This is a genomic window from Balneola vulgaris DSM 17893 (assembly GCF_000375465.1).
GTDB classification, from domain to species: domain Bacteria; phylum Bacteroidota; class Rhodothermia; order Balneolales; family Balneolaceae; genus Balneola; species Balneola vulgaris.
In genome coordinates this window covers 922,743-980,413 of record NZ_AQXH01000001.1, presented here as the reverse complement: position 1 = coordinate 980,413, position 57,671 = coordinate 922,743, and the positions used below count along the sequence as shown (strand labels likewise).

The following is a 57,671-nucleotide window of genomic DNA, read 5'->3' as shown; positions in this document are numbered from 1 at the left end:
TGTTCGGCGGCATAATCAACCGACTCTAAACCAGGGAATAATCCTTGTTCAAATTCTTGGGATCTTTGAAATCCATCTTTAATCCCTTCAACAGCTTTTTGCACCTTAGCAGGTTCGTGCTTCCACATGCCGGTAATACCAGGAATTAACTGGCGTAAACCAATGCGATTAAATCGCGCTTCTTTTGGTATGTAAGTACCGGCAAAAAATGGTTCTTTATCAGGTGTCATGATGATACTCAAAGGCCAACCGCCATGGCCATTTAGCATCTGGCACACCGTCATATAAGTAGAGTCGATATCAGGGCGCTCTTCCCGATCTACTTTAATATTGATGAACGCTTGGTTCATGAGCTCAGCTATGCCTTCATCTTCGAAACTTTCGTGCTCCATCACGTGGCACCAGTGGCAGGTAGCATAACCGATAGATAAGAAGATCGGTTTGTTTTCTTCTTTCGCTTTAGCGAATGCTTCATCACCCCAAGGGTACCAATCAACGGGGTTATTTTTGTGCTGAAGTAAGTAAGGGCTCTTTTCGTGCTGTAATCGATTCAAGGTCGGTAGGGGTTTCACATAATTGTTGCTGAAGACCTAAAATACACACAATTACGAAGAAAATAAGGTGGGAGAGGAGAGGAAATGAACTTAGATCACTAAACGTAAACTTGTACGTTCCATGCGAATCTGTTTTACCTTGAACTTCTCAGAGTCAAAGCCTTTGAGTTCTTTTTCACTGTTCTTAATGAACAAGCTGTTTCTGTTATTTTTTAAGTAAAGCTTTACATCACCCGATTCGTAAAATGCCTCAGAAACAATAATTTCCTTTTCACTAGCTACATCCACCAAACGTGATGCGATGTTAACCGTGGTGCCGAAGTAGTCTACTCTATCGTTTAAGTTTACAGCTGTACACTTCCCTAAATGAATCCCTGCTTTGAGTTTGAACGAGTCACCCATTGCGGTTGAAGATGAGAATATTTGCTGAATACGTTCTACGGCTTTAAGAGCAGAAACAGGTTCTTTGAACACGGCCATAACAGCATCGCCAATTGTTTTTACGATTCCCCCACGTTCCTCAGCAACAATCTGTTGAATGATTTTAAAGTGACTCATTAACTGACCGATGGCAAACTCATCACCTTCTTGTAAGTATAAATCGGTAGAATTCATCAAGTCAGTAAATAGAATCGTGACATTTGAAGAATCGACTTTAGCACCATCTTTTAAAGTCTCTTGAGCAAATAGAGTGCGGAAGTCATGAGAAGAAGTTACTTCAGTAGCATAAATGGCTTCTTGTCGCCAGTTTTCTTTCTCAATATAGCACACCATCTTTTTCTTAGAATCATTAACAATCGTCAAATTCGGGGATGTGGATATCGTGGCTTCATCTCCATTTAAATCTTCGTCGGTGATATAAACGGTTGCGGTGTCATCGCCATCTTTACGTAAATGTAATCGTAGATAGCCATCATTTTCTGAAGTTTTAAAAAGGTAAGTGCCTTCATTCAGATTGATATGAAGGTATTGTTCTTCACCTGGTTCCAGAAAATGTTGGGTTACTCGCTGTGGAGTATTTTGAGGACCTCCATAGCAGAATTTATTATCCGATAGCTTTCGAATTAACGGGTTAGGATTGAAGACTAAATGCAAGTTTTCATTGAAATCAATATTGTAATGATTATCACATTCAGCACAGTATAGATCACTGTGTATATCTCGCATCCTTCTGAAACTCTGACGAGTACTTTTGCAAACAGGGCAAAATACATCCCATCTGAAGTCAACTAACTCTAGCTTGGCCGCATGTAGAAATACATTTAAAACAGAGTATTTCTTTTCACCCCAATACTCGGCAAGCTGGTAAGGGTGGATAGTTTTTAAATCTTCGTCTTCAGCGTGTATGAGGAACTTCTTTAAGTGCCTGATGATTCGCTGTCTTCTGGTTTTCTCTAAAAGCTGTTGCTCAATTTCTTCAATGCGCTTTTTTGCACCACGTACTAGAGATGCTGGTTTGCGATGCTCGTAAGGTAGAGTGTTATTTTGTGCACATTTGTCGACTTCTTCCAAATACTTGGCGATTTTTCGACGAACAATCTTACCGATGTAGTAATTAACAAAGTGGGTTAAGATTTTATTTGGTGCCCGAAGCCATGCTTTAATTTCAAATCTCGTACCCGAAACTGTAGGGGTTAAAGTGGCTAAGAATTTAATCTCACGAAAGAACCCAACTTTGTAATGGCGAGTAGTACCAAACTTATATGGTTTCTCCCAAATAAAAGGTTCTTCCAGCCATATCTGATTGGCATTCAGTTTCTTAGAGGAAAGTTCAAGAAAACCCTTGGTAGCAGATCTAGTAAAAGAATCTCTTTTTACAGGATCTTGCCCAGCCCATTTCAAAAATTTATTGGTATCTGAGAGTAACGGCCATAGCTCTTCCGGTGATCCTTTTAGATCAAATTGCCATTGAAATGTGAGCCTTGGGGTGTTCTTCATGTTTTAAGCTAAGCAAAATAAGCTTTCGCGTTCGGTAATTAATCTGTTAAATCTTATCTTAAGATGCCATTTTGAAGAGTTTATTTTAAAATGGTTGTTACAAAAAACTTAATCATACAGATACTAATGGCAGTAGAAAGAACATTGACTATTCTTAAGCCCGACTGTGTTCGTAAAGGACTTATCGGCGAAGTTACCAAGAGAATTCAGGACGCAGGATTTAAAATTCTTGCAATGAAATTAACCCGTTTAACTGCAGATACAGCTGGTGGGTTTTACGCTGTACATAAAGAGCGTCCATTTTATGGTGAACTTTGTGAGTTTATGAGTAGCGGAGCTTGTGTTCCAATGATCCTTGAAAAGGAAAATGCAGTAGCTGATTTTAGAGCATTAATTGGTGCTACTAACCCAGCTGAAGCTGAAGCAGGTACTATCCGTGCTGATTTTGCTGATAGTGTTGGTGAGAACATTATCCACGGATCTGATTCTGTAGAAAATGGTCAAATTGAAGCAGCATATTTCTTTGCTGAATCAGACGTTGTAGCAAACAACGCTTAATTTTTTTTGATCGATTCAAATTAAAAGCAGGCTCTTTAGTCTGCTTTTTTTATGTTTGGGATATGAACAAACATATCATTACCCCCATTCTTTATACATTAGTAACTGCACTCCTAATCTTAGGATGTAAGCCAACTGAGGTAGCCTTAAGCAAAGTGCATGTTGGAGGAGAAGTACTTATAAGTGAATACCTCGATTCCCTTCAAAATAAGCGTGTGGGCTTAGTTATGAACCCAACTGCACGTGTGAATGGCGTTCATATGTTGGATACGTTGCTTCAATCAGGAGTAAATGTAACAGCATTATTTGCACCCGAACATGGGTTTAGGGGGGATGCTGGCGCAGGTGAAATAATTAAAGATGGAGTAGATGAAGCAACTGGCTTAACAGTCTATTCACTTTATGGAAAGAATAAGAAACCATCTTCTGAGATGTTAGCTAACATTGATGTGCTCATTTTTGATATGCAAGATGTGGGGGCTCGATTTTACACTTATAATAGTACGATGAAGTATGTGATAGAAGCAGCTTCGGAGAATGATAAAGAAGTTTGGATCCTAGACCGTCCTAATCCAGCCGGCGGAAATTATGTTTCGGGTTGGGTGCTTGAAGATGAACATCAGTCGTTTGTAGGTACCTATCCTATTCCTATAGCTCATGGTTTAACTCTTGGTGAGCTAGCTTTAATGGCACAGGGTGAGGGATGGTTTGACATTGAAAAGGAACCTAAGATCAAAGTTATTCCGATGAAGGGATGGAAGAGATCTATGAAGTGGGATGATACAGGGCTACCATGGATAGCGCCTTCACCAAATTTACCCACTTTTGAGCATGCCTATGTGTACTTGGGTACATGTTTAATAGAGGGAACAACACTTTCTGAAGGGAGAGGTACTAACGACCCTTTTTTAACACTTGGATTTCCTGAAGTAGACACAAGTGGTGGTTGGATAGAAGGCATAGAAAGTGAGTATATGGTTCAACTCGATACAGTATCATTTACCCCGATTTCAATTCCAGGGAAAAGTTTATACCCCAAATTTCAAGATCAAGCACTAGAAGGGATAAAAATCCAAAACGGATTAGCCCTATCAGACCCCGTTGCATTCGGTGTTGATTTGCTCCACGCATTACTTGAACATAGTGAAGGAGCTGAGTTTAATAATTTTATTTTGAAATTGGCCGGTACGGATGCCATAAAAAAAGGCCACACCGATTGGGGTGTAGCCTTAGATAGATTCAAAGAATCACGTCAGAAATATCTGCTATATAACTAAGAGATTTTACGAGCCCATTCGTAGCACACTAATGCTGCAGAAACGGAGGCATTTAAAGACTCCACTTGGTTTTGCATAGGGATACGAACCGTTGAGCTACATTTCTTTAAAAGTTTCTTGTCGATACCGGCGCCTTCGTTTCCAATCAAGAAGGCAGTTGGGGCATCGAAATCCGTTTCCCAGATACCTTCCTTACCATTTCCATCTACGGCAATCACATTAAAGCCCGCTACTTGTAAATCTTTTAATCCTTGATTGGTATCGTGTACACGAATAATTGGGATCCGTCCAGCTGTACCTGCTGAAGTTTTAAAAACTGTAGCATTCACAGGAGATTGCTTTTGAGTAGGTACTATCACTGCAGAAACGCCTGCGGCCGTAGCCGTTCGAATAATTGCGCCAAAATTATGAGGGTCTTCAATACCATCGAGCAACAACACAGAAGTATGTTTATCTAAGGCTAGACTCTGTGCCCATTCAAAGAAATCGGTGTATTTAATTTTGCTTAAGAGTGCAACAATACCTTGATCGTTTACTCTTCCTACTAAATTCTGAAGTTTCGCCTGAGGAACTCGCGAAACCGGAATCAAGTTCTTTGAGATATGCTGTTGAATATCCTGTATAGATGCAGGTTGAATTGAATTTTTTATAAAAATTTTCTCAATTTCATCAGGGCGATGTATTAGCGCTTCTAGTATTGGGTTCCGACCGTAAATGTAAATGTTTTCTGTCTTGCTCATTATTAATTTTTAAGTTAGCGCTCTTTTACTATACTAATTTATAGTACTGGTTAGGACAAAATAAGGACATAAAGTTAAGGACATGAGTGATCAACAAAAAGAGATGAACACTACTCCTGCTAATTATAATACAATTACTTCAGGTAGAGTTCATAGAGAGAATAATTTAAACGCTGAAAGTCATACAGGAACAACTGTAATTGCCATTTTAAGTGGTTTTTTGCAAATAATTTCAGGGGCGTTAGCTATTAGCATTTCCATCTTGGGATGGGTAAATTCAGGGCTTTTGGCCGCTGTGATATTATTAATAGGTTGTATAACTTTCTTTTTAGGGGTTTATACTTCCTATAGTGTATTAGGGAATGTACACACTTCTAACGCTTTGATAAATGAAGCGATTCACAGAGTAGTAACTTTTAAGAATTAAGAATTTAATTCACAATAAAAGTTCTTACTTTAAAGTTTAGTGGTTGTTAAAAGTAGAATTGACTGTTATAAAAATCGGGCAGTCAACAAAAATATTTCGGAAAGTAAAATAATTGTATGGATATCATAAAAGGATCTTGGGTTGCAATCTTGTTGGTTACATCTCTCAGCACTCAAGTATATTCTCAAGAATCAGTAACCCAGTTCAATCCTAAAGTGACAGAGATAAGCATGTCGGATGTTAGAGAGCAGCGATTTATTGTAATAGCACATAGAGGTGCGAGTGCATACTATCCAGAAAATACAATGCCAGCATTCAAGGCAGCTGTCGAAATGAACGCAGACATGATCGAGTTAGATGTTCTCCTTTCAAAAGATAACGTACCTGTAGTTTTTCATGATAAGTACTTAGACAAGAAGTCAAATGGTCAAGGTTTGTTATCTGACTATACACTATCAGAATTGAAGAAGCTTGATGCGGGAAGTTGGTTTCACGAAAAATTTAAGGGTGTACAGATTCCAACTCTACAAGAAGTGCTTGAATTTACCAGTGGTAAAATTGCGCTTAATATCGAGATTAAAACGGAAGCAGTTTCAGCTGAGAATAACACCATTGAAAAAAGTGTGATTGATTTAGTTGAGCGCTATAATCTCGAAAATGAAGTGATTATTTCTAGCTTTGACTACCGAGCTATCGAACGTGTGAAAAGCTTGAACCCTAAAATTCAAACAGCACTGCTTTATGAGCGTCAGCAGTCTTATGGCCGCGAGCCCGTCGACTTGGTAAAAGACTATAAAGTTGATGCGTTTAATTTTAGTGCAAATGAATGTGCTGCGAACTGGTTAAGCCAGCTAAATACGCACCAAATTCCATTCTTTATCTACACAGTAAACGACCCCGGTATGATGAAGTCGTTAATCGAAAAAGGTGCAAAAGGGATTTTTACAGATAAGCCAGATGTACTTTACAAGGTTGCAGACGAAGTATTGAATAAAAACTGGAGATAAACAGATTTAACTTCCCATTTCGATTGAATAGAGTGAGTGAGAATACTATCTTTTCCATCCATCAACTTCACTCACTCAATTCATGTCAACCAAGTATATTTTCGTTACCGGTGGGGTAACTTCTTCACTCGGAAAAGGAATCATTTGTGCATCTTTAGGAAGACTATTAGTTGCACAGGGTCTAAAAGTAACCATCCAAAAACTCGATCCATATATCAATGTGGATCCTGGAACAATGAACCCCTATGAACATGGTGAGGTTTATGTTACGGACGATGGTGCAGAGACCGATCTCGACTTGGGGCACTACGAACGATTTTTAGATATCAACACATCCCAAGCCAATAATGTGACTACCGGTCGCATTTACTATGATGTGATTAGCAAGGAGCGTCAAGGAGCTTACCTTGGGAAAACTGTACAGGTAATTCCGCATATCACAGATGAAATCCAATCTCATGTTCTTGAATTAGGAAATTCAGGTGAGTACGATGTTGTAATCGTTGAAATAGGTGGTACAGTTGGTGATATCGAGAGCTTACCTTATATCGAGGCAGTTCGTCAACTGAAGTATAATGTAGGACGTCAGAACACATTATCTATTCATCTAACCTTAGTGCCATACTTAGCGGCGGCTGGCGAGTTGAAAACAAAGCCAACTCAGCATTCTGTGAAAACATTGTCAGAAAGTGGTCTGTCTCCAGATATCATTGTTTGTAGATCTGAACATACCCTAGATGAAAGCATTCGTAGCAAAGTTGCTCGTTTTTGTAATGTTGATTTAGAAGATGTGATTGCATCATTGGATGCAAAGAGTATTTATGAAGTGCCTCTACTCATGAAAGAGGAAGGGTTAGATAAAAGAGTAATTGAGCGTTTAAAGCTTCCAACGAAAGAATATAATCTTGATAACTGGATTGGATTTGTTGAGGCAGTATGTGAGCCATCCGGTGAAATTGAGATCGCACTCGTGGGTAAATATGTAGAACATCACGATTCATACAAATCGATTGTAGAAGCATTTATACATGCAGGTGCAGTTAACGACTGTAAAGTGAAAATCCGTTGGGTACAATCTGATGATTTAACAAAAGCGAATGTTGCTACGAAACTGAAAGACGTAGCCGGTGTGCTTGTAGCTCCTGGCTTTGGTGGAAGAGGTATTGACGGGAAGTTATCTGCAGTTGAATATGCTCGTACCAACGAAATTCCATTCTTCGGAATTTGCTTAGGTATGCAATGTGCTGTTATTGAATATGCGCGCAACGTTTGTGGTTGGGAAGATGCCAATAGCTTAGAATTTGATGAAGACTGCGAATACCCAATTATCAATATCATGCAAGATCAAAAAGATATTGAAAACATGGGTGGAACCATGCGACTTGGAAAGTATGCTTGTAAGCTAGATAAAGATTCAAACGCCTATACTGCTTATGGTGAAGAAGTGGTATTCGAGCGCCACAGGCATCGTTATGAAGTGAACAACAACTTACGCTATAAGTTGGTTGAAAGTGGTCTGAAATTAGTTGGGATGAATCCTGAACGTGATCTAGTTGAAATCGTTGAGATTCCAGAACACCCTTGGTTCGTTGGCGTTCAATTTCATCCAGAATTAAAAAGTACGGTAAATAACCCTCAGCCTTTATTTGTGGATTTCGTGAAAGCCAGTTTAAAGTATGCGAAAGGGAATAAGCTTTACCACTCGTTGAAATCAGACCAAAAAAAGGTTGCTAAAAGCTGATCAGCAATATTCAGGAAGAACAAGAATTAGAGTATGTGGTGTACTTATAGAGCATAACCATGTACTCTTAATTCAACTCCATTCTCCTGTAAGTGATGCTCTGGTATGGACTCCACCCGGAGGCTCCGTGCACTTTCAAGAACCATTAGTTCAAACTTTAGAACGTGAATTCTTAGAGGAAACAGGTTTAGCCATTGAAGTGCAGGAGCAAGTATTTATCAATGAGTTAATTGAAGGCGACTTCCATGCCATTGAATTCTTTTACACTGTAAAAAGAATTGGCGGTGAGCTTAAACTTGGTACAGATCCAGAACGAGCAGAAAATGATCAATTACTAAAGGATCTCAGATTTATACCAATTTCTGAACTGAATGAATACATGACTGTACCCAAAAACCTTTTTGAGACTAAGATATTCAAGTGAAGTTTACAGAACTCACAAATTCCTTGTAAGATTTATACACTATAATTTCTTTTCTTTAGGCACATCTAAAAAACACATAAACACATGAAAAATATATTTATCGTATTAGTATTTGCAAGCTTGTTCGGCATGGCTTGTAATTCATCCTCTGATATAACAGTGATGAGCAATGTAAATGGGTATACATTGGCCAATGGTGAGGTTATTCAGTTTGAAACCCTCGTAATTGAAGATGGAAAGGTTCTAAAATATGGGGATGCATCTGTTGCAGATGAATTCGAATCAGCGACCGTAATTAATGGACAAGGAAAAACATTAATGCCAGGCTTGATTGATGCACATGGTCATGTAATGGGCTTAGGCTTTCAGCAGCTTCAAGTTCAGTTAATGGGCATAAATACATTAGAAGCTACTCTTGATACTATTAAGGCCTATGCAGAAGCAAATCCAGATTTAGAATGGATTCAAGGTAGAGGATGGAATCAAACACTCTGGCCAGAAAATGAATTTCCAACAGCGGAAGATATTGATAAAGTAGTATCAGATCGACCAGTTTGGTTAAGCCGTGTGGATGGCCATGCAGGTTGGGGAAACACCATGGCTATGCGTTTAGCTGGTATCAGTAAGGATACACCAGATCCTCAAGGTGGTAAGATCATTAGAAATGAGAAAGGGGAAGCAACAGGTGTATTTATTGATGCAGCTGAAGGCTATATCCAATCAATTGTACCAGATCCAACACCAAAGGAGCAAGAATTAGCTTTAGAAAAAGCGTATGAGCAAATGGCTAAAATGGGTATTACTTCTGTTCATGATGCTGGTGTAGGTGTTCAAGCATGGGAATTGTACAAGCAATTTGCTGATCAAGGGAAAGCCAAAACCAGAATTTATGGTATGATAGCAGGAGCGGGTGGCACTTTTGATAAACTATCTGAAAATGGCCCAATACCATCATATGCAGATGATATGTTAGCACTTCGAAGTGTGAAGTTATATTCTGATGGAGCATTAGGAAGTAGAGGAGCAGCGATGATTGAGTCTTATTCGGATGATCCAGGGAACAGAGGTCTACTATTTTCAGAACAAGACGAAATGAATGAAATGGTGCTTAAAGTTACCTCAAAAGGCTATCAAGCAAATATTCATGCCATTGGTGACCGTGGCAACCGAGTTGTGTTAAACGCATTTGAGTATTCGAAAAATGAACTAGGCGACCAAAATCTTAGAAATCGAATGGAACATGCACAGATTGTATCATTGGAAGATATCCCTAGATTCAAAGAGTTAGATATCATTGCTTCGATGCAGCCAACACACGCAACAAGTGATAAGAACATGGCTGAAGATCGCGTAGGCCCACAGCGTATTAAAGGGGCTTATGCATGGAGAACATTTTTAGATCAAAGTACTATTATTGCTGCAGGTTCTGATTTCCCAGTAGAGCATTCGAATCCATTCTTTGGTCTGTATTCAGCGGTAACTCGCATGGATCATGAAGGCAATCCAGAGGGAGGTTGGTATTCAGAAGAAGCACTTACTAGAGAAGAAGCCTTACGTGCCTTTACTGTTGATGCCGCTTACGCAGCTCACCAAGAACAGGTGCTAGGTAACCTCGAGCCAGGCAAATGGGCAGACTTCATCTTAATTGATAAAGATTACTTCGAAGTGCCAGCCAGTGAGATTTATAAAATCGAAGTTTTAGAGACCTGGGTGGCAGGTAAAAAAGTATTCGATAAATAGTAAAAGTTGGAACATTTGAGATTCGGGTTGATTTAACTAATAAACATAAATCAACCCGAGACTCATGAAATCCACGATATTTAAATGTATTACCGCCATCAGTGGTGTGCTACTTATTTTCGCAGCTTGTAGTAACTCTACGAGTGTAAACGAAACCCCTCCTACTATACCCTCGCAACAGTCGATGAGCATTGACATGAGCGAGATGAATAATGCGCAAAAAGTTGCTGCAAAATCGAAAGCGGGCTCAAACTTTAATGCAGCGATATATAGAGCTGGTGTAGCAAAACTGATTCTAGACGCTAATCTATTGGTACCAAAGGTACTTGTTGGTGCAGCTCAAGAACGTGACCCAGAAGAAGTGGCCGATGGTGAATATCAATGGAGTTACTCGACTTCAAATCAACAAAATGACTACTCAGTGCTACTAACAGCTAATGTTGATAGTAATGATGAAGTGAATTGGAATTTCTTTGTAACTACCTCATCTACAGATCCAGTATTAAATAACTTCCTCTTCTTTTCTGGTGAAGCCGAATACAATGGTACGGAAGGTGTTTGGTACTATTACGACCCAAATGAAGAAGGTCCGGTATCTACTGTGAATTGGGATATTGATGAAGACGGAAGCGTGGTAGTAGGTTTAGAAGTTTTAAGTGACAGAAACGGAAATTTAGGAAATACCATCGACTATAATTTTGATGGTGATACCAAAGTACTCGAATATTATGAAGCTTCTTCAGAAGCGCGTACCACTATTAGCTATGATATAAATACTATGACAGGATTTATTATTTCACCAAGTTATAATAACGGTACTAAATCGTGTTGGGATGCTAACTTAGAAGACATTGCATGTTCATCATCATAGTTAGTTGAATAACTAATCATTTTTGTAAAGCCTTCTATTTATAGAAGGCTTTTTTATTGGGCTAAATTTTCAATACCTTATATGTATAAAATATGTGTGATGAAAAAAGTTCAGAATCCTAAACGTGGTCGAGGTGCTTCAGATAATCCAATCAATAGATTTGAGGGGAATTATCTGGATTATGATTTAGATGAGGAATCAGGAGAGAAGCCCTCAGTAAAAACGCAATTAATAGCAGATCATTCGAAAGAAATTATATCATACAACAGTAGTCCTGATGTGCCTTTTAATGCAGGAATAAATGTGTACAGAGGATGTGAACATGGTTGTATCTATTGCTATGCAAGGCCGTTTCACGAATATTTAGGTTTCTCCGTCGGGCTCGATTTTGAAACAAAAATCATGGTGAAGTATGAAGCGCCTAAACTGTTAGAGAAAACCTTCAGGTCAAAAAAATGGGAACCTCAAATTGTGGCAATGAGTGGAGTTACAGATTGCTATCAACCCATTGAGCGAAAACTCCAATTAACGAGAGAGTGTTTAAAGATTTTTTCAGAATACAGAAACCCGGTGGGAATAATTACCAAAAATCACCTTATCACAAGGGATATTGATATTCTGAAAGAGTTAAGTGCATACAATGCAGTTTCAACTACAATTTCCATTACTTCTTTAGACAATAAGATCACCAATGTAATGGAGCCAAGAACTTCAAGGCCTTATAAACGGCTTAAAGCTATTGAAGAACTTGCGAATGCTGGAATCCCAGTAAGCGTAAATGTTGCGCCTATTATTCCGGGTTTAACAGATCATGAATGTGCAGAAATATTAAAATCAGCGGCAGACGCTGGAGCTCAGAGAGCTAGCTATATCATTGTAAGATTACCTTTCAAGGTAAAAGAGCTATTTGAAGATTGGCTAGAGCAATACTTTCCGGATAGAAAAGAGAAAATATTAAATAAGTTGATTGAAATGAGAGGGGGGACCTTGTACAAGTCTGATTTTAAGACACGGATGAAAGCCGAGGGCTTAGTTGCTAAACAGATAGGTGATTTGTTTAAAGTACAGTGTAATCGTTATGGATTAAATAAAAGCGTGTTCTCGTTATCAACGGAACAATTTAAGAAAACGCATTCAGAGCAATTAACATTATTTGACTTATAAATATTAAAAAAAAGCTCTCTGTAGAAACTTTTCAATATTTGGTGCGTCATAATGTTGTAGTAGCTTCCCGGCGCCCAGCTTGAATTCACTTTTTACCATAGTAGCATATGAAAAAGGCTTTCCAGGGTGTCGGGTTTTTTTATGTTTGATATCACCCAATATCACTCAATTCAACTTTATTAGCACTAGGCCAATAGCTAAGTATCATATCTTTTTCCTGTTCCTCATCAAATAGTTTAATGGAACTGCCCTCGGGAAGTTCAATTTCATCTATTTCTTGTGGTTTGATATGTAGGGCTTCAAATAACTCTGAGTCTAAACCAAGTAGCGTACGCAGTTCTTGATTTAGAAAGTCCATGTATTCGATTTTGAGCGAGCCTGTAGTTACAAATGTATATATAAGTGAATAAGCCACCGTTCCTGTGTAGTGAACTCGTTCTTGAAGTTTATCGGCTAGCTTTTTGACTTCAACTTGGCGCCCAAAGAAATATAGTTTTAATCCCTTTTCGAATAGAACTTTGTCTCTTTCATTCAATATCTTTGTGTTTGGGCTCATGAAATAAAGTTTTTCATTAAAGGTAACAGGTTTTAGATAACTATGGCAGCAACAAAATCAATAATGTTAGAATTAGGTTCTAAGGCACCAGCGTTTGAACTAATAGATACCAACCAAGAATTGAGATCATTGGCTGACTTAGCTGGTGATGAAGGTACATTGGTTATGTTTATTTGTAACCATTGCCCTTATGTGAAGCATTTGAATTCAAAATTCGTTGAGCTAGCTAATGAATATCAAAAGAAGGGAATTAACTGGATTGCCATCAGTTCAAATGATGTTGAAAATTATCCTCAGGATAGTCCTGAACTAATGAAAAAATTAGCCGAGGAAGAAGGATTTCCATTTCCTTATTTATATGATGAGAATCAAGAAGTGGCAAAAGCCTATAAAGCAGCTTGTACTCCCGACCTGTTTTTATTCGATAAGTCTCTCAAGTTGTATTACCGAGGTCAATTTGATAGCAGTAGGCCAGGTAATGATATTCCAGTAACGGGTAATGATTTGGAAAAGGCCATGCAGAATTTATTAGAATCAAAGCCAGCACCTGAACCTCAAATCCCAAGTATAGGTTGTAATATAAAATGGAAACCGGGAAACGAACCAGCATACTTTCAAAAATGAAAAACAAAGAGATTCAGGCCTTACGAGAAGATTACACTCAGTATTCTTTAGATATAACAGATGTTGAGAAGAACCCGATATCTCAATTTGAGAAATGGTTACAACAAGCTATTGATACAGAATTACCTGAGCCAAATGCATTTACCATAGCTACAGTAGATGCAGATGCTAAACCTCATGCGAGAGTAGTTTTATTAAAGGGCATAGAAGAAGATGGATTCATTTTTTATACCAACTACGAAAGTGATAAAGCCCGTGACATGGCTCAGAATCCAAATGTAGCGGCATGTTTTTTATGGCTTGGCTTAGAACGACAAGTACGCATTGAGGGAACTGTTGAAAAAATTAGTAGAAGTAAAAGTGAGGCTTATTTCAAAAGTCGGCCAGTTAAAAGCCAAATTGGTGCACTAGCTTCTAATCAAAGTAGAGAAGTAAGTAGTAGAGCCGAACTGGAACAAGAGTTTGAAAAATTAGAAGCACAATATTCGAATGGTAATGTGCCGATGCCTGAACAGTGGGGCGGTTATAAAATTAAGCCTGTAGCCATTGAATTTTGGCAAGGTCGAAGAAGTAGATTACACGACCGTATTAAATATGAATGGAATGGTTCAGCTTGGACCACAAAACGATTAGCGCCTTAATGCCTAAGATAAAGAAAAAGCGTTTCGACGACATGAGAACCCTCGAAAATGTGTTCGAGTGGCAAGACTATAATAGCACTAAACCATTTCCAAGGGGAACTTGGCATCAAAATATATTCGAGAACGATAATCCTATAGTGTTAGAATTAGCATGTGGGAAAGCCGAATACTCTGTGGCTTTAGGAGAAATGTATCCTGAGAAAAACTTTGTAGGGGTCGACATCAAAGGCAATAGAATGTGGGTGGGGGCTACACAAGCTTTAGAGAAAGGTCTTGAGAATGTTCGGTTTTTAAGAGCTTATATCGATCATTTAGATCAGTTTTTTGCAGAAAATGAAGTATCTGAAATCTGGATTTTATTTTCTGATCCCTACATTAAAAAAGAGAGAAAACGACTTACGTCACCCAAATTTCTTACCCTATATAGAAAAATCGCCAAGAAAGGAGCTGTCATAAATCTGAAGACAGACAGTGACTTGCTCTATGAGTATACCCATGAAGTGATTGAGAAAGAAGGGCTAACCATTCATCGTGATATTAAAGATGTATATACGGAATGCCCGAACGACCCAGAGCTTTCAATTCAAACATATTATGAGGGTATGCATCTAGAGAAAGGTAAAAAAATCAAATTCATCTCTTTCTCCTTGAACTAAAAAAGTAGCTTGACTTTGGCGCTATAATGGTTAAATTCGTTTAGTTAACGGTGTTAACCTATTTAATTATGCCTGAACAAGAAAATCCCTTACGAGATCAAATCTTAGATACAAGTCGCCAACTTCTGCTTGAAAAAGGGCATGCATCGCTATCTATGCGAAGTATTGCTAAGAAAGTTGGAGTTACAGCCACGAGTATCTATCTCTACTTCGAGAATAAAGACCACCTACTACATACACTAATTGAAGAATCGGTAGAAGAGCTTAGTGTATCTATTGAAAATGCTGTAGAGGGTAAAAACACAGTACCCGATCAACTCGAAGCTATAATTAAAGGCTATACAGACTTTGCCTTTTCCTATCCAGAAAAGTATCAAATCATATACATGGTTCGATCAGAAGCAATGTCGAGATACCCTAAAGAGAAATTTAGAAAAGCACGCCGATGCTATGAACTGCTTGTTCGTGTAATTCAAAAAGGTGTAGAAACAGGTGTGATGAATGAAGAACATCCTGTTATTGCTGCCTACTCAATTTGGGGGCAATTGCACGGTATCATTTCTGTAATTCAAAATCAGAGATTGGATAGCCGTATCAACAAAGATGAATACCTCAGTAGATCTATACGTCATATCATTGATGGATATCTAGTGAGAACAAAAATTTCATAAAGAGAGGTAAAATCATGGAAGCTTTAAATGAATGGTTTGGATTTTTTAGTGAAGTGCCCCTTTGGGCAAGTTTAGGTGTTACAGTTATTCTAGCAATGACCTTTGCCTATAAAGGTGCTCCATTGTATTTATGGGCAATAGCTGGTTATGCTGGTCTGGTAGGCCTTGATGCATCCATGTGGTTATTCATCACCTATACGGTACTCGTATTGGTATTTAACGTTAAACCCATTAGGCGTTCAGTAATTAGTGCTCCAATAATGAAGTTATTAGATGCACTGAATTTTCTTCCTAAGATATCTGAAACGGAACAAACAGCTATTGAAGCTGGAACTGTTTGGGTGGAAGGGGAGCTGTTTTCAGGTAAACCTGATTTCAAAAGAATCCTATCTGAACCTTACCCTGAGCTAACCAAAGATGAGCAAGAGTTTTTAGATGGGCCGGTAGAAAAACTGTGTTCTCTAGTAAACGACTGGGACGTTTTTGTTGAGAAAGACTTTACCGAAGAAGCATGGACCTTTATGCGTGAGAATGGTTTTTTCGGTTTAATTATCCCCAAAAAATATGGTGGGTATGAGTTTTCAGCCACAGCGCATAGTGCAATAGTTGCAAAACTTACTTCTAGATGTGGGCCATTGGCTATTACCGTAATGGTTCCTAATTCACTTGGTCCAGCTGAGTTGTTGATGCACTATGGTACACAAGAACAAAAAGATTATTACTTACCAAGGCTAGCAGCCGGGGTTGAGATGCCGTGTTTTGCACTCACTGAGCCAAATGCAGGCTCGGATGCAGGTGGGATGACATCGCATGGTGAAGTATTTAAAGGAGAGGATGATCAACTATACCTTCGCTTAAATTGGAATAAACGATACATCACATTAGCGGCCATTTCAACAGTACTTGGCTTAGCTTTTAAACTGCGTGATCCGGATAACTTATTAGGTAAAGGCGAAGACCTTGGCATTACGTGTGCCTTAATTCCATCTGATACTGATGGTGTAACTCTTGGCCAACGACACGACCCTCTTGGTGTTCCATTCTATAACTGTCCAACTTATGGAGAAGACGTGGTAGTACCTATCGATGCCATCATAGGTGGTAAAGAAGGAGCTGGAAATGGTTGGAGAATGTTGATGGAATCATTAGCAGTAGGTAGAGGTATTTCGCTTCCATCACAAAGTGCAGGTGGAGCCAAATTAGCTACAAGAGCAGTAGGGGCATATGCATCTATCAGAAAGCAGTTCGGCCTTACCATCGGAAAGTTTGAAGGGATAGAAGAGCCAATGGCTAGAATTGGTGGTTATACTTACCTCATGGAAGCTGCCCGAAAGTATACAACAGGTGGCCTAGATAAAGGTGCTAAGCCAGCAGTGGTTACAGCTATAGCCAAATACAATTTTACAGAGCTTGCTAGAGAAATCGTCAACGATGCAATGGATGTTGTGGGTGGTGCAGGTATCTCAAGAGGGCCTCGAAATATCTTTGCACATAGTTACTTCGCATTACCTATTGCCATAACGGTAGAAGGAGCGAATATTTTAACTAGAACTCTCATGATATTTGGGCAAGGTGCCATTCGGTGCCACCCATATGCTTACAATGAGATAAACGCATTGATGAATAAAGATGCGAAAGCTTTTGATGAAAACTTCTGGAGTCATATCGGTCATGTTGGTCGAAACAAGGCTAGAGCATTTCTGCTAAGTATCACCCGTGGTAGGTTAGCAGGCTCTCCGGTAAGTGGACCTTCTGCAAAATATTTTAGAAAGTTAGCATGGACGTCCGCTTCATTCGCATTCTTTGCAGATATCGCTATGGGTTCCTATGGTGGTGGCTTGAAGATGAAAGAAAAGATAGCTGGTAGATATGCAGACATACTAAGTTTCATGTACTTATCTGCTGCAACCCTTCGAAGATTTGAGGCTGAAGGGCGTAGAAAAGAGGACTTAGAGTTCTTCGAGTGGTCAATGGAATATATGTTCTATAGAATTCAAACAGCTTTTGAAGGTATACTCAGAGAGATTAAAGTGCCTGGACTAAGTTGGGCATTCAGACTCATCGGTGTATGGTCTCGATTAAATCCAATTGGAACTTATCCATCGGATGAATTAGGTCATAGAGTTGCTAAAGCAATGCAAACCCCTGGTGCTGCACGTGATCATATTACAGATGGAATATACTTGCCAGACGATCCTATGGACGCCGTAGGTAGATACGAGCATACCCTAAACTTAATTACAATAGCAGGGCCTGTGTATAAGAAATTATACGGGGCGATTAAGCAAAGAGAATTACCCAAAGAACATGTTCTTAGCTTATTAGACCTTGCAGTGGAAAAAAACATTATTGCTCCTGAAGAAGCAGAGATGGTAAGAGAAGCAGAAGAAGCTAGAAACGATGCCATCCAAGTAGATTCATTTACTCTAGATGAGTACATGGGTAATAATGCTAAATCAACAGTAGGTGATGGCACTCCTAATGTAGATGTGAACCATTAAAAGATCTTATTTTCGTGTGACAACTCGCCCCTATCGGTTGAAACCGGAGGGGCTTTTTTTATGGCGAAATCATTTCAATACTAAGTTGTTTCTCTTATAATAGCCTCAACTTAAATGTATATATATGAGAATAAAATCAATCATACTGCTAACAGCAGTTTATCTATTAGGAACTACGGAAGGCGTCTTATCGCAAAATAACGCGGTAGACAAGAAATATGTGAAAGGCATTACGGAGTTATCAAAAAAGGATAATGTAAAGTCTGCACTCGATTACATCTATAAAATAGATGATAAAACAACTCAGGATTTAATCTTACTCACTGAAATACCAGCTCCACCTTTTAAAGAAGAAAAGCGAGCAGCGAAGTATGCAGAAATGCTGAAAGAAGCAGGCGCTGATTCAGTTTGGATAGATGAAGTTGGGAATGTATTAGCTCTTCGAAAGGGCACAAAAGGCAATAAAACCGTGGCACTTGATGCTCATATTGATACCGTGTTTCCTGAAGAAACAGACGTAACGGTAAAGATGAGAGGTGATACATTGTATGCTCCGGGAATTGGAGATGATACAAGAGGTCTGGTAGTAGTACTTACGGTTCTACGTGCACTTGAAGCATCTAATATCGAAACCGAAGACGATGTACTCTTTATAGGAACAGTAGGCGAAGAAGGATTAGGTGATCTGCGCGGTGTTAAGCATATCTTTCGCGAAGGTGGACCAAAAATCGATCAATGGATTGCCGTTGACGGTGGAGGCTTAAATCGAGTTATTAATAAAGGGCTAGGATCGTATAGGTACCGAGTTACCTTTAAAGGTCCGGGCGGACATTCATGGGGAAGCTTTGGGTATGTGAATCCAGCTCATGCCTTATCAAGAGCTGTAAACCACTTTAGTATTGAAGCGGATAAGTTTACTAGCGATGGTCCTAGAACTAGCTTTAATATTGGAAGAATTGGGGGAGGTACTTCAGTAAACTCGGTTCCATTCGAGGCTTGGATGGAAGTAGATATGAGGTCGGTTAGCCCTGAAAGCTTAAATAAAATTGATGCCATCCTTAAACGAGCTATACAGAAAGGCGTAGATGAAGAGAATGCTTTCCGAAGAAGCGGCGCTCCACTAACCGTTGATATCGACATGATCGGGAATCGACCTTCTGGTGAAATAGCCGATAATGATCCTTTAGTTCAGAATGCTATGGCAACCACGGTCTTTTTAGGTGGAGAACCTAGTCTAGGTCGTAGTTCAACCGATTCAAATATACCTATATCATTAGGCATCCCTTCAGTTACAATTGGTAGAGGTGGAGTAGGAGCACATGGACACTCCCTTCACGAATGGTGGTTAAATAAAGATGGACACTTAGCTATACAACGTGCTTTACTATTGTTGTTATCGCAGACTGGAGTTGCGAACTAAAGGCATAGTCATCTCTTAATTATAAAAATCGAAGCTCGGCAATATGTCGAGCTTTTTTTATGAAAACTGCTCAACTCATAAAAGAATAATAAACTACATAACTATTTTTATATAGTATTATATTCTTTGAATAGCGATGAGTATAAAATTATATTAAATAAATATACTATAGGTATGGAAAAAGCGAATATTGATCATATAGACCGTTTGATACTTAAAACCTTACAAGAAGAAGGGCGCATTACTAATAGTGAGTTGGCTTCAAGGATAGGATTAACCACAACGCCAACATTAGAGCGAGTTAGAAGGTTAGAGCGTGAAGGGATTATCGAAGGGTATACCGCAAAGCTAAATAAGGAAGCGGTTGAAAAGGGATTGTCGGTATTTGTTACGGTGACTTTAAATATGCATCAATTAAGTTTGTTAGAAGAATTCACGAATGCAGTGAAGGCGATACCAGAGATTCTAGCGTGTTACAATACTACTGGAGAAGGCGATTTTCTACTCCATGTGGTGGTTAAAGACACTAAAGACTATGAACAATTTATGCGAACAAAGTTGACCACATTGCCCGATTTGCAACGCCTCCATACAAGTATAGTTCTCAATACCATTAAGGAAGAAACTAATATCCCCGTACTATGATAGATTTAAAAAATAAAGAACTCACTTTCGAATCCTGTGCAGTTCATGCCGGTGAAAAGAATAAAGATCAATATGGATCTCATATCACGCCCATATACCAAACATCTACCTATGTATTTAACAACGTAGAGGAAGGAGCAAAGGCATTTGCACATGAAGAAGGAGGGGCTTCTCATATCTATTCAAGACTTGGAAACCCAACGGTTGAGCATCTAGAACGAGCAGCTTGTGAGCTTGAGACCTATGGACTGAAAGATGCGGATGAATACGTTGGAATGGCCTTTGGTAGCGGTATGGCAGCCATCACAACTGGGATTATAAGTATTGCAAATGGTAAGCACATTATAGCTCAAGACGCTTTATATGGATGTACAAGTCAGTTCTTGAAAGAAGAGTCTGATATGCTAGGGATGAGTTGTTCATTCATTGATACCAGTGATTTATTTTTGGTTGAGATGGAGCTGAAGAAAAACCCTAACACGGCTCTCATTTATTTGGAGAGTATCGCGAATCCAACCATGAAAGTGAGTGATATTCAAGGTATCTCAGACCTAGCAAAGCAGTATGGCGCTAAAGTAATGGTAGATAACACTTTTGCTACTCCATATCACTTAAAGCCGCTTAAGTTTGGTGCCGATGTAGTAGTTCATTCAACTACAAAATACATGGGTGGCCACGGTACTATTATTGGCGGAGTGATGGTGGCTAAACAATCATTTCTTGAAGAACACCAAACCTTTGTATTTAGAAAAAACCTAGGTGGAATTTCAGGTCCTATGGATGCTTGGATTACTATGAATGGCCTAAAGACATTAGCATTAAGAATGGAGAAGCATTCGAGTAATGCGATGCGGGTAGCTGAGTTTTTAGAAGCTCATACAGTTGTGGAAAAAGTATGGTATCCTGGGCTGGCTTCTCATCCTCAGCACTCTTTAGCAGCCAGTATTATGGAAAACGGCTATAGTGGCATTATATCTTTTGAATTAAAAGGAGGGTACAGTGCAGGTGAAAAGATGATGAATTCAGTGAAGTTATGTACGCTTGCTGTTAGTTTGGGAACCGTAGATACTCTGATTCAGCATCCAGCCTCTATGACTCATTCGGTAGTAGACGAGCAACTTAGATGTGAAGCAGGCATCACCGATGGCCTTGTTCGATTAGCTGTTGGTATTGAAAGTGCTGAAGACATTATTGCAGATCTAGACCAAGCTTTATAATAAAAAAGGGATGAGTATTTTAAATAACACTCATCCCTTTAAATGATTTAATGTGGTAAGACTTACCAGCCTCCGCTAGCGCCTCCACCACCAGAGCCAAAGCCTCCGCCGCCGCTAAAGCCACCGAAGCCGCCTCCACCACCAAATCCGCTACCTCCTCCGAACGAAGAGCCACTGCCACGACGTGGACCACCACCTAGCATGCTGCCCCAGAAAAGGACTTCACCTGCACTAAGGGTACGTTTACCTCCGCCATGATTGCCACCTCTACCTCGAGAGATTAAAACAAAAATCACGATGATGATGAAAATGATCACATCAATGGGAAAGCCACCATCTGAAGATGAGTTTTCTGGAAAGCCTTCGAATTCTCCAGCTGCCAATTGAATGATTGCTCCGGCTGCACGTTTTAAACCACCGTGTACATCCCCACTCCTAAAACTAGGGGTGATGATGTCATCAACAATTCGCCCAGCCATTACATCGGGGATAGCACCTTCTAGGCCATAACCGACTTCTATTCTGAGCTTTTTCTCATCTCTAGCAACTAAAATTAAAACACCGTTATAGCGATCGCCTTCCCACATACGCCACTTGTTGAACATTTCGGTAGCTACTTCTTCAATTAAGTAGCCTTCCAAAGATTCTATAGTAGAAATCACAACAGCATTTGTGGTAGTGTCGCGATAACTGCGCAGCATACGCTCAAGGTCGTTCTCTTCACTACTTGTCAACATATCGGCATAATCATTCACCATGCCTCTAGGACTGTTAGGAATAAAATCTTGCGCGATTAATGCAGGGGGAAGAAATAAAATGAAGAGGGTTAAAAATGATCTCATTTTTTTAAATAACGGCATTAATGTCCCTCCCCGTAACTAATATCATCAGGTAGCTCATTCACATCATCGGTTTGATATGGGAAATGCTCTTTTAATTTCTCGCCGATTTTTAAAACAGCTTCTTTTAAGCCGGTTTCATAATCATCAGCCATGAAATATCGAGTTATTAGTTCCAATTCTTGATCCCAAAAATCTTGTCCAACTTTGCTGTGAATTCCTTCATCACCCCAAATTGCAATTTTGTGATCCTTGGTTGCAACATAAATGATGGTGCCATTTCGCAATTCTGTTTCATGCATTTTTAGTTCTGCAAAAACTTCTTTGGCTCTGGTCAGGGCATCATCCGCTTTACATTTGGCTTCTATGTGAACTCGAATCTCTCCCGATGTTGCCATTTCTGCATCTTTAATGGCTTGTATAACAGTTTGCTCTTGTTCTTTAGTTAGAAATTTTGCCATGTTAAATAGTCTTTATCTATGCTAAAAAAAGGGTCTTAGTTAAATAAGACCCAATGTTTTAATTATTAAAGTCGACAGTAGGAACAGTGTCTGCGCCTTGTTCAGCTTCGAAATATGCTTTTCGTTCAAAGCCGCCAATGCTTGCGAAAATACTTGCTGGGAATTTTCTGATCGCAGTGTTATAGCCTTGAGCTGTGTCATTGAAGCGTTTTCTTTCAGTAGCAATGCGGTTTTCAGTTCCCTCAAGTTGAGTTTGAAGATCTCTGAAGTTTGAATTTGCTTTCAATTCAGGATAACGCTCCACAGATACTAGTAGTCGAGAGAGTGCACCACTTAACTGAGTTTGTGCCTGCTGAAACTGAGCCAACTTGGCTGGGTCGTTTAAATCATCCGCACTGATGTTCACAGAAGTTGCTTTACTTCGTGCTTCAATAACTGAAGTCAATGTTTCCTGCTCAAAGTCTGCTGCACCTTTAACAGTGTTAACAAGATTAGGAATTAAATCAGCTCTTCGTTGATACTGATTTTCAACCTGTGCCCATGCACTTTCTACTTGTTCCTCTTTATCCACTAGTCCGTTATTTACACTGATACCATAGATGATTAACAATACTACGACACCGATCCCTACAAGAAATTTTGCTTTCATGATTTTGTATTTAGTTGATTACTTTGTGGCCCCTTACGAGCCAAGATTAAAATGGGTTCAATTTCTTTCAACATTAATCAAAAACTGTTCCATTGTCACACTTACGACCAAAATTCATTTACTTCGATTTAGATGACACTCTCCTTGATCATAAAAAAGCTGAAAAAGCAGGATTAAAGGACGTTCATGACCACTTTGAGGATTTCTTTAAAGGTGTAAGCTTGTCAGAATTGATAGCAAAATATCATGAAATTAATAGCGGTTTATGGATGGAATATGGTAGAGGTGAAATCGACCGTCATATTTTACATAGGCGCAGATTCGAGGAAACTTTTGTAGCGCTGGGATTAGATGGTGCAATGCATGAGGAAGCAGGAAAAGTATATATGCAATATTATCGAAATCACTGGGAATGGATTGAAGGTACAAAAGAGATTTTTGATAAAATTGCATCCTCGTATCCAGTAGGCATTATCACAAATGGTTTTGCTGAAACACAATGGCTAAAAATCGATCAATTTGGCTTTAAAGAAATATCCAACGCTTTAATTGTTTCTGAAGAGATAGGGGTGATGAAGCCACATCCTAAAATATTTGATCATGCTACTGAATTAGTAAATGTTGAACGCGAGGAGATTCTATATGTGGGTGATTCACTTAGTTCAGATGTGCGAGGTGGTAAAAATGCTAGTTGGAAAGTAGCTTGGTTTACTCAGAACCCAATCAAAGAGGGTGAAGAGCTTGCTGATCTTGTTTTTAGCGACTTCCGAGAACTAGAAAAAACACTCTTTGATTCCTAATAAAGGAATTGCCCGAATTGTGGAATAATGGTGGAAAACGGAACCATCATTTATCTGAAAATCCTCGTACCTTAATAGCTTTCAACTTCTAAATAATAACGCATCAATATTCATGGCTGCAGATAAAGTCCAAGAACCTGAAGTAAACCTAGCACTAGCCCTTGAGCACGGTTTAAACGAAGAAGAGTTTGAAATGATCAAAACCCGCTTAGGTCGGGTGCCAACATTTACAGAATTAGGAGTGTATTCTGTGATGTGGAGTGAGCATTGCTCTTACAAAAACTCAATTGTTGAGTTGAAAAAACTACCTCGAGAAGGTGAGCATTTACTAGTTGGAGCTGGAGAAGAAAATGCTGGTTTAGTAGATATTGGTGATGGTCTTGGATGCGCTTTTAAGATTGAAAGTCACAATCACCCATCCGCCATTGAGCCTTATCAAGGAGCGGCAACTGGGGTAGGTGGTATTCATCGCGATATTTTTACCATGGGTGCACGCCCAGTAGCGAGTTTAAACTCACTCAGATTTGGTAGCCTAGAAAACCCACGTGTTCGTTATTTGTTAGATGGTGTAGTTAGAGGAATTGGTGACTACGGAAACTCATTCGGTATTCCAGTTATTGGAGGAGAAGTTTGCTTCGACGAAAGTTATGAAGGCAATCCTCTGGTAAATGCGATGAGTATCGGTTTGGTTGAGGCTGGTAAAACGGTTTCAGCTATATCTAAAGGCATTGGTAATCCGGTAATTATTGTAGGCGCCAGTACAGGTAGAGATGGTATTCATGGTGCTACTTTTGCTTCCGAAGAAATTAGTGAAGAAAGTGAAGCAAAAAGACCTAGTGTTCAAGTAGGTGATCCTTTCACAGAGAAGTTATTACTTGAGGCATCTTTAGAAGTGTTGAAAACTGGTGCCGTAGTAGGTATGCAGGATATGGGTGCAGCGGGTATTGCTTGTTCTACTTCAGAGATGACTGCTAAAGGTGAACAGGGTATGCTCGTAGATCTTGATAAAGTTCCTGCACGTGAAGCGGGTATGACGGCCTATGAGCTTTTACTTTCAGAAAGCCAAGAACGTATGCTTATTGTTGCTGAAAAGGGACGAGAGCAAGAAGTAATCGATGTATATGAGAAGTGGGATCTACATGGTGTAGTTATCGGTGAGGTGGTTGATACCGATCGTGTAACTTACATGAAAGACGGTGAAGTGAAAGCGGATATCCCAGCTGAGCACCTAGTATTAGGTGGAGGCGCTCCGCAATATATCCGTGAGACAAAAAGACCTGCTTATTTAGATGAAGTTCAATCATTTGACGTGAACTCAGTTGATCATCCAATAGACCATGCAGGTACTATTAAGAAATTATTGAACTCACCGAATATTGCATCCAAAAAGTGGGTTCACGAACAGTATGACACTACCGTAAGAACTAACACTGTAACTCCTCCAGGTGTATCAGATTCAGGCGTAATACGAGTGAAGGGCACTAATCGTGGGCTTGTAGCTAAAACAGATTGTAACGGGCGATATGTGTACTTAAACCCAAGAAGGGGTGGGCAGATCGCCGTAGTAGAATCCGCTAGAAATGTAGTTTGTTCAGGTGGTAGACCTTTAGCAATTACAAATTGCCTAAACTTTGGAAACCCATATAAGCCGGAAGTATACTACACGTTTAAAGAAGCTTTAAATGGAATGGGCGACGCTTGTAAAGCTCTTAATACGCCTGTTACTGGTGGTAATGTGAGTTTCTACAACGAGAATCCAAATAGCGCTATTTTCCCATCGCCAATTATTGGTATGCTTGGGTTAATTGAAGATGTAGAGAACCATACTACTACTCCAGACTTCAAAAAAGAAGGCGATGCTGTACTATATATTGGTGCAGATCGTAAAGGATTAGGGGGAACTGAGTATCTAAAAGTAGTTCATGGTTTAACTACTGGTGATGCACCGGAGTTAGATATCAACTTCGAAGTAAAGCTTCAAAACAGTTTACTTGATGCCATTAAAGCAGGGTTTATAACAGCGGCGCATGACTTATCTGATGGTGGCCTTTCTATAGCATTAGCTGAGATGGCTATCTTTGGTAAATTAGGTGCAAACATAACAGTGAACGGCTTATCTGGTTCACAACACGAAGTGCTTTTCAGTGAAGCACAATCAGGTGTTATTATAACTGTAGATCAGAAAGATGTTGATACCTGTTTAGCTCATTTCAAAAATGCTGGTGTACCCGTAATTGCTTTGGGTGAAGTAAATGGCACCAAGTTAGTAATTGAAGGTATGGCTGAGCTTGATGTAGAAGAAATGACTGAAATACATGAAAATGTCATTCCTAAAGCTATGGAAGCGTAAACATCATCTTATATAAATTGATATTAAGGCTCACTTCGGTGGGCCTTTTTTGTTTCTAGAGGGTATTCAGGAACGAATAGTGCACTCAATGACATTTCAATCTTTGAATATTCATTAAGACAGAGAGAAACATGAAGAATAAGATTGTGCTCATAGTGGGTGGCTCGGGTGGCATAGGCTCAGAAACGGCGATGGCCTTTGGAAAAGAAGGTGCGAAAGTAGTTTTAGCAGCTCGAAATAAAACTAAAGCGGAAGAAATTGCTAAACAGATAAACGATAGTGGTGGAGACGCTTATGCTATACACGTTAACGCTACCGATGAAGAGTCTGTACGAAAGATGGCTCAAGAAATAGAAGATAACCTCGGTAAAATTGATGTGTTGGTAAATGCATTTGGTCAGGGCTTAATACAACCATTCTTAGAGATCAAAGCCTCGGATGCAAAAGAGGTAATTGATGTAAATGTGTTTGGTACGTTCCTAGTTACTCAAACTGTAATGAGGCATATGAATGAAGAGCAATCGGCAGTGGTGATGTTTCCCGGTACTATGGGTAAATATGTTATGAAGAATTCTAGTGTATACGCCGCTTCAAAATTTGCTATTCAAGGTTTTACCAAAGCATTAATTGAAGAGAATAAGCGTTCAAATACAAAATTTACACTGTTGTATTTAGGGGGTGTAGATACAGCATTCTGGGATGATGAACGAGTGAATATGCGTGTTAAAAAAGAAATGATGTTAAACCCAAATGAAGTAGCTAAAGCTGTTCTATATGCAGTAAATCAACCTTCAGGATCGGTGTTGAATGAGATGGTGATGCAACCTCAAAGCCACCAATTAGTTTAACTCTAGGAAATAAAAAAGCCCCTCCTCAAAATGAGAAGGGGCTTTTTTTGTGTCTATACTTTATTAATTAAAGCGATTACCTCTGTTATCTGCAATCAATCTATTGATGTTATGCAGGATCGTAACTTCGGTTGGGCTGTCAATGGTAAAGTCATCGATTTCACCTAGGGTTGGTAAATAAGATGGGATTGTAGCTTGGCGATCGGCATCCGTAATATTCGGATTAATAAGTGCTTCACGTTCAGCAACGGGCCATCTAATTCCCATATCAAACATACGTCTTCCTTCACCAAAGAAGATTTCTTGACGAAGTAGATATAATGTTTCTAAGGCATCCCCAAGAATTAAGTTATTGATGTCTGCATTTGAAAGAGAAGTACCAGAGATACTTGGTGTTTCAAGTGCGGCAGTTCTATCCAATACTAAGTTAGCTCGGTAGGGATCCGATGAACTTGCACGTACAGTAAACCCAGAGTTATTAGGTCTTTGAGGAACAGCAGTACCTGATCTTGGGTCTTCTCGCCCTTCGTTCGAATCATCAACCGTTTCTGTTCCACGTGCATTTGCAATATTTACCACGCTATTCATGGCTCCAATTGCTCCTGGTAGGTCAGAGTCAGCAAGTTCAGATTCTGCAATGATTAGATAGGCTTCTTCAATTTTAGCCATCGGCATATTTGAATCAGTAGAACCATCAATATCGAAATATTTAGGATCTAGGAAATCAAGCCTAGGTAAAGGTTGAAGATCATCAAAATTACCACGGTCATGCACTGCATCTTGAAGCGTATGCGCAGGGCCGTTTACGGCATCAAAGCGTACGAATCGTACATAGTCATCATCACCATCTAAGGTAATAGCAGAATTAGCATCCGCTACAGCTTCCGTTTGGTTACCTAAGGCATAGTGAGCACGTGCTCGCATGATATAGTAACTAATAGCTGTTTCTGATGAGTTGTCGATATTTAACGCATTCGTAAAATCACTTACTGCAGTGGCAAAATGAGTGTCAGGACCCACAGCTGGGGCTTCTGCGTCATTCGGTAGTGCAGTGAAGATTTCACCAGCATATAAGTTGGCAACACCTTTATAGAAGTGCATTTCAGCTTCTAAAGAAGTACCAGCGGCTGCTTCGTCAACAGGTAATACTGTGTTGATAGAATACTCAGCCTGCTCTCTTAATGCAGCAATGGCAAATTGGCAACCTCTGAAACTAGTATCGATATCTCGATAAGGTCCCGCATCCACATTCTGATTGAAGAATGTTTGAACGTTTTCATAGTTGTCGGTTGCTAATTCTTGCGTAGTTACACAACTGTTTGCTACAGTCGCAATTTGCTCTTCCAAACCATTTACCCATGCGGTAGCTGGGTTTGGAAGTTCCAACGATCCATCCAAAGTTAAATTCGGATTTTCTACTCCCGTTCCGTCTATCATGTCACAAGAAACTGTTAATGAACATGCTAACACGGCGGTTAAAATTATACTCTTTTTCATAATCTTATCTGTGTTTAAAAAGGTTTCTGTTAACATGATCAAAAGTCGATTTTGATACTACCAAGGAACTGACGTGGTTGAGACTCCGTACCATATACGAACCCACCAACACCAATTTCAGTAACACCTTGTCCACCTATACCAGCACCTGTAACCTCAGGATCAACATTATTAGCTACAAAGTTAAATGGATTTACAGCAGTTCCAGTTAATGTAATTCTGCGAACTAAACCTTCTGTCCATTCTTGTGGAAGGGTGTAATCAAGCGAGATCAAGCGTATTTTCATGTAGCTTGCATCTTCTACCCAAAGCCCGGCTAAATCAAAGAAACTTTGACCGGCTGAACCAGCAGGATATCGACCTTCTTCTGGAGCACCTCTAAGGAATTTAAGTACCTCAGTAGTGTTCACAATGTTACCACCTTTTTGATAGTCACCATTTACGTTGAAGCCGAAGTCTTTATAATTGAAGTTTATTCCAAACGATCCGAAGTAATCAGGAATAGTATTTCCTAGATCGTCGTTAGGGATTACTTCAACAAGATTTCCAGCATCATCAAATACAGGGTTATTACCTCTAAAGTAACCGATAGGGAATCCTTCAGCTACCCATGAACCTAGGAAGGCAAAACCACCTACGTTAAATGGAGCACCACCTGATTTAACTACTTTGTTCTCGAAGCTATTTACAGAGCCTCTAATTGAAAGTGAGTAATCACGTTCTTGGAGCACTAAAACATTAGCGGCTAATTCCCAACCTTTGTTTTCAATTTCACCTACGTTTTGTAGAGAAGCACCTAAACCAGTTGATGGAGCATTATTTGTGTTAAATAAGGCATCCTTAGTCTGGGTGTTATAATATGTGAATTGAAGAGAAGCACGGTCGTTCCAGAATCCTAAATCAACACCTGCTTCATAGGTTTCAGAGCGCTCTGGTTTTAGATTCACATCACCAGCTGTACCAAATTCTATTGATTGCTTTCCTAGGAAAGGATCAATATCAGCAAGTACTTGGTTAGAGAATGGAGTAGGGAAGTTACCCGCGGCTCCCCAGTTTGCTCTCAGTTTAACATTCGATAAAATGTTAGAAGGAACATTATCCTGGAAGAATTTCTCTGAAGAAAGAGCATAACTAACTCCAACTTTAGGGAAAAGCTGTGGGTCTACTTCTTCACCGAAAGCGGTGTTTTGATCCAATCGGAATCCAAATTCAATGAAATACTTATCAAAGAATCCTACGTTCTCTTGGAAGAAATAACCATAGTTAGCTACAGTTCTTCTGAAATCTAAAGTTGAAACATCAGAAGCACTATTTAGAGTCTTAACACCATCGGGCACCTCAGTACCTTGTGCATTAATCTGTCGATCATCGGTTCTAAAAATTTGAGCACCTGCTACAGATACAGTAGAGATATCACCGAAATCTTTTAGGTACTGAATACTACCTTCTAGTGTAATACCTAGATAGTCACGCTCAAACAAAGTTATAGATCCTTGATCAGAAGTACCTGCAGGAACAGAACCAAGAGCGATTAAATACGCGTTGGTTTGAATCTGACGCTGACGTGATGTTCGGTTATCTACACCAAATACCGCTTTAGCCGCTAAGCCTTCAGAGATATTGAAATCAAGGGTGTGAGACGTTTGGAAGCGCTTGTTGTCTTCAAGGAAGTCAACATTATTTTGAATATCATTGATTTGCTCATCAAGTGCTGCATAAGTTGCATCATCTAATTGAGATAAATCACCATAACGAGCACCTTCTAAACTACTAAAAGAACCGAATGAACTGTTCGCGTTATTGTCACGTCCGAATTCATTACTTGTGAAGCCTAAAGAACCCGAGTATCTAACTACAGGGTTTATTTGAGCACTTACAGAAGTTCTTAAGTTATGTTTAACCTGATTGTTGTTTGGGCGGAACCCATCGTTATCAAGCATAGAACCTGAGAAGGCATAGGTATAAGTTTCATTACCACCCGTTGCACTAAGTTTATATTCTTGATAGGCACCCGTTTTAAACAGGATATCTGCAGTTTCTTTATAGAATAAGAAGTCTTCGGTTCCTTTTATGGCACCAAGTGTAGTTTCAAAAGTTAAACGGTTGTTTCCTTGAATACCTTTCTTAGTAAAGATTTGAATTACACCGTTAGCTGCATCTGCACCATATAGAGTGGTTGCAGCACCACCTTTGATCACCTCAACACGTTCGATGTTTTCAATAGGAATATCGGCTAAGGCAGAACTTTGAGCACCACCGGTTCCAATTCCTAAATTAGCACCTGTTGAATTATCAACACGTACACCATCAATATATATTACTGGTGTAGTAGAAGTAAGTGCAGAGTTCACACCACGTCCACGAATTAGGGATGCGGTACCAGGCTGACCTGAGTTTAAGCGAACTTGTGAATTTGGAAGGTTAGCTTGGAGTACTTGATCTAACTGCGTAGCAGGTAGTTTTTCAAGATCCTTTGCTGTAATCACATCCACGGTTGTTGAGAGTCGTTTGGTTTCAATCGCCTGACCCTGACCGGTTACAATGATTTCTTCTAATCCAGCAATGTCTTCATCCAACATCACATCAAGTGTTGTTGAACCACTTACACTCACGGATACGGTTTTCTTTTTATATCCAACGAAGGAAACTTGGAGGGTGTAGCTTCCATTTGGAATCGAGCTAATTGAGTAATTACCATCCATGTCGGCGGCATCACCTTTTTGAAGCTCTACGATATATACTGTTGCTCCTGGTATTTCTTCTCCAGTTACGGAGTCAGAAATTTTACCAGAGAGACTTCCACTTTGAGCAAAAGCTAAAGAGGAGAAAAACAGTACTAGTAATACTGATTTTTGTAACGTTTTAAACATATGTCCTCAATGTTAATTAATGTTAAGGGAGTATTAATGTACATTAGTTCAATATTAAATGAAATAGTTGATGGGTTTTTAATTTTGTCTATCTTTTTGCAAACTAGTGACTTACATAAAGGGCTTTAACTGAGTGGGAGAGATGAGGATAGAGTGGTAAAATATTTAAATGATTTGCATATAAAAAAAGCCCTGTATGAAAAAACACAGGGCTTGGAACAGAACTGGTTAGTTTAGTTCGCAACAGGGCATTTACTCAAAGCGGTTGAGTACGCTTTAGTGAGAATATCTAAGCCCTCATCTATCTGTTGCTTAGTAATGGTAAGCGGTGGTCTGAACCGAACTGTATTTGGTCCACATGACAATATCATGAGTCCGTTTTGCATACATTCTGAAATAACAGCATCCCTAGAGTGAGAGTCTGGTAGGTCGATAGCAGCGAATAAACCTAAACCTCGTGGGTTACTTAAGTGATCATGTTGAGCACATAGTTCCTTGAGTTTAGATACTAAGTAATTACCTACTTCAGCTGCATTTTCTACAAGGTTATCTTCTTCAATGATATCGAGAATTTTTCCGAATCTAACCATATCAACTAGATTCCCACCCCAGGTGGAATTAATTCTAGATGAAACATTGAAGCAATTTGTTTCTACCTCATCAACACGAGGACCTGCTAGAACGCCACATACTTGAGCCTTTTTACCAAATGAAATGATATCAGGATTTACATAATGCTCGTGAGCCCAAAATTTACCGGTCATTCCTACCCCAGTTTGAACTTCATCATAAATCAATAGGGCTTCATGTTTGTCGGCTAGTTCTCTCAATGCTAAGTGAAATTCTTTACGGAAGTGACGATCACCACCTTCACCTTGTATTGGTTCGATGAGTATACAAGCTATATCATCTTTGTACTGCTCAAAAAAGCGTTCTGCTTGAGCGATAGCTAATTGTTCATGCTCTATAACCACTTTTAAACTATCGGGAGTCTCAGGGTAAATATTGGCAGGGCTAATCACGCGTGGCCAATCGAACTTAGGGAAGTATTTAACTTTGTCTTCCACTGTATTTGTTACAGAAAGGGTATAGCCAGTTCTGCCGTGAAAGGCTTTTTCGAAGTGTAATACTTTGTGGCCTTTTTCAACTCTGTAACCTTTTTGGAAATTTTTCTGAACCTTCCAGTCGAAGGCCACTTTCATTGCGTTTTCAACGGCAAGTGCGCCACCAGAAATGAAAAAGGAATGGGGGAGATGATCAGGAACGGCTACCCGACTAAAGGATTCCATGAATTCAGCCATTTCTTCGGTATAAATATCAGAATTGGATGGCTTGTTAATGGCCACACGACCTAGTTTAGCTACAAAAGCATCGTCGCCCGCTAGCTTGGGATGATTCATACCCAATGGATTAGATGCAAAAAAAGTGAAGAAGTCTAAGTATTTCTTTCCTGATTTAGCATCAAGAAGATAAGCTCCTTCACTTTTTTCTAAATCGAGTACCATATCGTACCCGTCGGTGAGCAAATGTTTTCCTAAAATCTTTCGTACCTGTTCCGGATGTATAGTCTTATCTACGTCCATCAATCGTCCCTGTATTTAGTGAGTTCAAAATTCTTTTTTATGTCAGAATCGAAGCTAGTAAATACAGATGTGTTGCTCAATACATCCAGAAAAAAGCAGAATAATCTACTGTTTGAACTCAGAAAGGGTTTTAGTGATTATAGACACACATTCTAGGAGTTGTTCTTCCGTCATTACCAATGGAGGTGCAAAACGAATTATGTTACCATGTGTCGGTTTTGCGAGCAGACCGTTGTTTTTTAGGGCAACACAGAATCTCCAAGCAGTGTCACTCTCAGGGGTATCATTGATGATAACAGCATTCAATAATCCACGGCCACGTACTTTTGTGAAGAGCTCGTTTGAGTCGACTAGTTTTTGCATTTCAGCTCTAAACAAATCACCAAGCTTACGTGCATTTTGAGAAAGGTTTTCTTCCTTTACAACCTCAAGTGCCGCCATTGCCACTTTACAACCCAGAGGATTACCTCCATAGGTTGAACCATGCTGACCTGGCTTTATAACATCCATTACTTCATCATCCGCAAGGATAGCCGAAACGGGGTAGGCTCCACCAGATAACGCTTTTCCTAAGATGAGGATATCTGGCTTCACATAAGTTGATTGCTTTTCGCAATGACCTGAACAGGTACAGTTACCACAAACGGCCAGTAAACCACCTGTACGTGCAATACCGGTTTGGATTTCATCAGCTATAAATAATACATCAGCCTCTTTACACAGTTGGGCACTTTCAGCTAAGAAGTTTTCATCGGGAACCACAACACCTGCTTCACCTTGAATGGGTTCTACTAAAAAGCCGGCAACATTTGGTTGTTTTAGGGCTTCTTTTAAAGCTTCGGTATCGTTATATGGTATTTTTATGAATCCTGGAGTGTAAGGCCCGAAGTTCTTGCGTGCTTCTTCATCATTCGAGAAAGAAATTACAGTAGTTGTTCTTCCGTGGAAGTTGTTTTCACATACAATAATCTGAGCATCATTTTCTGCAATGCCCTTTTTCTCATAGGCCCATTTTCTACAAACTTTGATGGCTGTTTCTACACCTTCTGCACCGGTATTCATTGGTAGAATCTTGTCGAATCCGAAATACTCAGTGATATACTGCTCGTATTCACCTAATACATTGTTGTAAAATGCACGCGAAGTTAATGTGAGCGTTTGAGCTTGATCTACTAATGCTTGAGTTATTTTAGGATGACAATGTCCTTGATTCACAGCAGAATAAGCGGATAGAAAATCGAAATACTGATTACCCTCTGGGTCCCAAACGTATACGCCGTCACCTTTTGCTAAAACTACAGGTAGTGGATGGTAGTTGTGAGCTCCGTATTTGTCTTCTAATTCGATAGCCTTGTTTGTCGTAATCATTCTGAAAATCTAAATGTTAAAATTCTTGCTGGAAGATAAGGAATGAAGGGGAGGGGTAATAAAAAAAAGGCACCCATAATTAAATGAGTGCCTTTTTATAAAAGTGTCAAACTCTAATTATTGACCGTCGATAGTCAAAGTATGAGTTTTGTAGTTTTCGCTAGGAATAAGATCGCCACCTGTTAGGTTGATGATCAAAGTCACAGTCTCGTCAGAGGCTAGTGTACCGTCAGCGATAGTAAGTTCGATATCACCAAAGCTGCTGTTTGCAGGAATAGTGAATGAACCATTTGTAGTTAGAGTGTAGTGTGTTCCAGCAACAGCTGTACTAGCTTCGTCTACTTCAAATGTTACGTTTAGGTCGGTTGCCTCGTGTGGCCCAACTAACTGAGTTCTGATAGTAGTAGCGCCAGCGCCTTCGTCTACAGTTGTTGCAGCTAATGGGAATTCTACTAATGAAGGACCATCGTATGATACTGAAGTGTTTTCTCCACATGCAGTAAACCCAATGGCTAATAGTAGTACTAAAATTTTATTGAAAATTTTCATGTCTTTAAAATTAGTTGTTATCGGTATAACCAGGGTTTTGAACAATATTCGGATTCGCATCCAATTCTTGCTCGTAGTAAGGAGCCACGATGCGGTAATCGTCGTAAGGAATGGTAATTCCTTCGTCAGGTTTTGGGAAGCCCATACCGTTACGCTTTAAGTCGTAAGCACGGTGTCCTTCAAACGCTAACTCAAGTCTTCTTTCCTTAAGAATTGCATCGATAAGAGCTTGACCTGTAAGACCAACTAATGGAGCTAGCCCACGTTGTTGTCTGATTAGGTTAAGGTCTGCAAGTGCAGCTGTTTCGTTTGGAGTATCTTGTTTAGCGTAAGCTTCAGCTCTGTTTAAGTATACTTCAGCCAAACGAATAACAATTACATTATCAGTTCCTAAGGCAGTACCATCGTAACCAGCATATTTTTGCGAGTAACGAACAGTTTCAGAACCTCTAGCAGTAGGAGCATCTAAGATGTCTAAACGAACATCGCCTGCTTCAAACTGGCCTAAAAGCTCATCAGTAGGAACAATGTCACCATATCCGATATCATCACGGTACATACCCGCAAGAGAAGTTAAACCTCTAGTTTCAGCATCAGTAAACTGGATTTCTAATAAAGACTCAGCGCCTTCAGAGAATGCAGTTAGGTGATCAGCCGCAGATGGTCCAGTTAACCCTACAGGAGAGTTGTTGATTGCATCAGTAGCAGCTGTTACAGCCTCAGAGTAGTTGCCTTCATAAAGGTGAACACGTGATAATAGTGCTTGCGCAGCTACTTGTGAAACCTTGAATGGGAAGTCAGCACGCTGGTTAGTAGAAGGGTCTAAGATGGCAATAGCATCGTTAAGATCTTTCTTGATCTGCGTGTATACATCTGTAATAGTACTCCTGCTTGGGAATGCATCTTCGTCAAGTACACCACTAAAAGGCTCAGTTCTGATTACGATACCAAGATCGAATCCATCTACTAAGTGGTTAGGGTTTCTTGAAAGACTTCTAAGTAAGTCGAAGTGTGCAAGTGCTCTAATGAATAAAGCTTCACCCGTATACTGGTCAATTTTATCTTGGTCTCCACCAACATTTGGTAGAGCTTTAAGAACAGTGTTTGTTCTATTAATGATATCGTATGCAGTATTATGGAATCCGAAATGTGCGAATGGGCGGTTTGTCCACTCAGTTACAAAACGGTTTGAGTTTTGAACAGCAACTTTCATGTTATCTGCAAGTACTTCAGAGACAATCATAAAATTACCTCCGTAATAAGCAGCTGTTTGTAAACGGTCGTAAGTGCCATTAAGTACGGCTTCTACACCTACTAGGTCTTTAATGGCATCTTCTTCTGAAACCGATTGAGCCGGCTCAGTATCTAGAAGACTATCACAAGCTGATGATGCAAACACCAACAAGAATAGTAGTAATGTTAAGTTTCTAATCTTCATGATTTAATTAGTTTTATAATTTCTATTAAAATCCAACATTGATACCAAAGGTATATGTCTTACCCTGAGGGTAGTCACCAAAGGTGCTGCCGCCAGTTACTTCAGGGTCATACCCTGTAAATTCTGTCCAAGTAATTAAGTTGGTTCCTTGGATAAATAGACTTAATGATCTGAAACCGATTTGATCGATTACAGCCTTATCGAATGCATAGCTAAACTTTGCACGCTTTAAACGTAGATAAGAAGCGTCTTCAATGAAGTGGCTAGATCCAGTAGTGTAGTAAGTGCTAGCACCGTCGTTTACAACCGTACCGTCTGCTTTTCTACCATAACGGTTTAAGTACCATGTTACAGGAACGCTAGTTACATCACCTGGTTGTCTCCAACGATCGTTAACTGTAGCCCACTGGTTTCTATCAACAGTGTTACCTACACGCTCACCGAAGAAACGGTCAGAGTTACGGAGGTAATTACCTGCCGACCACTGGAAGAAAGTTTCTAATTGGAAGCCTTTGTAGTTGAAAGTGTTGTTCACACCACCAAAGTTATCTGGCTGGCGAGATCCTAAGATCACACGATCGTCTGGGCTTCTTGTGTATGTGATGTTACCATCAATGTCGTACCACATAGGGCGTCCATCAGCTGGGTTAACACCTGCATAACGGTTAGCATAGAATACACCAATTGCCTCACCAACAAATAAGTCGGTACCTAATTGATCTAAGTCATCAAATAAACCAGTTACTTCGTTTTTTAGGAAAGTGATGTTGAAATCAGTTACCCAAGAGAAGTCCTGAGTTTTGTAGTTAGTAGTAGAAATTGCAATCTCAAAACCACTGTTGTTCACAGAACCTACGTTTTGAGTGATTTCAGTGTATCCAGTTGTTCCTGGAATCGCACGGTCGAATAATAACTTCGTAGTTTTTTCTAAGAAGTATTCAGCAGAACCAGTAATACGACCATTTAATAAAGCGAAGTCAACACCGTAGTTAAAGGTAGTAGCTTCTTCCCAAGATAGTTGTGGGTTAGCCACCTGAGATGGAGATAAACCTGGGCTACCACCGTAGTTTGCACCACCGCCGTATAGTCCACGAGAAGCGAAGTTGCCGATAGCATCGTTACCTGTAACACCAACACCAACTCTTATCTTAAGATCGTCAATAACGTCTACATCAGCCATGAAGTCTTCGTTTATGATTCTCCAAGCAGCAGAAACAGCTGGGAAGAAACCAAACTTGTTTTCGCTACCGAAACGAGACGAGCCATCATAACGAGCAGTTGCTGATACAATGTACTTGTTATCATACGTGTAGTTTACACGACCGAAGTAACCCGCAGTACGGAAAGTAGAAGTAGACTGAGAAGGATCACCAAAGTAACCTGCAGCAGAGCTTAAGCTCTTGAACTGGAAGCTAGGGAAATCAGTTGCCGTAGCACCAAAGCTCTCAGTGTTTTGCTCACGGTATTCGAATCCAACTAAACCAGTTACATCATGTACTTGATCGAAGTTGTATACAAAGTTTAATACCTGGCTAGTAGAGAAGTTTGTTAACTCATATACGTTCTTTCTAGCGTATCCATTGTAATTTTCACCGTCGCCACTACGAGGATCCCAATACACATAATCACTTACTGTGAAGTAATCGATAGAGTTAGAAGTCTCGAAAGAGATGTTATCATTGAAATTGTAAGTAGCACCTAAGTTACCAATAAGACGCTTGTTTACAGTTTCGTTGATGTTTAAGTCGGTATCATAAACGGTATTGAAGTAGTAAGTACCTTCAAGATCAGTGTTGAATGTACCATCTTCATTTCTTACTGGCTCAGTAGGAAGTGTTAGAATACCAGCACGGTAAGGACTAGCAAATGCACCACCACTTGGGATACTGTTTAACTCAGAGTTACTTAAGTTAACAGAAGCTTTGAAAGAAAGATTTTCAGTAGCTTGGTGATCAATGTTAGTTTGTAAACTTAATCGTTGGTAATCAGAGTTGATTACTTGACCTTCTTGGCTATCGTATCCACCTGAGATGAAGAATCTAGTTTTTTCGTCACCACCACGAGCAGATAAGTTATAAGACTGGCCTAATCCTTTTTGGAAGTAAGCGTCAGCCCAATCAGTGTTGATGGTAGCGTCTTCTGGTTGGTTAGCACCAAAACGGCCATTCATGAAACCAGTGATAACTCCTTCATCAAAGCCGTAGTTTTCTAAACTCTCACGAGTTAATTGAATAAGCTCTGCAGAACTTAAAACATCAATTCTCTTGATTACTTCTTGGTAACCTTGACGAACAGATAAATCAAATTCAGTAGCGCCTGCATTACCACGCTTAGTAGTAATGATCACTACACCGTTTGCAGCACGAGCACCGTAAATAGAAGCAGCAGCTGCATCTTTTAAGATACTGATAGAAGCGATGTCGTTAGGGTTGATTGATGATAGAACGTTGCTAGAAGGAGCAGAAGAACTGAAATCACCCGAGTTAACCTGAACACCGTCAACAATGTAAAGTGGGCTGTTTCCTGCATTGATAGAACCTTGACCACGTACACGAATTTGTACAGCAGCACCTGGAGCACCTGTTGAGTTCGTTACCTGAACACCAGCAGCTCTACCTTGAATAGCTTGCTCAAAACTTTGAACTGGAACATTCTGAAGCGATTCCATCTTAAGTGAAGTTACCGAACCAGAAATCTCTTTCTTTTGTAGAGATCCATATCCAGTTACAACAACTTCTTCTAATTGAAGTACGTCTTCTTCAAGAGCGATGTCTAAAGAATTCGTGCCACTAGAAATTTCAATGGTATTTTCGAATGGTACGTAACCTATGTAACGCACAACTACAGTATATGTGCCAACAGGAATACTAGAGATAGTGTAAGTACCATCTACATCAGTAGAAGTACCTTTAACTAATTCCTTGATAACAACATTTACTGCAGGGAGCGATTCTCCTGAGTTTGCATCAGTAACAGTCCCGCTTAAGCTTCCGGTTTGCGCGAAAACAAAAGAAGGAATGGATGCAAAGAATAGTAGAATAGAAAGTATCTTTTTATTCATTTCCTTTATTATTTATGATTGATTAAGCAGTGTTAGATGAGATTAAAACACCGCAAATAGTTACCTAAATATTAAGGAGAAGGGCAGCTAACATAAATACGTAACAAATTATTGACCTTTACTTAACACCGTTCAGGGTTATTTAAAAGCCATTTTTTGAGCTGTACTACGTAGAATTACGTAGATTTTATTGAAAAACTGATCACTACTTGATTGTTCAACAGCGACTTATGAGGTTCAAAAATAGTCAATACCTCTTCTTCTGTTTTACAATTCATATCATAGGTTAAATATTGTAACCCTTGTAGGGGTGCTGATGATGTTAAAATTTAGGGTGTTTAAGTAATGTTTATTTAACAGTTTGGAAATAAGATTCAGTATTGATTTGTACCTGAATGAATTTAGCTAAGACTAAATAAAATTATTGAGAGCGCGTATGTTTTGAGGGTCGAATTTTGAAAAAAAGAAAAAGAATGGTTGATAGTGGTTGAATAATATCCGTATATTTGGAGTCTAATCGCGGGGTGGAGCAGCTGGTAGCTCGTCGGGCTCATAACCCGAAGGTCGCAGGTTCGAATCCTGTCCCCGCCACTATAAATAAGCCCTCTTTTGAAGAGGGCTTTTTTTTTGCCTAATAATCTATCTGGTTATTAGAAGACATTCTATAAAGTCTTTATTTGGGAAGTCTGTAAACAAAAAAAGGCCGACTCATAAATGAGCCGGCCTTCAAATTTTGCTAAAAAGCTAAATTTATCTCCAACCACCCGCAGATGAAGAAGGATTAGATCCACCAAATGTGTAGTATGGTTTTTCATATCCTAAAAGTTCTAACACTTTTGCAGGAAGAGGTAGTTGTAATAACGTACCAGCTTGTAGTAAGTCGTTCTTTCTCATTTCAAAGAACTCTACTCCATAACTAGTATTAATTAACTCAACCATTCTCTCATGGTGTATAGCATCACGAGCTTCAGCTTCAGTTGCAACTGCAGGAAGACCACCGCGGTCCATTCTTGAATTGTTTGAGTCATTCAAGATTGCTAGAGCACCTGGAAGGTTGTTTAACTCAATGTACGCTTCAGCTAATAACATGTCGTTTTCAGCTTTTAGAATTTCAGGTAAGTACGTATCCCAAGTAGTGATGTAATCTTGGTAACGGTTTAGTCTGAAACTTGAGAAGTGGTAAAGACCACGCTCAGGACGGAAGTTGTTTGACGAAAGATGAGCGAAATCGGTTAGAAGTCTATCATCTACATCAGCATTGTCAACTACACGAGCTGAATCTGGTGCTGGATAGTCATCACCATTTGCATTGTATGCAGGATAAGAATCATCCATCATGTTAATCACACGCATGTCGATACGACCCCAACCTGGATACGCGATTACCCATTTGTAATCATTTAACCAAGTAATGTCATCCATCAATACGCTAAAGTCAGCATCAACACCCGCTAAGGCATGATCTCTAACAGCAGCCCAGTCAACAGAAGATTTTTCTGCAGCTGTTCTTGGAAGGTACGACATAGTACGTGCAGCATAAGTATTAGCTAGTTTTGATAGCAATACGTTATCAGCAGTAACACCATTTAACCAACCTTCAGGGATGCTGAATGTGTTGGCATCTGCAATCGAGATTGCTTGATTGAATAAAGCAACAGCAGAATCAGCTACTTCTGTATATGGTACAAGAGTAGGGTTGATTAGTGTTTCAGGATCGGTGTTTTCAGTAATTACATACGCTTGATCAAAAGTAAGAGCTAGGTTCATCAAAGAAAGACCTTGATTGAATTTTGCCCATGCTCTCATCATTGGAACGTCGTTACCAAAATCTACAGCTCCATTATTGATAGCCGCTAGGATATCAGAAGCAGACGACAAGTTTGAGTACATGTCATTGAAGAAATTATTAGTAACGTAGTTGTACGTATAGTTAGATGCATTATCCCAAGAACCACGAGGCTCACTTGAGATATCACGCATACCGTAGTTACCCCAAGAACATGTAGCCGCATCCGCAGATGTAGCCATCAAGTGAGCTGGAGAAGCAGTATCGTAGGTATCAACGTAGTAGCTTCGGAATAAACCAGAAGCAACGTTGGTTAAGTCGGTAGAAGAAGATAAAGCCCTTTGGGTATCTGGGTTGTTTAAATTCTCTACTGAAAGGTCTGCACAGCTCATCAGCATACCCGCTGCAAGCAAACCTAAAACAGATTTTAATTTAAATACTTTCATAGTGTAAAAGTGATTTTAGAATTTGAATTGAACAGAAAGTGCGTAGTTCCTAAAGTTAGGATATGCACCTGTTGAGTCTACTGGATTACGAATTCCACCCACTTCTGGATCGTATCCAGAGTAGTTAGTCCATGTCAACAAGTTTCGTCCAATTGCAGAAACTGTAATGTTTTGGATAGCGTTACCGAAGATCGGCTCAAGTTCTTGAGCGCCGAAAGAGTAGCTCAACGAAAGCTCGCGAAGTTTCACGTATCCAGCATCTTCAACCCAGTAAGAGTTGTTTGAGTTTACATCATAGAAACCTTTGTAGTATCCAAAAGTCTTCTTTTCGCTATCAGCCTTACCAGCTTGATCCATGATACCATTTCTGTCATCACGAGTTAACCACTGAGACTTACGGTTGTATACATCACCACCATGCTTGATGTCGAATAACATATAGAACGAGAAACCTTTGTAAGTAACTGTGTTAGAAACACCAGCAGTCCAATCTGGACGACCATTACCGATTTCAACGAATGCTAAATCACCATTCTCATCTCTAAGAAGGATAGGCTCTTCATTAGAAGTTCCTTGAGAACCTGCAGGTACAACATAACCGTCGCTGTTTACTTCGTAGTCAGCAATAGTTTCGCCTGTTCCTAACTGGCCAGCCATTTGATCTAATGTTCTAACCCAAGTACGTCCGTAGATAGCACCATAAGTTTCGCCTTCACGGATGTAGAATAAGTTGTCAGTACCTGACTGGTATGCAGGAACATCTAACTGAGTAATCGTCTGGTCAGACTTAGACCAAGTCATGTTCATGTTCCAAGTAACATCTTTCTTATTAATGATAGATGCCTCAGCATTGAATTCGTAAGTATTCGATTCAATAGTACCAGCATTCTGATACTGTGCATTATATCCAGTTACTGGAAGTAATGGAACACGTAAGAACTGATCCTTTGTAGTAGAAGTTGCGTAGATAGCTTCAAGGCTAACGCGATCAAAGATAGTAGCATTGATTGCAAACTCAGTTTCTTCAGTAGTAGAAGGCTTTAAGTTTTTGTTACCAAGAGTATTCTTAGAAGCAACACCATTACTTAATGAGAAAGTCTCATACTGCCAAGAGAATGCTGGACGAATACCTGCAGTACCACGAGCAGCACGGATTTTCAGTTCATTAACATTTGGAATGTCAAAGTCTTCAGTTAAACGATATGCACCAGAAACACGGTAGTAAATGTTCTCACGGTTGTTTTCACCGAATAAAGAAGATTTATCCTGACGTAACATCGCATCCACAAGTACTTTATCATCATAATCAAGAGATACAATACCGAATAAGTTTTCAGATGAAATCTCTTCTTGACCTGAACCTGCTGAGATATCATCAGTATTGAATGCACCAAAGTTTGGAAGATCTTGGATAGCGAAGTTAATACCACTTACATCAAAGAACTCAGTTTCTCTGTTTTCCCATAGGTAACTACCAGTAAATTTGGTGTATAAATCACCGAATTGTTTTCTAGCAGTAAAAGTATGCTGTAGAGTTTGAGAGAATTCTTCTTCAGAGTACTTGTATAAAGAACCTTCAGAGTAAGTAATACCAAGTGGGTCAGAACCACCTAATTGCCATGTGTCGTATGGGTTATACGAAGTGTATCTGTTGTTAATGCTCTCGAAAGAGTAAGAACCACGGTACTCTAACCAATCAAGTGGAGTGGCTTTAACAGAGTAGTTAGAAAGCTGACGCTTCTCATCTTCAGTTCTGTCATTTTTGTAGGTGTTGTAAAGAGGGTTAGTCTCGTTACTCCAGTGGTTATGACGAATAAAGTAAGGCTGCCCATCTGGGTTGTCTAAGTATAAGTTGTTATCAGGCTCCGCCAATACAATATTGAAGAAGATTCCACCACCGCCACCAGGGAAGTTGTTTGTAGAATTGATAAACAAGTTAGAAGTAGAAAGGCTTAACCAATCCGCAACTTGATAATCTGCGTTAATTCTAAAGTTCTTACGACCATAACCATCAGTATTAGGGATAATACCTTCACTGCTGAAGTTTTCGAAAGAGCTATAAAGGTTAATGTTGTTAACACGAGTAGCTACAGAAACGAAGTTCGTGTAGTTAGTACCGTTACGGAAGAATTCTTCCTGTAGGTTGTTGTTAACACCAAATGGGTTATCCATGTAATTGTCAGGATCAATAGCTCTTGAACCTACGATATCTGGACTGTAACCACCTTTGTAGTCAGCTGGGTATGTTACACCATCATATTTAGTGTAAGTACCTTTAGCCGATTCCCAGTCAGTAGCTAGAGTGTAGAAGTGACTTTCAGCTAGATCAATATAGTTTTCAAGTTCTTGAACACCATATTCGTTACGGATAGTAACGTCAATCTTGTTGTTCTCTAGGTTAGCACCACGCTTTGTAGTTACAACCATTACACCGTTACCAGCGCGAGATCCATATAGAGAAGATGCAGCAGCACCCTTTACAACCTCGATGTTAGCAATGTCATCAACGTTGATGTCAGCTAAACTTCCTTCAAGGATAACACCATCAACAATTACTAATGGAGAATATCCAACATTTAGGTTGTTATCTGCACGAAGTTGAACCTGAGCTGAACCCCCTGGAGTACCACCTGCTGCTTTAATCGTCACACCTGATACTTTACCAGATAGTGCTGTTGAAATAGAGGTTGCAGGTACTTTGTTAAGGCTTTGAGCATCAACTTTAGCAACCGATACCGTTAGTTTCTTACGTGGAGTTGCATCCGCAACACCAGAAACAACGATTTCATCAAGTAATCCAACATCAGAAGCTAAAACAAAGTTTTTGATTGTTTCGCCGTTACCAACGGTAACTTCTTCTTCAATTGTAGTAAATCCAATAAAACTTACTTTTACTGTATAGGTGCCAGCATCCAGTCCGGAGAGGGTATAGTTCCCATCAACGTCCGTAGCTGTACCTTTTTGTAGTGATTCGATCACTACGTTAACTGCGGGTAGTGTTTCACCAGTTTCTGCACTGGTTACCACACCCTTTAATGTGCCGTTCTGAGCGAGCGCCAAAGGACTCGTCAAAAAGAACAACACGGCAAGTGTATATAACTTTTTTACCATAGTAGCATTTATATGTTTTTGTTTAGAACACCACATGAATATGTGATGTTTAGTAGCGGTGTTAAATAAAGTAAATTCGCATTTACATACAATCAGGGAAGTACTTAAGTGATTGCAATACAATGCATTGATGAGTTTGTTTAGCGGCTAACTATCAGTTTTTTAATATGTTAAGAATTGTAAATTAGGGGTATTTTTTTACAATTCAGTAGGTTGATGCAGGTTGTAAAATTGTGTAAATACAATAATATATTAACACTCAGGGATGAGCGTCAGTTTTTATAGTGAGTTAGAGCATTTATGCACTATCAAATACTTGCTAAATGAGCGAGCTTTAAATATCTCGTTTCAAAATAGCTCCACTCAGCCATAACTGGATTTGCTGGTACTGAATATTGTAGTAATTATTATTCCTTTCGAGAATGTAATTTTCGAATGGATAATATTTATTCTTCAGCTTCGGAGTTTGGAAAATGAAATTCTTTTCTGGGTCTCCTGAATTATAAGAATACCCCCATCTCATATAGTCCAATACAGTTTCAACATACCATGGTGGTCCGAATAAGATATAGATCATTCCCTGATCGGTTTTCCAGCCTTCTTTGAAGTTTGAAAACTGCTTGTTGGCTTGTTCAACGCGCTCGTAATAAAGCGAAACAACGTCTTTAGCAATTTTTGAGTTTTTGATATTTCTTAACCAAAAGCGATCTATAGCTTTCTTGATTTCGTCAGGATCTTCCAATTGCATGAGTTCTTCATATTCTCCTTTTCTCATTAAGTAGTACAAAGGAGCGGCTAATTCTTTAGGAGTAGTTAATGAAGGGTAACTATAGCTTTTTACCCCAAAATCACGAGCTTTATAAATTTCATTCTCTTTACCAAGGTTAGAGAATACTTCAAGTCGATAGTTGCCACGCTCTAGTTCTGGGCTTACAAACTCAATTAAAACGCTTCCAGGGTCATTTAGAACTCGACGAGTTGAACTTATTTCTTCTCGTTCAGAGTAATCAATACCTTTGAACTCTATACTGCTAGGCCTATAGGTGCTAAAATTCATTGGTAGTGCTATTGAAGTATCCGATTCGAACTTCACCAAGCGTGTATTGATGGTTAAAGGCTGTGAAGGATCATTATTGGTTACTTGAAATAAGAACTTTAGAGAATCTGCTTTTCCCGGTATGTCATAGGTAGTTACGGGAATGAAATCATCGCGAACACTTTTATTGAGACTTAATATTCGAATGTTTGTAATGTTTTTGACCGTTCCGTTCGGGTTGGGTACAAAGGTCTGTGTTTTGCGAACGGTTTCTTTGTCTGTATTTATATCGGTTACAGTAACGATAATTTCATAATTGCCGGGTGGAACCTGGTAGTTCTTTTCAATTTTGTAGGTCTTCTGGCTTAGTACAACGTTTGATTTGGGATCGGTTAATTGAAGGGGGTACTGCTTAGACTCGATTATATTACTGGTGTTGTCTAGCGTATTGATTTGAACATCCATCAAGGCATCAGCTATAAATAAATCATCCTTTTTTTTGTAGATGAGGCTTCCATACACAATTTCGCTGGCTAAGTTTAGCATCGTTTCACCCTCAGGACTGATGTAACTTGAAGTCACAAGTCGTACTTCTGGAAATCCAGGTCTGAATTCATAACCTGCACCACGCTCAACTTTATCCATGTATGACTTTGAACACCCCATTGCAATCAGACTACATAGGAGTAGAATTTTGGGGATATTTAAACTCTCTTCAATTTTGAATAGCATGTGGTAAGTTGTTACTTAATGATTGTTTAATCGATTTGCTATAAAAACAATATGAAATGATAACATCATTTCAAGTATCTTTAGTATAATTAAATTTACCCTTTAAATACTTAGACCGAATGATTTCTGCAAGACGACGCACAAAAATTGTATGTACAATAGGCCCCAGCTGTAATACAGAGGAAGCAATTGAAAACTTGTTACTACATGGAATGAATGTCGCTAGAGTTAATTTTTCGCATGGTTCACATGAAGATCATGCGAAAGTAATTAAGCACATTCGTAAAGCTGCTCGTAAGCATAAATATAGCATCCCAGTGTTAATGGATCTTCAAGGACCTAAAATCCGAGTAGGTGAAATGAAAAATGGTGGTCAAGTTCTTAAAACAGGAAGTACTATAACTATTACGGGTGAAGACGTAGTTGGAAGCCCGACAGTGGTGCCCATTGATTATAAAAACTTAGTTAATGAAGCAGAAGTTGGCAATAGAATACTACTCGACGATGGCTTGTTAGAATTTAAAGTGGTAGAAAAAGTAGGAGCTACTTTAAAGGTAGAGGTAGTAGTTGGTGGATTATTGAAATCTCGAAAAGGAGTAAACCTTCCGAATGTTAAAATTTCGATTCCTGCCCTTACCGAAAAAGATATAAAGGATCTAGAGTTTGGGATTTCCCAAGACGTAGACTTAATCGCTCTTTCCTTTGTGCGTTCTCCTAAAGATGTGAGAGATATTGTTTCGAGAGTACGAGCTGCAGGAAGTCAGGCTTCAATAATTGCTAAAATTGAAAAGCCAGAAGCACTTGAAGTAATAGACGAAATTATTGAAGAGTGTGATGGAATTATGGTTGCAAGAGGTGATTTAGGGATTGAAATTCCAACCGAACAGGTGCCTATTGTACAAAAGCAGTTAATACAGAAATGTAGAGCAGTGGGTAAACCCGTAATTACGGCAACTCAGATGTTGGATTCTATGATCAACAACCCAAGACCAACTCGCGCGGAAAGTTCGGATGTTGCAAACGCCGTAATTGATGGTACTGATGCGGTAATGTTATCTGGTGAAACGGCCGCTGGTAAGTATCCCCTAGAGGCTGTAAATGTGATGGACAAAATTTGTAGAACTGTTGAGGAAAATAGAACACACATTTATTCCACTTTAGACTATAAAAAGCCCGAATGGAAGGAAAAGCAGATTGTGGAATCTTTATCCTTTTCATGTGTAAACATTGCAGAGAATGTTGAGGCAAAAGTAATTGGTACCTTAACTCACTCTGGGAGCACAGCACGCCGAATAGCTAAATTCAGACCTAATGTTCCTATCATCGCATTTACTGAGAATCAAAAAGTACGCCGACAGTTAAACTTGGTTTGGGGTGTTCATTCAGTTCGAGTAAAAGAAATTTTTGATACAGATAAGAGTGTTTCTTTAATGGAAACCTATTTGTTAGATCATGGGTTGGTAAAAAGTGGAGATCGCGCTATTCTAACAACCGGTATTCCTGTTCCAAAACGAGGGCGTACCAATATGATCAAAGTAAGTACCATCGAATAGGTATTTACGTTAGGCTTAATAAACTCTTTTATGCGAAATCGATTTTTATTCATTGTATTAATTCTGTTAGTAACAGGATGTAGTTCGGGATTAAAATCGAGATGGGGTAACTTTACGGCCTACTACAACACTTTTTATAACGCTAAGAAGAGTTTTAATACGGGGCTTCAGCGAGTTCAAGATGCTGATCTTGTCTATAATCCTCAGTTGCCAATTCGTGTGCATCAACGCCCAATAAATGTAGGTGCGCAAGATTTTCAAAACACCATCGATAAAGGTGCTGAAATTCTAAGGAAGCACGCCGACACAAAGTGGGTTGATGATGCGCTTTTCCTGATTGGTAAATCTTACTTTTATAAAAGCGAGTTCTTTTCTGCTGAACAGAAATTCCAAGAGCTCATTTTAACAACCGAAGACCAAGAGCTGCTAAACCAAGCCAAGCTATGGAGAAGTAGGGTGTTGTTAGAAATGGAATTGTACAGTGAAGGAATTCAATATATTAGTGAAGAACTATTAAAGTCTGAAGAAGAACTTGATGTAGTTGAAGTCGCCGAATTTAGATTGTTACTGAGTCAATATTATGTAGAACAACAGAACTGGGAAACAGCTATACGGCAGCTTGAGTTTGCATTGCCTAATATTGAACATAAAGAGTATAGTGAGCGTGGTTATTTTCTATTAGGGCAACTATTCGAACGCATTGGCTCTCCGCAAGATGCATACTATGCTTACTCAATGGTAGGAGAGTTCTACACGGATTACGATTTACAATATCTAGCACAGCGTAAGAAAGCGGAATCGGCCCGTGATTTGGGGAATCCTGATATTGCTCTACGTACGTTTTCTGGAATGTTGAAAGATGACAAAAACACCGAATACAAAGTAGAATTAGAATACGAACTAGCGCTCACCCAACAGAATAAAGGGAATCTAGAAGAAGCTGAAGAGCGATATAAATCGTTGTTATACAATAGAAATTATCAACCTACTGCAGAACTAAAAGCATTAAGCTATTATCGCTTAGCAGAGGTTTATCGTTTTGGGTTTAATGATTTAGAAATGGCGGCGGCTTACTACGATACTGCTTCTCGACAAAACGCCAATCCAGATGAACTACCTTTCGATTTTGCTGCAAATGAATTGGCTAAATCCTTTGGCGAGTATACTCGATTGAAGCAGGAACTGGATAAGAAAGATAGTTTACTTTGGGTATCAGAACTTCCTCAAGAATCCTTCGATTCACTACTTGTTGAACTGAAAAAGCAGAAACTAAGCGAGCTTGAAGCTGAAAGAAATGCTCGCGAACAGCGAGCAAATACAATTGTGAATGTTGCAGACGATGAAGGGCAGTCACCTACTACAGGCGCCAATGGTTTTCTAAATATTGCCAATCCAGAATTAATAGCAAATTCCAAAGCCCAATTTCAGGCTATTTGGGGGAATCGACCTTTAGTTGATAACTGGAGAGTACGGTCGATTATGGCTTCAAGTACACAAGCGAGTAATCCAACCGTTTTAAGTAATAATCAGACATCAGAAAATACAAGTATAAGCAGCATTGATGTCTCTATAGACTTATCGGAAGTGCCTTTTGAAGCTGCAGAAAAAGAAAAGATGAGATCGGATATCTCCAACCTTAAATATCAGTTAGGGAATCTATTTTATATCTCTTTGAATATGGAAGACAGTGCTGAGGTTTATTTTAAAAGAGTGATAGTTGAACATCCCGACGCTACCGAGGTGCCCGTTTCGTTGTATTCTCTCTCTGAATTGAAAGCTTCTCAAGGGTATGATGAGGAAGCCATGGAATATGCGAATCAGTTAATAAGGAATTACCCGAATGCGATATATGCTCAACGTATAGCCACTGAATATGGAATAGATATTTCTGAAGGCGATGAAGTAGAGGAAGGGCTTTCAGTATTTGAACAATTTAAGGCACTTCAAGAGGATACAACAATCTCGGTGAATCAAAGAATTAATGCCTTAATTTCGCTGGCACGAGAAAACGATAGTAATGCGTATGCCGACAATATTTTTTACGAAGCGATTCAATGGCAGGTAAGTAGTGCTAAAAGTGATTCTCTATTTAACGTTCAATTGTTAGAATGGCATCAAGCCAAGCAAAGTTTTAATCAACAAAAGAAAGCATTAGACCTTCAAAAGGCTGAAGCTAGAACGGCCTTATCAGATACCACATTATCGCAAGGTGATAGGCAACAATATCAATCGGTTATCGATTCCACACTGAGGTTCGATTCGAATGAAAACTTTCCTTACGAAGGGGTTAAATGGGATAGAACTCGTGACTTATTAAATGAGTTTGTACGGTTATTCAACAATTCTGAACTTCTACCTAAAGTGAGAATATTGAATGATGAAATTGCACTCAGTAAACCACCTCAGGAAATGCAAACAGCTGTTTCAAGCACGAATGTGAATGCTGAGATGACTAGCTGCAGTTCGTTAAATATTACGCCCAGATTTCTTAGTGATAAATCAGAATTTAGAAATCAGATGGAATCTATTACCACTCAAAAAAGTGTTCCTGTGATTGTTCAAATTAATCGACGTGGTGGCATCGAGAGTAGTCAACTTCTGGAGAGTCAAGACGAAAAAATCGACGCGCGAATTCAGGAATTGCTTACTGAAAGTTTAGCTTTTAGCCCTTATTTAGTAAACAACCAAGCAACTCCTGTAAGTTGTTCAGTCGATTTAATTTCGATTACGAATTAAGCTGAATTCCAGCTTTAAGTTTCTTGATAAGTCCTGGCCCTTCGTAAACAAGACCAGTATATACTTGAAGGAGATTGGCCCCCGCATTTAATTTCCTTTGGGCTGATTCCACACTATGGATTCCCCCCACACCAACAATGGGTTTTCGGCCTTGAAGCACTTCATAAATCCACGTAATCACTTGATCGCTTCGTTCAGCTATAGCCGCTCCACTTAGTCCACCATTGCCAATGTTATTTAGTACGGTGCTGGAAGTTTTCAGGCTAGAACGATTGGATGAAGTATTGGTAGCCACATAACCATCTACATGTAGACTTTCACATAGCTCCACTAAATGCTGAAGCGTATTACGATCGGTATCCACCGAAAATTTAACGAGTGTAGGTGTGTTCTGCTCTTTCAAGTTTAAAGCTGAAAGAAGGTCTCTAAGTGCCGCAGGATCTTCAAAAGTTTTGCCTTCTCCAGTATTTGGGCAAGAGATATTAACAGTGATGTAGTCGGCCACTTCTAGGGCTTTGTTATAGCTATATACATAATCAGCGATGGCCGCATCCCCATGAATTGAAGCATCATTCGTTTTAGCAATGTTAATCCCCATCGGTATATCAAGTGAAACTTTGCTAAGGCGTTCAATGATTGCATCTGCTCCTTCATTGTTCAACCCCATTCTGTTTATAAGGGACTCATCTTCAGGAATTCTAAATGCTCTAGGCTTAGGGTTTCCTTTGGAAGCTTTAGCTGTTATGGATCCAATTTCAACAAAGCCAAACCCCAATGCTTGAATACCTAATGGAGTAGTACCATTTTTATCAAAGCCGGCCGCTAAACCAATCGGGTTCGTAAACGACAACCCCCAAAACGATTGTTCTAAACCTTCATCTTGTCCACCATAAATTTGTTGGCAAATAGTTTGAAGAGCAGGAGAGTTGTGAGTTGCTGACGCTAATTCAATGGCTAATTCATGAGCAGATTCGGCGTCTTTCTTAAATAAGAGTGGTTTTACAATAGTTTGGTATAGCATAAATAAATGGGGTATCAAACAAAATAAGAAAACCGTGTAATAAATGATGGATAAGCCTTATCATCGTTGCCAGAATTCTATGGATCAGAAAAGATTTTACATATCACAACAGATAGCTTCTTTAAGAGCTTTTGGAGAGGTTATACTCTTAGAGTCGCAGAAAAAAGATCATCCAGCTAGCCAACGTTCTTTTATTGCGGGCAAACCCAAGGCGTGGATTAAAGCTAAAGGAACTCAAATTGAATGCTTAAGAAATGGTGAGGTCGAGATATTTGATCGAAATCCATTTGTGGCATTACAGGAGTTTTATGCATCGGAGAAAGACTGGATATTTGGATACCTAGGCTATGATTTAAAAAACCATATCGAAGCACTATCCTCAAATAACGAGGAAGTAATTGAAGCCGCAGATCTGTTTTTCATGGTTCCAGAAGTGTTGATAGAGGTCAATGAAACAGGTGATATGGAATATCTAAGAGGGGAACCTACATCAATAGATAAGAATTGGTATCCATCCGACGTAAAGCTTGAATCCAAAAATCAGATTAAGAAAAGGAGTTATCTCAAAAAAATATACCAAGCGAAAAAGAGAATACGTGAGGGTGAGTTTTATGAAATTAATATATCTCACCCCATTCAATATCAGTTTAAGGGCGATAGCCTAGATCTTTATAACAAAATGGAAGGCATTGGCGCGGTTCCTTTTGCGGCATATGTGTACATGGATGAGGTTCAAATTTGTTGTGCATCGCCAGAGCGGTTTATTCAAAAAAGAGGGGATAAAATAATATCACAGCCTATTAAGGGGACCATTCAGAGAAAAGGAAATGATACCATTGCCGACCTTCAGCGCTTTATGAATTCGGAAAAAGAGCGTGCTGAGAATTTGATGATTGTAGACTTAGTTCGAAATGATTTTTCAAGAGTAGCTCAAAAGGGAAGTGTAAAAGTCTCGAAGCTTTTCGAAATCCAGACCTTTGAAACTGTTCATCAAATGGTATCAACTGTGGAGGCAAAGGTAGATGCCGGTGTGGATGTATTTTCAATTATACAAGCATGTTTCCCAATGGGCTCGATGACAGGCGCTCCTAAAATCGCATCAATGAAAGCCATTGAAGAGCTCGAAGATTATAAGCGAGGCATTTATTCCGGAGCCATAGGTTACATCAAACCCGATGGCGACTTTGATTTCAATGTTGTAATCAGAACAGCACTAGTGCAGGGTGAAAAACTTGTATATCCAGTGGGAGGGGCTATTACCTCCGATTCCGATCCAGAGCTAGAATGGGAGGAAACCTTGATAAAAGCGAGGGCCTTAACCCGATTGCTAGATTAATTTATTTTTTGGTGAATGAAGAGACCTTCCTAAGGGTTTAATTACCAAATAAGGAGTTTATTTATGAATGATGACATCAAGGATATTGCCACATTAGGGGCATTAAAGGAAAGTGGTTGGACTACTCAATCTGTGAAACAGGAATTGAGGAAAAATATGATTGCAGCTATGAAAAAAGGCGATCCTCTTTTTCCTGAAATTCTGGGTTATGAAAAGACCGTTATACCGCAGCTTCAGCACGCAATACTTTCCATGCATGATATGATCTTACTCGGCTTAAGAGGTCAGGCAAAAACAAGGATATTACGTGCGTTGGTTCAGTTTTTGGATGAATATATCCCTGTGGTGAAAGGTTCAAATGTGAATGATGATCCACTAAATCCACTATCGAAATACGCCAAAGATCTTATAGCGGAAAAAGGAGACGAAACTGAAATTGAATGGCTCCATCGTTCATTTAGGTACGGTGAAAAACTAGCCACTCCCGATACAACCGTTTCCGATTTGATAGGAGATATTGATCCCATCAAGGCCGCTACTCAGAAGCTGGATTTAGCCAATGAGAATGTGATTAACTTTGGACTAATACCTCGAACCAATAGGGGACTCTTTGTAATTAATGAACTCCCAGATTTGCAACCACGAATTCAGGTGGCGTTGCTTAACATTATGCAGGAGAGAGATATACAAATTCGCGGTTTCAATGTGCGAATGCCCGTTGATGTAGCTATGGCGTTTTCAGCTAACCCGGAAGATTATACCAATCGTGGGAGTATCATCACTCCGTTGAAGGATAGAATTGATGCACAAATAATCACGCATTACCCAAAAGAAATTGAAATTGGTTTAGGTATCACAAAACAGGAGGCATGGCAGAATAGAGAAGGGGATATTAAAGTTCATGTACCGGATGTATATCGCCTGATTATTGAACGGGCAGCCTTTGAAGCTCGAGAATCAGAATACATTGATCAGAAAAGTGGGGTATCAACACGAATGACGATCACGGCGATGGAACAACTAATATCTTCTGCTGAACGCCGAGCGATCCTAAATAATGAGGAAGAAACCATCGTTCGAATTTCTGATGTGTTCCATATGGTGCCTGCGCTTACTGGTAAACTTGAGTTGGTATATGAAGGAGAGCAGGAAGGAGCCATCAGTGTGGCTAAGCATATTATTGGGAAGGCGATTAATAAGACCTTTAAAACGTATTTCCCAGATCCACAGAGTAAATCAGATGCTGTGAAGCAAAAATACGCTACGATTACTAGCTGGTTTGCAAAAGGGGAAGAAGTGCATTTACCAGACTCACTTTCAAATAAAGAATATCAGCAACGATTGTCTTCAGTGAGTGGACTCGCTGAATTGGTAGAATCGCAAATCAAAGAATTGGAAGAGTCGGATTTATATAGTTGGATGGACTTGGTTTTAGAAGGGTTACATCAAAATTCGCAGCTTAGTAAGCAAGATATGGACGACCAGTCGTTGTACTCAGATATGCTAGGTTCGATGTTCTCGAGCATAAGCGGAATGAGCGACGATGACTTTGAAGATTTTGATACATAAAATCATTGAATTCGCTGATATATAATCTTATATTGTTAGCCTTTGAAAATTGAAATGACCCAGTATTATGAAAAAAGGTATTCACCCAGATTATAAAGAAGTTACTGTCATCATGAGTGACGGTACTGAGGTAGTTACACGCAGTACTATGAACACTAAAGATGGTGTGTACAAAAGTGAGGTAGATTCAAAGAATCACCCATTCTATACACGCGGTAACGCATTGACAACTAAAGCAGGTCGTATTGATCGCTTTAAGCGTATGTACGACGCTAAGAAGTAATTCTAGCGCTTTACTTAAGAGTTTAAAGGATGCTCCATCACCGGATGCATCCTTTTTTTATATAGACCTATGGATATAAAAATATTTGAAGTCGGACCATTTGCTGAAAACACCTATTTGTTAATAAAAGGTGATAAAGCCATTCTTATTGATCCTGGTTTTGCACAAGAACCTGAGTTCCAAACGTTCAAAAGTGTACTCTCAAAATCAGGCATCGAATTAGAAGCTATAGTACTCACTCATGCTCATGTTGATCATGTGATGGGGGTTCAGCGTGTGCTCAAAGATTTCGACATTCCAGTCTATCTCAATCATGAAGATTTATTTCTTTGGGAAAACTTTGGAAATCAAGCCACTATGTTTGGTTTGAACCAAGTTGGCTTTTCTTTTACCCCCGAAGAACTTCCAAAAGAAGGCATATTTACGGTAGGTGCTTTTAGTTTTGAGTGCCTGTACACTCCCGGTCATGCTCCCGACCATACCGCCCTTTATTTCAAAGACGAACAGTTAGTTATAGCAGGTGATGCTTTGTTTAAGCAAAGCATAGGCCGTACAGATTTATACAAAGGCGACTTCGAGTTGCTTGCCCAGTCCATTAGAACGAAGCTATATACGCTTCCTGATAACACGGTTGTATATCCAGGGCATGGTGATTCTACAACTATCGGATTTGAAAAGAAGCACAACTCTTTTGTGAAGGGGTCGGAATTACCCTTTGCTTAGTTGATTGCTGAATCTGAAAATGTGAACGCCTAGTTTGCTTTCAGCTTTTCAATCTCAGACTGAAAGTGCTCTGATTTTTCGGGATGTATGCTTTTCAACTGTTCATACATCTCAATAGCTTGATTCTTCTTCCCTTGCATCACGTGAATCTTAGCTAGGGTCTCAGAAATGATATCCTCAACCTCTTCAGCGTCTTCAGCAAGGTTAGTGTCGTCAAAAGGCTCATCGTCGGTAGGAATGCGAATACGATTCGATTCAACGGCTTCTAGCATTGCTATCAAGCTATCCAAGTCTAGAATTGGTGAAGTTCTTTTTGAGTGATCAAGTTTTCTCTGTTCAGTCGAAAACGATTGCACAGGTACAGCGGCATTAAATTTTTCTGGGTGCACTAAGAAATAATGAAGATGTTCCATTAAAGGACTTCCAGGAGCGTAAGTTTTTGCTTTTAAAGCCTCTTTAATTGCTTCTTTTTTATTGTCGCGGAGGTGGTGAAACCAAGCTAATAAAAAATGGCCTACAGCATCAGGTCCGCGCTTCTTTAAGTGCTTTGATAACTTAGTGATAGCTACTTCGGGTTCTTGTTCGAAGCGCTCGTTAAAAGAACGTAGAGATTGCGGTATGTTGAAAGGTAAATCTGCCATAGTTAACAAGATGCAATAATACAGCACGCACGCATTAGATTCAAAAGATTTACCAATTACTTACGGCGTCGTTAAACATATTATTCGCCAACTGCTCCAATGCTTCATCTGCGGCTGTTTGTTCACCAGCAATGGGATCGCTAGTAGGGTCGTAGGTAAATGAACCACTGAAATTTTTGTCCCACTCTTCTTCATCCTGAGCAGTGTATAAAAAACGGGCTTTTACCGTAATTTGTACCTGATTTTGATTGGCCTGTTGATCTCCACCGATGCTAAAAGGTCTATTGCTGTAATTTACAATCGAACCATCTAGGATGGCATCAGCTTCTTCTTCTGAAGATGCCAACTGTAATTTACTTTGATTGATAAATCGTTCTACTAAAATCCGGTTTAATCGATCACTTAAATCACTAATACCACTATTAGATCGATCCGGAAAAAATGGGATATAAATTGAGTTTACACCATCGGGTATAGATGCTCCTGTGAAACTATATCGTAAACAACCGCTGCTTACTATCAAGCTGATAAGAGTGAGTAAGAGGAGGTTACGCAAGGCCATATTGATCTAGTTTTCTATAGAGTGTTCGTTCACTGATACCCAAAGTCTCAGAAGCCTTTCGCCTATTCCCATCAAATTTTTCGAGTGCTTGTTTGATTAGAAATTGCTCTGTGGCTTCGATAGAAGGTATGGCATCACCTCCAAAGAACCGCATCATGGCTGATTCTTCGCTTTCTTCCACTTCCTGCTCATTTACTTTAGGAGCACTTTGCACACCTAAGGTAGCATAATCATCAAGATTAATACTAACATCCGCGCCATCTTTATTTTCGAGGTCGCTTTGAAGAGCAGGTGGAAGTGCTTTAATGTCTTTATTGGACATGGTGGAATACATGAAATTAGCGAGCATCTTTTTAAGGTCACTAATATCAGTTCTCAATTCAACTAAAGCACGATATACCAGTTCTCGGTCGCGTCGGTCAAAATCCTGTTGCTGTTGATTGTTGCTTTC

47 protein-coding genes and 1 tRNA gene (2 of these 48 cut by a window edge) are annotated in these 57,671 nt (G+C 39.5%); 27 read left to right on the top strand and 21 right to left on the bottom strand.

The window, feature by feature from the left end; genetic code table 11:
• Together B155_RS0104310 and B155_RS0104305 are read right to left on the bottom strand one after the other, a co-directional pair.
• Nucleotides 1-554 carry the start of a thioredoxin domain-containing protein gene (locus B155_RS0104310; RefSeq protein ID WP_018127015.1) on the bottom strand. It extends 1,486 nt beyond the left edge of the window, so only the first 554 of its 2,040 coding nucleotides appear in the window; it begins with the start codon at nucleotides 552-554; its stop codon lies beyond the left edge, outside the window.
• Nucleotides 555-644: 90 nt separating this feature from the next.
• On the bottom strand, nucleotides 645-2,492 hold the full coding sequence (locus tag B155_RS0104305; protein ID WP_018127014.1) for an adenylate/guanylate cyclase domain-containing protein: 1,848 nt from the start codon (nucleotides 2,490-2,492) through the stop codon (nucleotides 645-647).
• A gap of 126 nt (nucleotides 2,493-2,618) precedes the next feature.
• Between B155_RS0104305 and ndk the strand changes: the two genes are divergently transcribed.
• Nucleotides 2,619-3,050, top strand: a complete 432-nt coding sequence (gene ndk, locus B155_RS0104300) for a nucleoside-diphosphate kinase (protein WP_026167190.1) — start codon at nucleotides 2,619-2,621, stop codon at nucleotides 3,048-3,050.
• Nucleotides 3,051-3,112: 62 nt separating this feature from the next.
• Nucleotides 3,113-4,327 (top strand): exo-beta-N-acetylmuramidase NamZ family protein, encoded by a 1,215-nt coding sequence (locus tag B155_RS12965; RefSeq protein WP_018127012.1) that lies wholly within the window; start codon nucleotides 3,113-3,115, stop codon nucleotides 4,325-4,327.
• On the opposite strand, the gene rlmB is transcribed toward B155_RS12965, so the two are convergent.
• Nucleotides 4,324-5,067, bottom strand: a complete 744-nt coding sequence (rlmB, locus tag B155_RS0104290) for a 23S rRNA (guanosine(2251)-2'-O)-methyltransferase RlmB (RefSeq protein ID WP_018127011.1) — start codon at nucleotides 5,065-5,067, stop codon at nucleotides 4,324-4,326. The genes B155_RS12965 and rlmB overlap by 4 nt on opposite strands.
• An 82-nt stretch (nucleotides 5,068-5,149) precedes the next feature.
• On the opposite strand from rlmB, the gene B155_RS0104285 reads away from it, so the two are divergent.
• From B155_RS0104285 to B155_RS0104255, 7 genes are all read left to right on the top strand, one after another.
• Nucleotides 5,150-5,494, top strand: coding sequence for a hypothetical protein (locus tag B155_RS0104285; protein WP_018127010.1), 345 nt, complete (start codon nucleotides 5,150-5,152; stop codon nucleotides 5,492-5,494).
• Nucleotides 5,495-5,610: 116 nt separating this feature from the next.
• Nucleotides 5,611-6,501, top strand: coding sequence for a glycerophosphodiester phosphodiesterase (locus tag B155_RS0104280; protein WP_018127009.1), 891 nt, complete (start codon nucleotides 5,611-5,613; stop codon nucleotides 6,499-6,501).
• Between the two features lie 82 nt (nucleotides 6,502-6,583).
• On the top strand, nucleotides 6,584-8,242 hold the full coding sequence (locus B155_RS0104275) for a CTP synthase (protein WP_018127008.1): 1,659 nt from the start codon (nucleotides 6,584-6,586) through the stop codon (nucleotides 8,240-8,242).
• Nucleotides 8,229-8,666 carry an NUDIX domain-containing protein gene (locus tag B155_RS12960; protein WP_018127007.1) on the top strand — a complete coding sequence of 146 codons (438 nt, stop codon included), beginning with the start codon at nucleotides 8,229-8,231 and terminating at the stop codon, nucleotides 8,664-8,666. Before B155_RS0104275 ends, B155_RS12960 begins: the two co-directional genes overlap by 14 nt.
• Before the next feature lie 84 nt (nucleotides 8,667-8,750).
• On the top strand, nucleotides 8,751-10,406 hold the full coding sequence (locus tag B155_RS0104265; protein WP_018127006.1) for an amidohydrolase: 1,656 nt from the start codon (nucleotides 8,751-8,753) through the stop codon (nucleotides 10,404-10,406).
• A gap of 64 nt (nucleotides 10,407-10,470) precedes the next feature.
• Nucleotides 10,471-11,277, top strand: coding sequence for a hypothetical protein (locus tag B155_RS0104260; protein ID WP_018127005.1), 807 nt, complete (start codon nucleotides 10,471-10,473; stop codon nucleotides 11,275-11,277).
• Between the two features lie 99 nt (nucleotides 11,278-11,376).
• Nucleotides 11,377-12,441, top strand: a complete 1,065-nt coding sequence (locus B155_RS0104255; protein ID WP_018127004.1) for a PA0069 family radical SAM protein — start codon at nucleotides 11,377-11,379, stop codon at nucleotides 12,439-12,441.
• Between the two features lie 151 nt (nucleotides 12,442-12,592).
• On the opposite strand, the gene B155_RS0104245 is transcribed toward B155_RS0104255, so the two are convergent.
• Complete coding sequence (locus tag B155_RS0104245) at nucleotides 12,593-12,997, bottom strand: hypothetical protein (protein ID WP_018127003.1); 405 nt, start codon at nucleotides 12,995-12,997, stop codon at nucleotides 12,593-12,595.
• A gap of 42 nt (nucleotides 12,998-13,039) precedes the next feature.
• Between B155_RS0104245 and B155_RS0104240 the strand changes: the two genes are divergently transcribed.
• From B155_RS0104240 to B155_RS0104205, 8 genes are all read left to right on the top strand, one after another.
• Nucleotides 13,040-13,621, top strand: a complete 582-nt coding sequence (locus tag B155_RS0104240) for a thioredoxin family protein (protein WP_026167188.1) — start codon at nucleotides 13,040-13,042, stop codon at nucleotides 13,619-13,621.
• Nucleotides 13,618-14,262, top strand: coding sequence for a pyridoxamine 5'-phosphate oxidase (gene pdxH / locus B155_RS0104235; protein ID WP_018127001.1), 645 nt, complete (start codon nucleotides 13,618-13,620; stop codon nucleotides 14,260-14,262). The genes B155_RS0104240 and pdxH overlap by 4 nt, the downstream gene beginning before the upstream one ends.
• The gene (gene trmB, locus B155_RS0104230; RefSeq protein WP_018127000.1) at nucleotides 14,262-14,918 is read left to right on the top strand and encodes a tRNA (guanosine(46)-N7)-methyltransferase TrmB; all 657 of its coding nucleotides are present in this window, start codon (nucleotides 14,262-14,264) and stop codon (nucleotides 14,916-14,918) included. Before pdxH ends, trmB begins: the two co-directional genes overlap by 1 nt.
• A 68-nt stretch (nucleotides 14,919-14,986) precedes the next feature.
• Nucleotides 14,987-15,589, top strand: a complete 603-nt coding sequence (locus B155_RS0104225) for a TetR/AcrR family transcriptional regulator (protein WP_018126999.1) — start codon at nucleotides 14,987-14,989, stop codon at nucleotides 15,587-15,589.
• A gap of 14 nt (nucleotides 15,590-15,603) precedes the next feature.
• On the top strand, nucleotides 15,604-18,090 hold the full coding sequence (locus B155_RS0104220; protein WP_018126998.1) for an acyl-CoA dehydrogenase: 2,487 nt from the start codon (nucleotides 15,604-15,606) through the stop codon (nucleotides 18,088-18,090).
• Nucleotides 18,091-18,214: 124 nt separating this feature from the next.
• Nucleotides 18,215-19,510, top strand: coding sequence for a M20/M25/M40 family metallo-hydrolase (locus tag B155_RS0104215; protein ID WP_018126997.1), 1,296 nt, complete (start codon nucleotides 18,215-18,217; stop codon nucleotides 19,508-19,510).
• Between the two features lie 174 nt (nucleotides 19,511-19,684).
• Complete coding sequence (locus tag B155_RS0104210; RefSeq protein WP_018126996.1) at nucleotides 19,685-20,155, top strand: Lrp/AsnC family transcriptional regulator; 471 nt, start codon at nucleotides 19,685-19,687, stop codon at nucleotides 20,153-20,155.
• Nucleotides 20,152-21,372, top strand: a complete 1,221-nt coding sequence (locus B155_RS0104205) for a trans-sulfuration enzyme family protein (protein ID WP_018126995.1) — start codon at nucleotides 20,152-20,154, stop codon at nucleotides 21,370-21,372. The genes B155_RS0104210 and B155_RS0104205 overlap by 4 nt, the downstream gene beginning before the upstream one ends.
• Nucleotides 21,373-21,434: 62 nt before the next feature.
• Here the strand turns inward: B155_RS0104205 and B155_RS0104200 are convergent, their stop codons facing one another.
• Genes B155_RS0104200 through B155_RS0104190 form a run of 3 tightly spaced genes read right to left on the bottom strand, consistent with a single transcriptional unit; the run spans nucleotide 21,435 to nucleotide 23,321 of the window.
• Complete coding sequence (locus tag B155_RS0104200) at nucleotides 21,435-22,214, bottom strand: TPM domain-containing protein (protein ID WP_071594801.1); 780 nt, start codon at nucleotides 22,212-22,214, stop codon at nucleotides 21,435-21,437.
• 17 nt (nucleotides 22,215-22,231) lie between these two features.
• Complete coding sequence (locus tag B155_RS0104195) at nucleotides 22,232-22,672, bottom strand: TPM domain-containing protein (RefSeq protein WP_018126993.1); 441 nt, start codon at nucleotides 22,670-22,672, stop codon at nucleotides 22,232-22,234.
• Between the two features lie 58 nt (nucleotides 22,673-22,730).
• Nucleotides 22,731-23,321: a LemA family protein gene (locus B155_RS0104190; protein WP_018126992.1), complete on the bottom strand. Its 591-nt coding sequence runs from the start codon at nucleotides 23,319-23,321 to the stop codon at nucleotides 22,731-22,733.
• 92 nt (nucleotides 23,322-23,413) lie between these two features.
• Here B155_RS0104190 and B155_RS0104185 point away from each other — a divergent pair, with 92 nt between their 5' ends.
• The 3 genes from B155_RS0104185 (at nucleotide 23,414) to B155_RS0104175 (ending at nucleotide 27,319) form a co-directional block, all read left to right on the top strand.
• On the top strand, nucleotides 23,414-24,121 hold the full coding sequence (locus B155_RS0104185) for an HAD family hydrolase (RefSeq protein ID WP_018126991.1): 708 nt from the start codon (nucleotides 23,414-23,416) through the stop codon (nucleotides 24,119-24,121).
• 112 nt (nucleotides 24,122-24,233) lie between these two features.
• Nucleotides 24,234-26,471, top strand: a complete 2,238-nt coding sequence (purL, locus tag B155_RS0104180) for a phosphoribosylformylglycinamidine synthase subunit PurL (protein WP_018126990.1) — start codon at nucleotides 24,234-24,236, stop codon at nucleotides 26,469-26,471.
• A gap of 131 nt (nucleotides 26,472-26,602) precedes the next feature.
• Nucleotides 26,603-27,319 (top strand): SDR family oxidoreductase, encoded by a 717-nt coding sequence (locus tag B155_RS0104175; RefSeq protein WP_018126989.1) that lies wholly within the window; start codon nucleotides 26,603-26,605, stop codon nucleotides 27,317-27,319.
• Nucleotides 27,320-27,382: 63 nt separating this feature from the next.
• Here the strand turns inward: B155_RS0104175 and B155_RS0104170 are convergent, their stop codons facing one another.
• From B155_RS0104170 to B155_RS0104140, 7 genes are all read right to left on the bottom strand, one after another.
• Complete coding sequence (locus B155_RS0104170; protein WP_157464721.1) at nucleotides 27,383-28,816, bottom strand: tetratricopeptide repeat protein; 1,434 nt, start codon at nucleotides 28,814-28,816, stop codon at nucleotides 27,383-27,385.
• 38 nt (nucleotides 28,817-28,854) lie between these two features.
• On the bottom strand, nucleotides 28,855-31,686 hold the full coding sequence (locus tag B155_RS12955; protein WP_018126987.1) for a TonB-dependent receptor domain-containing protein: 2,832 nt from the start codon (nucleotides 31,684-31,686) through the stop codon (nucleotides 28,855-28,857).
• Nucleotides 31,687-31,919: 233 nt separating this feature from the next.
• Nucleotides 31,920-33,269 carry an L-lysine 6-transaminase gene (lat, locus tag B155_RS12950; protein WP_018126986.1) on the bottom strand — a complete coding sequence of 450 codons (1,350 nt, stop codon included), beginning with the start codon at nucleotides 33,267-33,269 and terminating at the stop codon, nucleotides 31,920-31,922.
• Between the two features lie 105 nt (nucleotides 33,270-33,374).
• A complete protein-coding gene (gene rocD, locus B155_RS0104155; RefSeq protein ID WP_018126985.1) occupies nucleotides 33,375-34,637 on the bottom strand; it encodes an ornithine--oxo-acid transaminase in 1,263 nt (420 codons plus the stop codon).
• A gap of 117 nt (nucleotides 34,638-34,754) precedes the next feature.
• Nucleotides 34,755-35,186, bottom strand: a complete 432-nt coding sequence (locus B155_RS13550; RefSeq protein WP_018126984.1) for a hypothetical protein — start codon at nucleotides 35,184-35,186, stop codon at nucleotides 34,755-34,757.
• Between the two features lie 10 nt (nucleotides 35,187-35,196).
• Complete coding sequence (locus B155_RS13545) at nucleotides 35,197-36,624, bottom strand: RagB/SusD family nutrient uptake outer membrane protein (protein WP_018126983.1); 1,428 nt, start codon at nucleotides 36,622-36,624, stop codon at nucleotides 35,197-35,199.
• Nucleotides 36,625-36,649: 25 nt separating this feature from the next.
• Nucleotides 36,650-39,685, bottom strand: coding sequence for a SusC/RagA family TonB-linked outer membrane protein (locus B155_RS0104140; RefSeq protein ID WP_018126982.1), 3,036 nt, complete (start codon nucleotides 39,683-39,685; stop codon nucleotides 36,650-36,652).
• Between the two features lie 518 nt (nucleotides 39,686-40,203).
• Here B155_RS0104140 and B155_RS0104135 point away from each other — a divergent pair.
• Nucleotides 40,204-40,276, top strand: a tRNA-Met gene (locus B155_RS0104135).
• A 159-nt stretch (nucleotides 40,277-40,435) separates the two neighbouring features.
• Here B155_RS0104135 and B155_RS0104130 read toward each other — a convergent pair.
• The 3 genes from B155_RS0104130 to B155_RS0104120 all read right to left on the bottom strand — a co-directional run bounded on the left by B155_RS0104130 (nucleotide 40,436) and on the right by B155_RS0104120 (nucleotide 46,796).
• Nucleotides 40,436-41,917, bottom strand: coding sequence for a RagB/SusD family nutrient uptake outer membrane protein (locus tag B155_RS0104130; protein WP_018126981.1), 1,482 nt, complete (start codon nucleotides 41,915-41,917; stop codon nucleotides 40,436-40,438).
• Nucleotides 41,918-41,932: 15 nt separating this feature from the next.
• Complete coding sequence (locus B155_RS0104125) at nucleotides 41,933-45,064, bottom strand: SusC/RagA family TonB-linked outer membrane protein (protein ID WP_026167187.1); 3,132 nt, start codon at nucleotides 45,062-45,064, stop codon at nucleotides 41,933-41,935.
• Nucleotides 45,065-45,362: 298 nt separating this feature from the next.
• Entirely contained in the window at nucleotides 45,363-46,796 is a 1,434-nt protein-coding gene (locus B155_RS0104120; protein ID WP_157464720.1) for a GWxTD domain-containing protein, read from the bottom strand.
• A gap of 119 nt (nucleotides 46,797-46,915) precedes the next feature.
• On the opposite strand from B155_RS0104120, the gene pyk reads away from it, so the two are divergent.
• Nucleotides 46,916-48,349 carry a pyruvate kinase gene (gene pyk / locus B155_RS0104115; protein ID WP_018126978.1) on the top strand — a complete coding sequence of 478 codons (1,434 nt, stop codon included), beginning with the start codon at nucleotides 46,916-46,918 and terminating at the stop codon, nucleotides 48,347-48,349.
• A gap of 30 nt (nucleotides 48,350-48,379) precedes the next feature.
• Entirely contained in the window at nucleotides 48,380-51,085 is a 2,706-nt protein-coding gene (gene porW, locus B155_RS0104110; protein ID WP_018126977.1) for a type IX secretion system periplasmic lipoprotein PorW/SprE, read from the top strand.
• Here porW and B155_RS0104105 read toward each other — a convergent pair.
• Nucleotides 51,075-52,106, bottom strand: a complete 1,032-nt coding sequence (locus tag B155_RS0104105; protein WP_018126976.1) for a quinone-dependent dihydroorotate dehydrogenase — start codon at nucleotides 52,104-52,106, stop codon at nucleotides 51,075-51,077. The two genes, porW and B155_RS0104105, sit on opposite strands and share 11 nt — an antisense overlap.
• 79 nt (nucleotides 52,107-52,185) lie before the next feature.
• Here B155_RS0104105 and B155_RS0104100 point away from each other — a divergent pair, with 79 nt between their 5' ends.
• The 4 genes from B155_RS0104100 (at nucleotide 52,186) to B155_RS0104085 (ending at nucleotide 56,017) form a co-directional block, all read left to right on the top strand.
• The gene (locus tag B155_RS0104100) at nucleotides 52,186-53,442 is read left to right on the top strand and encodes an anthranilate synthase component I family protein (protein ID WP_026167186.1); all 1,257 of its coding nucleotides are present in this window, start codon (nucleotides 52,186-52,188) and stop codon (nucleotides 53,440-53,442) included.
• Between the two features lie 63 nt (nucleotides 53,443-53,505).
• Nucleotides 53,506-55,011 (top strand): sigma 54-interacting transcriptional regulator, encoded by a 1,506-nt coding sequence (locus B155_RS0104095; protein ID WP_018126974.1) that lies wholly within the window; start codon nucleotides 53,506-53,508, stop codon nucleotides 55,009-55,011.
• A 67-nt stretch (nucleotides 55,012-55,078) separates the two neighbouring features.
• Nucleotides 55,079-55,294: a 50S ribosomal protein L31 gene (gene rpmE, locus B155_RS0104090; protein ID WP_018126973.1), complete on the top strand. Its 216-nt coding sequence runs from the start codon at nucleotides 55,079-55,081 to the stop codon at nucleotides 55,292-55,294.
• Nucleotides 55,295-55,363: 69 nt separating this feature from the next.
• Nucleotides 55,364-56,017 carry an MBL fold metallo-hydrolase gene (locus B155_RS0104085; protein WP_018126972.1) on the top strand — a complete coding sequence of 218 codons (654 nt, stop codon included), beginning with the start codon at nucleotides 55,364-55,366 and terminating at the stop codon, nucleotides 56,015-56,017.
• A gap of 29 nt (nucleotides 56,018-56,046) precedes the next feature.
• On the opposite strand, the gene B155_RS0104080 is transcribed toward B155_RS0104085, so the two are convergent.
• The 3 genes in view from B155_RS0104080 to B155_RS0104070 are tightly spaced (at most 49 nt apart) and all read right to left on the bottom strand, a layout consistent with a single transcriptional unit that may run on beyond the window.
• A complete protein-coding gene (locus B155_RS0104080; RefSeq protein ID WP_018126971.1) occupies nucleotides 56,047-56,658 on the bottom strand; it encodes a hypothetical protein in 612 nt (203 codons plus the stop codon).
• A gap of 49 nt (nucleotides 56,659-56,707) precedes the next feature.
• Nucleotides 56,708-57,220, bottom strand: coding sequence for an LPS assembly lipoprotein LptE (lptE, locus tag B155_RS0104075; RefSeq protein ID WP_018126970.1), 513 nt, complete (start codon nucleotides 57,218-57,220; stop codon nucleotides 56,708-56,710).
• A protein-coding gene (locus B155_RS0104070) for a sigma-54 interaction domain-containing protein (RefSeq protein ID WP_018126969.1) crosses the window boundary here: on the bottom strand, nucleotides 57,207-57,671 show its final stretch. 828 nt of this gene lie beyond the right edge of the window; the window shows 465 of its 1,293 coding nt (coding positions 829-1,293); its start codon lies beyond the right edge, outside the window; it ends in the stop codon at nucleotides 57,207-57,209. The genes lptE and B155_RS0104070 overlap by 14 nt, the downstream gene beginning before the upstream one ends.

Coding starts and splice junctions, on each gene's coding strand:
- B155_RS0104305 (WP_018127014.1), bottom strand. CDS start 2,492: ATGAAGAACACCCCAAGGCTCACATTTCAATGGCAATTTGATCTAAAA.
- ndk (WP_026167190.1), top strand. CDS start 2,619: ATGGCAGTAGAAAGAACATTGACTATTCTTAAGCCCGACTGTGTTCGT.
- B155_RS12965 (WP_018127012.1), top strand. CDS start 3,113: ATGAACAAACATATCATTACCCCCATTCTTTATACATTAGTAACTGCA.
- rlmB (WP_018127011.1), bottom strand. CDS start 5,067: ATGAGCAAGACAGAAAACATTTACATTTACGGTCGGAACCCAATACTA.
- B155_RS0104285 (WP_018127010.1), top strand. CDS start 5,150: ATGAGTGATCAACAAAAAGAGATGAACACTACTCCTGCTAATTATAAT.
- B155_RS0104280 (WP_018127009.1), top strand. CDS start 5,611: ATGGATATCATAAAAGGATCTTGGGTTGCAATCTTGTTGGTTACATCT.
- B155_RS0104275 (WP_018127008.1), top strand. CDS start 6,584: ATGTCAACCAAGTATATTTTCGTTACCGGTGGGGTAACTTCTTCACTC.
- B155_RS0104265 (WP_018127006.1), top strand. CDS start 8,751: ATGAAAAATATATTTATCGTATTAGTATTTGCAAGCTTGTTCGGCATG.
- B155_RS0104260 (WP_018127005.1), top strand. CDS start 10,471: ATGAAATCCACGATATTTAAATGTATTACCGCCATCAGTGGTGTGCTA.
- B155_RS0104255 (WP_018127004.1), top strand. CDS start 11,377: ATGAAAAAAGTTCAGAATCCTAAACGTGGTCGAGGTGCTTCAGATAAT.
- B155_RS0104245 (WP_018127003.1), bottom strand. CDS start 12,997: ATGAGCCCAAACACAAAGATATTGAATGAAAGAGACAAAGTTCTATTC.
- B155_RS0104240 (WP_026167188.1), top strand. CDS start 13,040: ATGGCAGCAACAAAATCAATAATGTTAGAATTAGGTTCTAAGGCACCA.
- pdxH (WP_018127001.1), top strand. CDS start 13,618: ATGAAAAACAAAGAGATTCAGGCCTTACGAGAAGATTACACTCAGTAT.
- trmB (WP_018127000.1), top strand. CDS start 14,262: ATGCCTAAGATAAAGAAAAAGCGTTTCGACGACATGAGAACCCTCGAA.
- B155_RS0104225 (WP_018126999.1), top strand. CDS start 14,987: ATGCCTGAACAAGAAAATCCCTTACGAGATCAAATCTTAGATACAAGT.
- B155_RS0104220 (WP_018126998.1), top strand. CDS start 15,604: ATGGAAGCTTTAAATGAATGGTTTGGATTTTTTAGTGAAGTGCCCCTT.
- B155_RS0104215 (WP_018126997.1), top strand. CDS start 18,215: ATGAGAATAAAATCAATCATACTGCTAACAGCAGTTTATCTATTAGGA.
- B155_RS0104210 (WP_018126996.1), top strand. CDS start 19,685: ATGGAAAAAGCGAATATTGATCATATAGACCGTTTGATACTTAAAACC.
- B155_RS0104205 (WP_018126995.1), top strand. CDS start 20,152: ATGATAGATTTAAAAAATAAAGAACTCACTTTCGAATCCTGTGCAGTT.
- B155_RS0104200 (WP_071594801.1), bottom strand. CDS start 22,214: ATGAGATCATTTTTAACCCTCTTCATTTTATTTCTTCCCCCTGCATTA.
- B155_RS0104195 (WP_018126993.1), bottom strand. CDS start 22,672: ATGGCAAAATTTCTAACTAAAGAACAAGAGCAAACTGTTATACAAGCC.
- B155_RS0104190 (WP_018126992.1), bottom strand. CDS start 23,321: ATGAAAGCAAAATTTCTTGTAGGGATCGGTGTCGTAGTATTGTTAATC.
- purL (WP_018126990.1), top strand. CDS start 24,234: ATGGCTGCAGATAAAGTCCAAGAACCTGAAGTAAACCTAGCACTAGCC.
- B155_RS0104175 (WP_018126989.1), top strand. CDS start 26,603: ATGAAGAATAAGATTGTGCTCATAGTGGGTGGCTCGGGTGGCATAGGC.
- B155_RS0104170 (WP_157464721.1), bottom strand. CDS start 28,816: ATGAAAAAGAGTATAATTTTAACCGCCGTGTTAGCATGTTCATTAACA.
- B155_RS12955 (WP_018126987.1), bottom strand. CDS start 31,686: ATGTTTAAAACGTTACAAAAATCAGTATTACTAGTACTGTTTTTCTCC.
- lat (WP_018126986.1), bottom strand. CDS start 33,269: ATGGACGTAGATAAGACTATACATCCGGAACAGGTACGAAAGATTTTA.
- rocD (WP_018126985.1), bottom strand. CDS start 34,637: ATGATTACGACAAACAAGGCTATCGAATTAGAAGACAAATACGGAGCT.
- B155_RS13550 (WP_018126984.1), bottom strand. CDS start 35,186: ATGAAAATTTTCAATAAAATTTTAGTACTACTATTAGCCATTGGGTTT.
- B155_RS13545 (WP_018126983.1), bottom strand. CDS start 36,624: ATGAAGATTAGAAACTTAACATTACTACTATTCTTGTTGGTGTTTGCA.
- B155_RS0104140 (WP_018126982.1), bottom strand. CDS start 39,685: ATGAATAAAAAGATACTTTCTATTCTACTATTCTTTGCATCCATTCCT.
- B155_RS0104130 (WP_018126981.1), bottom strand. CDS start 41,917: ATGAAAGTATTTAAATTAAAATCTGTTTTAGGTTTGCTTGCAGCGGGT.
- B155_RS0104125 (WP_026167187.1), bottom strand. CDS start 45,064: ATGTGGTGTTCTAAACAAAAACATATAAATGCTACTATGGTAAAAAAG.
- B155_RS0104120 (WP_157464720.1), bottom strand. CDS start 46,796: ATGCTATTCAAAATTGAAGAGAGTTTAAATATCCCCAAAATTCTACTC.
- pyk (WP_018126978.1), top strand. CDS start 46,916: ATGATTTCTGCAAGACGACGCACAAAAATTGTATGTACAATAGGCCCC.
- porW (WP_018126977.1), top strand. CDS start 48,380: ATGCGAAATCGATTTTTATTCATTGTATTAATTCTGTTAGTAACAGGA.
- B155_RS0104105 (WP_018126976.1), bottom strand. CDS start 52,106: ATGCTATACCAAACTATTGTAAAACCACTCTTATTTAAGAAAGACGCC.
- B155_RS0104100 (WP_026167186.1), top strand. CDS start 52,186: ATGGATCAGAAAAGATTTTACATATCACAACAGATAGCTTCTTTAAGA.
- B155_RS0104095 (WP_018126974.1), top strand. CDS start 53,506: ATGAATGATGACATCAAGGATATTGCCACATTAGGGGCATTAAAGGAA.
- rpmE (WP_018126973.1), top strand. CDS start 55,079: ATGAAAAAAGGTATTCACCCAGATTATAAAGAAGTTACTGTCATCATG.
- B155_RS0104085 (WP_018126972.1), top strand. CDS start 55,364: ATGGATATAAAAATATTTGAAGTCGGACCATTTGCTGAAAACACCTAT.
- B155_RS0104080 (WP_018126971.1), bottom strand. CDS start 56,658: ATGGCAGATTTACCTTTCAACATACCGCAATCTCTACGTTCTTTTAAC.
- lptE (WP_018126970.1), bottom strand. CDS start 57,220: ATGGCCTTGCGTAACCTCCTCTTACTCACTCTTATCAGCTTGATAGTA.